The organism is Ruegeria marisflavi (assembly GCF_025673445.1).
Taxonomy (GTDB): domain Bacteria; phylum Pseudomonadota; class Alphaproteobacteria; order Rhodobacterales; family Rhodobacteraceae; genus Ruegeria_B; species Ruegeria_B marisflavi.
The window spans coordinates 1-57,671 of record NZ_JAOVQN010000002.1; the positions used below are offsets into that span (position 1 = coordinate 1).

Sequence of the window (57,671 nt, forward strand, 5' to 3'; positions counted from 1 at the left end):
ACATAACAACAGCGTGGGTCAGATCTCGGTGACAATTTTGGCGGTTGCCGGGTCAAATCTCAGTGGCAATCAACACCATAGATGGTCGAGGCGCCCCAGCCCGCGCTGCGTGGCCCAACAATGCCGCCATCATTCAGGCGTCCCGCAATCGCAAGGGCGGCGGTGTCCTTCAGAGAATTCCTGGAAGATGCGCTGGACAATTGCTGCCTCGCCCTGGTTGATGACCCGTTCTCCCGTGGTCATCTCTCCACCTGGAAGGAACTCGCGCACCACGTCATAGCCAAAGGTCACGCCGCCCACCTACTTACCCTTGCGCACACGTCCTTCGAGGCCGCGATGGGTCTTCTGGGCCAGGTTCTTGAGGAACAGGCTGCTCATCGTACCCTTGAGGCCGATGTGCAGTTCCGAAATCTCGCCGTCGGCTATGGTGATAATCGGGATGTCCTGGAACCGTATCTGCTTGAAGAAGGAAGCGATATGTTCCTGGTCGCGGCTGATCCGGTCGAGACCTTCTGCCGCAACAAAGTCGAAACGGTTGCCGCCTGCATCCCCCAGCAGCCTTTGATAGGCGGGACGAAGATGGGAGGACCCGCTGAGACCACGATCCGCGTAAGTGTCGGCCTCGGTCCAGCCGTTGCCACGAATGAGCCGGAGGCACAAACGGTGCTGGTCCTCGATCGAAGTATTCCTTTGGAGGGCGGTGGAACAGCGTGAATAGATCGCTGCGCGCATACGGCGGGCCTTTCGTCAGCTTTGGCCCGCCCCATTACAGGCACGAAAAGCGCCTTGTCTTCCATTTCAAATTGCGCCCGAGTGCAGTGAAAATGCGTTGTCGGCGTGGAGAAGGCTCACGCCTTTTCCGGTTTATCTTGGTTGCCGATCACTGGTTTTGCAGCGCGTTCAGCTTTGATCGCAGCAGAGCCTGGTAGTCAAAACATGCTGACAACCCGGTCGCTCGATTGTAGTGCTTCTGAGACATCTCCAATGTGCCATGCCCCAGAAGATCCTTGATGATTTTGACATGCTCAGGATCTTGCTCGGCGATACTGGTGGCCGCGATGTGACAAAACTGTCCCTTGGGTGCTAACGTAAGACATGCACTAACAATCAAACTGGACCACTCAGGTGGGGCTGATCAAAAACCAGATTTGTAGCTCCGTACACGGAGATCATCCACACGAGGTTTGCCATGGGGCTTGGGGAAGAAGGGCTCAAGGCGCACCGTCTGCGCGTCGCTCAACCAGAAAAGGTCGGACATGTTCTCCGCGCGTTTTTCGAGCCGCGAACTATGCCGCTAGTCGAAAATCAATGGGTCCTGATCCTAGTCAAGCCAACAGGTCGAACACTTCAGTCCCGATTTGAAGATCAATTCTGGATTGGCCTTCGCCATCTACTAGCGCCCACATGATCTGACCTGTCGGGCGATAGACCACAAAAGCTTCCCGTACCGTGTCGTTACCTGTGCGATCACCTTCCGCGTTTTCGGTATGAGCGAAGTTGACTTGGAAGTCGGCGCGGGTTGCTGAACTATTGCCGAACAGCAGCACATCGCCTTCGGCGACCGTATAATCCTGCACCCAATCTGAACCATGACCCTCGACGCCCACGTGGAAGAACTTGTCCGCCCCGGTCCCGCCGTTTATCCGGTCATGTCCAAACCCGCCGTTGACGAAGTCGTCGCCGGCTCCGCCATAAACGAGATCTGAGAAGCTCGACCCTGTGATTACATCGTTGCCGTCCTGACCCTGTAATTCGTCCACTCCGGCGCCACCGGAAATGGTGTCATTGCCGCCTTGGCCGAAAACCAGATCGTTGCCGGCACCGGCATCCACACTGTCATTGCCTTCGCCGGCGTAGACCACGTCGCGCAGGTCATCGACGGTAGGACCACCGACGATGATGTCGTCACCGGGGCCACCGTTCAGGGTGTCGGTCCCAAGTCCGCCGTCAAGGCTGTCATTTCCTGTATCGCCAACAATACGGTCGTTACCTGCAAGACCCCGAATGATGTCATTTCCTGTGGTGCCAATCAGGACATCATCGTTTCCTGTACCGATCGGACCACTACTGCTGTCTGCTACTGCGTCGATCTGTTCTTCGGTGAGAGACCGATCTGAGAATTCAAACTGTTCGATCCTCTGGACCAAGTCCTGTTCAACTCCGGTACTCAGAAGGTAGCCATCTCCGCTGCGCTGAATTCTGACGTCGGTACTGGAATAAGAGAAAACCGCCACATCTGTCCCGGCCCCGCCGTCCAACGTGTCGTTACCACCGCCTCCGAAGAGACGGTCGTTTCCATCTCCGCCGTTTAATTGGTTGTCGCCGTCCGACCCGGTCACGACATCGTTGCCCGTTCCACCGGCGGCATTCTCGATCACGGCGCCGAACGCAATGGCCACATCTTCGTACGAACCGAAACGAGAGAAGCTGCCCGGCACCAGGCTGAGTGCCACCGGACCGGCGTAAGTTGAAGCATCGAGCCAGTCCTGGCCCCCTGCGTCCCAGATTACGTCGACACCAACCACGCGTGGACCAGTGTAACGGTCGTCACCTGTGTTGTAGTTTGGGTTCGCCCCCCATCGATTCTGTAAGGCCAAGACATCGAACAGGGCTAGGCTTTGAGGGTCGGTCGAGGTGTCCGGGTTGTCTGTATAGGACATAACCGTGTATTTCCGGTTGTCGTACTCTTCAGGCAAGGGGGCGTTCACAATATCGCCGGAACTGCTCTCGTCGAAGGGATGCTTTAGCCCAAGCGCATGCCCTAGTTCATGCAGGATCAGCCATTGCCAGCGCGATGTTAGGTCCAACGTGTTGTCGTAGACGGCGAATCCATCATAACTGGCCAATGTTCCATCTGACCATGCGGAATAGCTGTAGCCTCCGTAACCAATGGTCGTACCGGCGATGTCAACTTTTCCGATATTGATATCGGGATCCGAATCGCCCGTAACCTCGGTGAAGCGCACATTGAGAATAGTCTCCAGGTGATCCATAGCCAGCCGGATCTGTGCCTTTTCCGCTGTGCTCAGTTGCTGCCACCCGGTAAAGGTCCGGGACAGGTCCGCGGGTTGAACCATCGCTTCGAATTGATAGGTGAGCGTATACGGTGCCTGTGCCGAGGTATTGATCGGCCCGGACAACAGCGAGAAGGGGAACTGTAACCCTTGCAGAATTTCCGTTTCAGTCAGCACTGGATACCTGCGTCTTTGCTTTTCTTGGTTACGGCCCGAATTTCGACCCTAGGGCTTGGGTCACTGCAATAAAGTAAATCGTCACGGGGTACCATCAACTCAGTTCACGACAAGAGGTCAAACACGTGATCGCCGATCTGAACGTTGATCGCGCTTTGCCCCTGACCGTCGACGAGCGCCCACATGATCTGTCCGGTCGGGCGGTAGACGACAAAAGCCTCCTGAACGGTATCGTCACCGGCCCGTTCGCCTTCGGCGTTTTCTGTATGGGCAAAATTGATCTGGAACTGGTCAAGAGTGGCAGAGGCGATCCCGAACAGAAGCACATCGCCTTCGGCGGCGGTATAATCCTGCACCCAATCTGAACCATGCCCCTCGACACCCACGTGAAAGAACTTGTCGGCCCCGGTGCCGCCATTGATGCGATCATGGCCAAAGCCGCCGTTGACGAAGTCGTTGCCTGCACCGCCGAATACGAGATCAGAGAAGGCCGAACCGGTGATCACGTCGTCACCGTCCTGCCCCTGGATCTCGTCCACGCCAAAGCCGCCCGCGATGGTGTCGTTTCCGCCCTGGCCAAAGACTAGGTCATTGCCGGCCCCGGCATCGATACTGTCATTGCCTTCACCAGCAAAGATGATGTCGCGCAAGTCGCCCGTGGTTGGACCGCCGATGAGCAGGTCGTGACCGTCCCCGCCATTGAGCGTATCTGAGCCAGGACCACCATCGAGGCTGTCGTTCCCGGTGTCCCCCAGAAGCCGGTCATTGCCGGTCTGTCCCTGCAAGAGGTCGTCGCCGGCAAGCCCGTCAAGGCTGTCTGCGCCGGCGTTGCCGGTCAGCGTATCGTTCTCTGGGCCACCGATCTGATCGACCGGAACAAGACTGAGACCATTGTCGTGAACCCAGACGCCTTGGCCCGAAAAGGCCATGATCTCGTCAACCCCGTCGCGGTCGAAATCAACCAGAGCAAGGGCCTCGTTGCCGCCGCCAATGGTCTGGTCGTCAGGGCCGGGCGAAAACCGCCCGTCTTGCTGATAAAAGATGCGATGCTTGTTTGGAAACTGCATCTGGACCAAAAAGTCCTGATCACCATCGAGATCCAAATCGGAAAAAAACAGGCGCGATGCCCAGCCATAGGGATCAATTTCACCGGTGAAATCGGCTGGATCGAACCAATCGGTTGTCCTGTCGCTGAAACTTCCATCTGGTTGCTGGATCAGAACCTGAATTCCGATACGGGTGTAGAAAGGATCGGCATCTGTGACCAGGGTAACAATATCTGGCCGGTCATCGCCATTCAGATCCAGAACCTCGATATCGAGTGTGATCGACTGGTCCAGAACGGTCTGGTTCGGTAGCGCGGTCATAACAAATCCCGAACCGTTGTATCGGGCGATCTTGTTTGTCAGTCCGGCCTGAAACCCTTGGTCCGCACCAAGGATCAACTCGTCTGTTCCGTCACCGTCCAGATCGGCTATCTCTGACGCGGTGTAATTTCTTATGTTGGGCAGGGGGAGTGCGCCTATAACGGGAGATCCATCGGGTTGGACGGTGACGATATAGGCCCCGCTTACCCCGAGGTTTCCTACAAATACATCAGTTAATCCGTCGCCGTTTAGATCGCCAGCGGCCACTGAGTGCGTAAAATCCTGTTCTCTTGAATACTCGATCGAGCGGTCGATCCACCCGCCGACCCCGTCTGAAATGAAAACCGTGTTGACCTGGCCAGGAAAGGGATGGGTGTCCAAGCCGTGATCGGCGACGAAAATGTCGTCCCAGCCATCTCCGTTCAGGTCCTGTACAATTAGTCCGCGCCCAAAGTCGACCTGCAATGAAGTCCCGTTACCAACACGGGTCGAGATGTCGTCGATAGAGCCGTCGGCCCGCACCGTGAAGATTGGCATGTCCAGCCATTCACCGCCGGGAACGGAAAACCGAGTAACAATGATTTCGGGGTGGCCGTCACGATCCAGGTCGGTCACCTGCGCCCAACCCGCATAGCTGTAGTCCCGCTCGAAGTAGAGGTCAGCCAGATAGGTGAACATGGACGCCTGCACGTGTTTTTCTAGTTTCCGAAAACTCTTTTCCGAAAATCTGACCGCAAGCAACCTTTGTGAACGCAAACGCCAAAAATCAGAGGAATTCCGCCAACAAGACTTGGAACGTTTGCAACAGATTTTCTCGCTGTTTTCCGTCGGGCCCGATTTGTCCCAGCATCAGTCAGCGGAACGCTCAGTCTAACAGTGCATAGTACAACTCAAGGTTTCCAGACTCGCGATGTCCGGCACTTTTGAACGTCTTCCGTACAATGCTGATCAGCCTGCCTTCGATCGAGACAACGCCAGGCTTTAAGATGTCGTCAAACAGCCTGGGTTTGAATATCGTACGACTGCTGTTGGGTCATTTCGTGATCAATAATCGATACTACAAGCGCCTTGGAGAATATTCGATGTCCCATTGGTACCGTTCAGTTGCATCAAATGCGCGAATGATGCTCTCGCGCTGCTGGTCGGCAAAGAAAATGGGACCGATAGGCAGGACCGATGGCTTTGATCGCGACGGCTAATTCTTGGATGTAAAATGGCGCGGACCACCGAGCTGCAGTGTTCCTTCCAAAACACAGATATCCAGGCCCATGCTGGGGTGGCCGACATGACAAGGGCAAGAGACAAGCAAGCTTGCGAATGAACCCAGGACTGGCAGAGAAAAACCGGCGCGAAGGCCGCGCCGGTTTCCTGAAAAACCCACTAAGTCACGCGAAGAGCACAACGGGTGAGTCTTTTCTTAGCCAAATACGCGAGTCAGCGCGGCATCGACGGCATTGGTGATGGCGTCGATATCCTCGGCGGTGGCAATCAGCGCCGGTGAGAAACACAGCGTGTTGTTGCGCCCCGGGATCGAGCGGTTGGTCACCCCGATGATCACGCCCTGCGCCATGCAGTCTGCAACCACGGCCTGCGCCTGTTTCTCGGTCACGGGCTCCTTGGTCTCGCGATTGGCCACCAGCTCGGCACCCAGGAACAGGCCCTTGCCGCGCACATCGCCGATCACGGCGTGCTTTTCCATCAGCGCATGCAGGTTGCCCAGCATCCGCTCGCCCATGGCGGTGCAGTTACCCAGCAGGTCCTCGTCCTCGATGATGCGCATGTTTTCCAGCGCCGCGGCGGGGCCGGCGGTGCAGCCGCCAAAGGTCGAGATATCGCGGAAATAGTTCAGCGGATCCTCGCTGTTGTCCTTGAACATCTCAAAGACCTCTTCGGTGGTCACCATGCAGGCGATTGCGGCATAGCCCGAGGCGACGCCCTTGGCCATGGTCACGAAGTCGGGTTTGATGCCGTATTGCTGATAGCCAAACCAGGTGCCGGTGCGGCCGATGCCACAGACGACCTCGTCGATATGCAGCAGCACGTCGTACTTCTTGCAGATCTCCTGAACCCGCTCCCAATACCCCTCGGGCGGGGTGATGACGCCGCCACCGGCGGTCACCGGCTCAAGACAGAGTGCGCCGACGGTCTCGGGACCCTCACGCAGGATCACCTCTTCGATCAGGTCGGCGGCGGCGCGACCGAACTCTGCGCCCGACAGATGACCTAGCCCTAGCTCTTCCTTGCGATATTCCATGCAGTGGGGAACCTTGACGAAATCTGGTGCAAAGGGGCCGTATTGCGCGTTGCGCTCGTCCTGACCACCCGCCGACATCGCCGCTAGCGTCGAGCCGTGATAGTCGCGGTCACGATAGAGGATTTTGGTCTTCTTGCTGCCGTACTTCTTGTGCGCGATCTGGCGCACCATCTTGAATGCCTTCTCGTTCGCCTCCGAGCCCGAGTTGGTGTAATAGACCCGGCTCATGCCCGGCATCTTCGAAATCAGCTTCTCGGCATACAGCGCGCCGGGGATCGACCCGGCAGAATTGGCGAAGTAGCACAGTTTCATCAACTGGTCATAAACCGCCTTGCAGATGGACTCACGCCCATAGCCCACGTTGACGGTCCAGACCCCGCCCGAAACGGCGTCGAGATGCTCCTTGCCCTTCTGATCCCAGACCCGCATGCCCTTGCCTTCGACGATGATGCGGGGGTCGTTGGTTTCAAAGGGTTTGTGTTGAATCAGGTGATGCCAGATATGGGCGCGGTCGGCTTCGACCACGCGACTCAGATCGTTTTCGTTGAACGTGCCGTCCATGACGTGCCCTCTTTTTTGATGTGCGGTTCCGCAGTGGGATACGACAGAAGAACCCGAGGTGGGCTTCGGAGTCCAGAGACGTCAATTCATAGGCGACCGATAGGGCCAGAATTTTACGTCTCATATATCCAGAAAGTGACGCTTTCCCAACGTAAATCGTCGCATGACTTTGGGCAACGTTAAGAAAACACTAGAGGTTTCTCAATTTCGAAAGTCAAAATCCGGATATTCAAAAGCCGTGACTCAGGCATACCTTCTGAAAAATTCGTTGATCGGATGCGGGTTTTCCATTCGGATCATTGCACGCCGGAGAATTCCTTCGGCCGATAAGAGACGGCAAACCGTCCTGAACCTTTGATCGCCGCAACACGCGGCAACAGGGAGAAGATAGAATGACAGGAAAGACAAAGTTTCTGGGTGCCGCCGCCGGGCTGGCGATGATGGCCGCAGCGTTTCCGACGTTGGCCACCGCAGCTGACGGCGAGATCACCGTGGCGTATTTCCTCGAATGGCCGATGCCGTTTGAATATGCCAAGCAGAAGGGAACCTATGACGAGGCACTGGGCGTCAAGGTCAACTGGGTCAGCTTCGAAAGCGGTGTGAAGATGTCGGCGGCCATGGCGTCGGGCGATGTGCACCTGTCGGTCAGCCAGGGCGTTCCGCCCTTTGTGGTCGCGACCAGCGCCGGACAGGATCTGCAAATCCTCGACGTGGCCGTGTCCTATGCCGATAACGACAACTGCGTCGTGCGTTCGGAACTGGAGATCGACAAGGACAATGCCGGCGAACTGGCTGGCAAGAAAGTCGCCGTGCCGCTGGGAACCGCAGCGCATTACGGCTTTCTCAAGCAGATGAACCATTTCGGCGTCGATGTGGCAAGCATGGATGTTGTCGACATGGATCCGCCCGATGGTGCGGCGGCCATCGCCCAGGGCGCGGTCGATATGTTCTGCGGCTGGGGCGGCTCGCTGCGCCGTGCCTTGGAGCATGGCAACGTGCTGCTGACCGGTGACGAAAAGACCGAGCTGGGTATCCTGGTGTTCGACGTGACCTCGGGCCCGGCGGGTTGGGTCGCGGAAAACAGCGAACTGGTTGCCAAGTTTCTCAAGGTGACGGCGGATGCCAACGCTATGTGGGCGGACGAGGCCAACCATGCCGAGATGCTGCCGCTGATCGCCAAGGATGCGGGTATGGATGAAGAGGCCACCGCCTCGACCATAGCGACCTTCAAGTTCCCGACCATCGAGCAGCAGCTGAGCGGCGCCTGGCTGGGCGGCAACGCACAGACCTTCATGAAGGGTGTGGCGGATGTCTTCGTCGAGGCAGGTAGCATCGACAGCGCGCTGGATACCTATGAGAACGCCGTGAACACCGGGCCGCTGGCCGCGGCAGGCAGCATGTAAGCCGACCGGACGACAGGCGGCGGAGTGTTCCGCCGCCTGTCATCGGCATGTCGCCCGATAGCGGCGACAGGATACCCCTGTAGATATCTCCAACAGGAAAGGCGGACCATGTCGGGACTGTCTATCGAAAACATATCCATGCGCTTTGACCTGCCAAATGGCAGCTCGGTGCAGGCGCTGAAAAACGTCTCGCTGCACCTGAACGCGGGCGAGTTGATGAGTGTCCTGGGCCCTTCGGGCTGCGGCAAGACCACTCTTCTCAACATCGTGGCAGGGTTCCTGGCACCGACCGAGGGCCATATCGCCATGAATGGCCACAAGGTGCACGGGCCGGATGCGGAACGTGGTATGGTGTTCCAGCAAGGCGCGCTGTTCGAATGGATGAACGTGCGCGACAATGTCAGTTTCGGCCCCCGGATGAAAGGTCAGCGAGAGGCGCAATACGGCAGCCAGGTCGACCACCTGCTCGATGTGACCGGTTTGGGCGATTTCAAGGACAAGGCAATCTATGAGCTTAGTGGCGGCATGCAACAGCGGGTTGCGCTGGCCCGTTGCCTGGCCAACGACCCCGACGTGATCCTGATGGACGAGCCGCTGGGTGCGCTGGATGCACTGACCCGCGAAAAGATGCAGGGCCTGGTCCTGAAACTCTGGAAGGAAACCGGCAAGACCATCATCCTGATCACCCATTCGGTCGAAGAGGCCCTGTTGCTGGGTGAACGCCTGCTGGTCATGGCGCCGCGCCCCGGACGCATCCACAAGGAATACCGTCTGCCCTATGCCGACATGGGGGTGAATGCGGACCTACGTGAGGTCAAGAAATCGCAAGGCTATTCCGAGACGCGAGAGGAAATCCTCTCGATGATCTGGGACATGGAAGAGGAAATCATGGGACGCACGGAGGCAGCACAATGATTGGCCTGATTATCCTTGCGGTCTATGTGGCGATCTTTGTCGGGTCGTTCCTGGCCGTGCGCTTTTTCGTGCGCAAGACCACCAATGATTTTACCTCGCTCAAGACCGTGACATTCGGCGATGAAAGCGCGGTCACCTCGAACCGGATCGCCTCGGTGGTGTCGGTTCTCACCATCTTCCTGATCTGGGGGGCGTTTACCGGGTCGAAATACGTGCCGTCCATCCTGCACGCGCCTGCGCCTTTTGTCGGCGACACCTCGTTTGTCTACACGCTCGAGGATGCCAATGGCGCTCGCGATGACGCGACCGTTCATGTCAAGGTCTATGCCTTTGGTGAAAAGACCGAGGACTTCGAAGTGGACCCGGGGCCCGGCTTTGCCAAGGACGATGCAGTCTCGATGACCGCGTCGCGCTCGACCACCATCATCTTTGATAAGAATGACGAAACCAATCGCAAGGAAGGCGCCAAGGTCGTCGCCATCGACGGCACGCCGATTTCGATCGGCAAGTCGATCAAGACCGCCGCGGGCCAGTTTTCGCTGACCGACAAGGGGGCGATCAGTTTCCAGCCCCCCTCGGGCTTGCAGATGGAGCCGATCTGGCTGCCGCCGCCTGAAGCCGTGGTCAGCCGCCTGGGCGAGATTGCGAAATCGGGCTATCGCGACAGCACCTTGTGGGAGCATCTGGGCTTCTCCCTGTTCCGCGTGATCGCCGGTTTCTTCTTTGGTGCGCTGGTGGGCATTCCGCTGGGCTATGCCATGGGGTTGAGCGACTGGTTCCGGGGCTGGTTCGACCCCATCGTCGAATTCATGCGCCCGGTGCCGCCGCTGGCCCTGATCCCGCTGGTCATCATCTGGGCGGGGATTGGCGAGACGGGCAAGATCATCCTGCTGTTCCTGGCTGCGCTCTGGATCATGGCCATCGCTGCCCGGTCGGGTGTCTCGGGGGTCCGGATCTCCAAGGTGCACGCCGCTTACTCGCTGGGCGCCAGTAAGGCGCAGATCATGCGCCATGTGATCGTGCCGAACTCGCTGCCCGAGATATTCACCGGCGCGCGGGTGGCGATGGGGGTCTGCTGGGGTACCGTGGTCGCCGCCGAACTGGTGGCGGCGGAAAAGGGCGCCGGGATGATGATCATGGTGGCATCCAAGTTCCAGCTGACCGATATCGTGATCATGGGGATCATCCTGATCGGCGTGATCGGCTTTGGCATCGACATCCTGATGCGCTGGGCCGAACGGGTGCTGGTACCCTGGAAAAGCAAGGGCTGATCCACCTTCGGCAAGAAAAAACCGGGGCCCTACGGGGCCCCGGTTCTATTGTTGCGGCGGGCACGTGTTATTACGATCTTTCCTTGCCGGGCGTGTTTGTGCCACATCTGCGCGCAAGGCATCACTCAGGGAGGACAGGACATGACCGGCAACAGCATCTATGACCAGCATCTGGATCGGACTCGTGCCAATTTCACCCCGCTGTCACCATTGAGCATGATCGAGCGTACGGCGGCGATCTATCCGGATAACCCCTCGGTGGTGTATGGCGCGCGCCGCTACACTTGGGCGGAAACCTATGCGCGTTGCCGGCGTCTGGCCGGGGCGCTGGCCGCGCGCGGGGTCGGTAAGGGCGACACCGTTTCGATCATCGCCGCCAATATCCCCGAGATGTACGAGGCGCATTTCGGTGTGCCCATGGTGGGCGCGGTGCTGAACGCGATCAATACGCGCCTTGACGCCCCGATCATCGCCTTCATCCTGACCCATGCCGAGGCCAAGGCGTTGATCGTGGATCCCGAATTTTCGGCCGTTGTGCGCGAGGCCTTGGCACAGATCGACCGTCCTGACCTGCTGGTCATCGACATCGAGGATGCCAGTTTCGAAGGCGGGGAGCGGCTTGGCGCGTTGACCTATGAGGAACTTCTGGCCGGGGGTGACCCCGAGTTTGCCTGGTCGCTGCCGGATGATGAATGGGATGCGATCGCGCTGAACTATACCTCCGGCACCACCGGCAACCCCAAGGGCGTGGTCTATCATCACCGCGGCGCGGCGCTGAACGCGAATACCAACATCCTCGACTGGGGGATGCCGAAACACTCCGTCTATCTGTGGACCCTGCCGATGTTTCATTGCAACGGCTGGTGTTTCCCCTGGACCATGGCGGCCAATGCCGGTGTGTCTGTCTGCCTGCGCGCCGTGCGGGACGAACCGATCTATCGCGCTTTCCGTGAGGAAAAGGTGACCCATTTCTGCGGCGCGCCCATCGTGCTGAACATGCTCGCCAATGCGCCCGCGCATCTCAAGGATTTCGACCACCAGATCAAGGTGATGACCGCAGGCGCACCGCCGCCCGCCGCCGTGATTGAAAAGATGGAGGCGATGGGCGTCGAGGTAACCCATGTCTATGGTCTGACCGAAACCTATGGCCCCTCGGTCGTCTGCGCCTGGAAAGAAGCGTGGGATGCGCAGCCTGCCAGCGAAAGGGCGGCATTGAAGGTGCGCCAAGGGGTCAAGAACGCGGCGCTGTCCGGCCTGATGGTCGCGGATCCCGACACCCTGGAACCGGTGCCCGCCGATGGCGAGACCATGGGCGAGATCTTCATGCAGGGCAACGTGGTGATGAAAGGGTACCTCAAGAACCCCGATGCCACGGACAAGGCGTTTCGCGGCGGCTGGTTCGCCTCGGGAGATCTGGGGGTGATGCATCCCGATGGCTATATCGCGCTCAAGGACCGGTCCAAGGATATCATCATCTCGGGGGGCGAGAACATCTCGTCTGTCGAGGTAGAGGGCGTACTTTACAAGCATCCGGCAGTGATGGAGGCCGCCGTGGTCGCCAAGCCGGACGAGAAATGGGGCGAGACGCCTTGTGCCTTTGTCGAGCTGAAACCGGGGGCCGAGGCCGATGCGGCCGAGATCATCGCCTTTTGCCGGGCGAACATGGCGCATTTCAAGGCGCCGCGCACGGTCGTGTTCGGAGAGTTGCCCAAAACCTCGACCGGCAAGGTGCAGAAATTCGTGTTGCGCGACCGGGCGCGGGCGCTCTGACATGACGGTCCCCGGACTTGATATCGCCCCGATGAGCCTGGCGGACCTGGACATGGTTCTGGACTGGGCGGCGGCCGAAGGCTGGAACCCTGGGCTGGATGACGCGCGCGCCTTCCATGCCGCCGATGACCGGGGGTTCTTTCTGGCCCGAGTGGGCAGCGAACCCGTCGCGGCAATCTCGGTGGTTAACCACGATGCCGGTAACGCCTTTCTGGGCCTCTACCTCTGCCGGCCCGACTGGCGGGGGCAGGGGATTGGGCTGGCGACCTGGATCCATGCGCTGGAACACGCGGGTACTCGATCTGTCGGTCTCGATGGCGTGGCGGCGCAAGAGGCGAACTATGCCAAGTCCGGTTTCGTGCGCACCGGGGCCAGTCTGCGGCACGAAGGGTTTTGGCCGGCGGCCCGGTCTCCTGAAGTACGAGCGGCGGATGCAGCGGACATGCCACGGTTGATCGAATTGGACGCCGCGGCCGGTGGCTTTGGTCGCCCGGCATTCCTGAACGCCTGGCTGGCACCAGACCAGCCCGAGCGGTCCACGCGGCTGTTGCAAAAGGACGGCGAGATCGTCGGCTTTGCCACATGGCGGACTTATCGCGACGGAACCAAGATCGGACCCGTCATCGCGCCGAGCACTGCCACAGCACTGGAGTTGATCGCCGATATCGCCGCTGAGCGTCCGAATGGCCCGCTGATCGTCGATTTGCCCGAGGCCAATACGGCGCTGCGCCGCGCGCTGGAAGGTGCCGGGTTTACCGTGCCTTTTGCAACGGCCCGGATGTATCGCGGCACGGTCCCGCAGACAGGTCCGGGGTTGCAGGCGATTGCCACAATGGAACTGGGCTGAGCGCCTAGTCGAACAACGACAGGTCAAGCTCCAGCATCTCGCCCATCCAGATGGCCCGGTCGCGGTGATCGCGCAATTCGTCGCCGGTCTCGGGATGGGCGAAAATGGTCAACCCCTGCCTGTTCAGCATCAGCCAGGGCACGACCTGGTCGAACGCGTCCGGGCCAAAGGCCAGTTGGCAGCTCCAGCGCGGATGCGGGCCGACATTCCGAGCGTGAACCCGGCCCATCTGCACCGGAAACAGCTGCGCCGCCTGTTCGCAGACCTGCCGGGCGGTCGCCTCGCTGTCGGCGTCGAAATAGACATGGGCATGATAGCCGGTGATGGACTGGTTCATCGGTGTCTCCTGTTTCATATTGGGCAATCTGCCGATGCGAAAGTGCGCCTGCAATTCCGTACAGACGAACCGCACCTGTGCGCTTTCAGCGTTTCCGGTGGTGCAGCACCCGCCCCAGCGTGTTCATCAAGAGTTGCGCAGCCAGGATCGAGGTGCCGCCGGTCTGGTCATAGTCCGGGGCTACCTCGACCAGGTCGATGCCCACGATATCGCCCCTCCGGGCCAACCCGTCGATCAGCTCAAGTACCTCGTAATACTGGAACCCTCCATGGCTGGGTGTTCCGGTTCCCGGCGCGATAGAGGGGTCGAAGGCGTCGATGTCGATCGTCAGGTAATAGCGCACGCCTGCGGGGATCCGGGCAAGCATCGCCTCGGTCCCCATCCGGCGGACATGGCGCACCGACTGGATATCCGACCCCATGGCGCGCGCTGCATCGTAGCCATCCTTTGCCGTGGACGAGACGTTGCGGATGCCGATCTGGCTCAGCCCAGTGACATAGGGTTTTTCCGCTGCGCGCCGCATCGGGTTGCCATGGCCATAGCGCACGCCGTGCCGTTCATCGACGAAGTCGAGATGCGCGTCGATCTGCACCACATGGATCGGGTCCTGATCGTCAAAGGCGTTGATGCAGGGGATGTTGACCGAATGATCGCCCCCCAGAACCACCGGCAACGCACCCGATTGCAGGATCTTGCGCACGCCGAACTCGATATTGGCGTGACTCTTCATCGTGTCGGTATGCACGATATCGGCATCGCCGATATCGACGATGCGCACTTTGGCCGGGTCCAGATAAGTGATGTCGTCTTCGAAGTCATAAGCACCGGCATGGCCGAATGAAAACAGGGTCGAGGCCTCGCGGATGCCGCGTGGCCCCATGCGCGCGCCTGACCGCCACTGGGCCCCGAAATCGAACGGCGCGCCCAGGATCGCGGCATCGGCGTCGATATTGTCCCAATCCTCGACATAGGGATACTTGCCGAAGGTACAGATCCCCACGAAAGGCAGGTTCAGCCGCCCACCTTCATAGCCATGTTTGGCCATTTGCCGCGCTCCTTGCTTACAGTCTCTGCCAGTAAGCGGATCGGAGCCACCCTTGTCCAGCGCCAAGCACGACCGTTGACGTTTTGGGGGCGGCAAGGGTTTACTGGCGATTGGAACCATGGGAGGGGCGATAATGGCTGCTACACCACCAGTATGCGACTTTGGCTGGAAAGCCCCGGATTTTACTTTGCTGGGCACCGACGGGCAAAACCACAGCCTGTCCGCCTTGGCGGGTGAGGCGGGAACGCTGGTCATGTTCATCTGCAACCACTGCCCCTATGTTCTGGCTGTGCTGGACCGCATCCTGCGCGACGCGCGCGATTTGCAGGCGCTGGGCGTCGGAGTTATTGCCATCTGTTCGAATGATGCAGAATCGTATCCGGCCGACGATTTCGAGAACATGAAGAAAATGGCGGCGGAACAGGCGTTTCCGTTCCCCTATCTGCATGACGAGGATCAGAGGATCGCGCGCGCCTATGATGCGGCCTGCACGCCGGATTTCTTCGGTTTCAACAGCGCGATGGAGTTGCAGTATCGCGGCCGGCTCGATGCCTCGCGCAATACCGCTGGGCCGGCTGACCTACGCCGAGACCTGTTCGAGGCGATGAAACAGGTGGCCGAAACCGGGCGCGGACCCAGCGATCAGATCCCGTCGATGGGCTGCTCGATCAAATGGAAAGCGGCCTAGTGGCCACTTTCTGATCAACCGGCAGGCGCGTGCCGGTCGGGATGTGCGGCGGCAAAGGCCGGATGCCCGTTGCACGCGGTTTCCACCGATAGAAGGCGCGGCATGTCGCTGATATCCACTTCCCACCGGCGGGCATTGTAAATCTGCGGCATCAGGCAGATATCGGCCAGCCCAGGTGTGTCGCCGCAGCAGTAGGGCGATTGCTCGAACTCGGCCAGCATCGTCTCAAAGGCCTGCAACCCGGGGCGGATGAAATGGCGCATCCAGTCGCCGGGCATTCCCTCGGCCCCGCCGCTGAGCTGCGTGGCATGGCGGGCAACCTTCAGGTTGCAGACTGGGTGGATATCGACCGCGATCGCCTGCGCCAGCGCCTGTACCTGCGCCCGGCCTGCCGGGTCGGCGGGCACCAGCCCCAGACCACGGGTCTGATCGAGATAGTCGAGCATCGCCAGCGACTGCGTCAGCCGCAGCCCGTCGATGTCAAGCACCGGCACCAACCCCTGCGGATTGCGCGCCAGATGCACCTCTGAGCGGTGCTCGCCCTTGACCAGATCGACCGGAACCGCCCGATAGGCGATGCCCGCGAGGTTGAGCGCGATGCGCAGACGGTAACTGGCCGACGAGCGCCAGTAGTCATAGAGAATGATTTCGGACATGGGGCGTCTTTCCTGTCTGGGGCAGGGCGATACTAGGCGGTTGCCGTCGCGGTGTTAACCGCTGTCACGGCGTCATTGGCTCGGGCGCGTCTTGCGCGCCAAAAGGACCCGGTGCGCAGCACCGGGCCCGATCTGGGTCGAGGGCTTGCCTCAGACGCTCTTGTTCAGTTCCTTGGCATGCAGCCAGGCGGCGTGCTGCGGCGCCTTCTTGGTGCGCGACCACTCTTCGAGCATGTCCCACTTGACCTCGTCCATGCGTTTCAGCAGCGCTTCTTCCTCCGGATCCGGGCAGGCCAGTTCGACACGGTGTCCGTTCGGGTCGAAGAAATAGATCGAGTGGAAGATTGAGTGATCGGTGACGCCCAGAACCTCGACACCATTGGCTTCCAGATGCTCCTTGAACTCGATCAGCGTCTCGCGATCCTTGACCTTGAACGCGATATGCTGGACCCAGATCGGCGTGTTCGGGTCACGGCCCATCTCGGGCTTGGTCGGCAGTTCGAAGAAGGCCAGAACATTGCCGTTGCCCGCATCCAGGAACAAGTGCATGTACGGATCGGGTTCATGGGTCGAAGGGACATGATCCTCGGCAATCGCCAGGATGAAGTCCATGTTCAGCATCTTGCCATACCACTCGACGGTTTCCTTGGCGTCCTTGCAGCGATAGGCGACGTGGTGGATTTTCTCGATTTTCATGTTGCTCACTCCTTGAAGGCGGCGGCCTGGATGGCCTGGGTCAGGATGGCCCGGTCGCCGATTTGGTTGGCCAGCACCAGAACGAGGCGCGCGTTCAGCGCGTCGCTCTGTGCCTTGTCGAGCCCTTCGTGCGCCGCCAACAGTTCGGCGTAGAAGTCATCGGCTCCGTTGATGTTCGGGGTCAGGATCAGATCGGACATGGGTGTCACTCCTTGCCGGTGGCCCGGCGGATCGCATGCCGGAACTGGTTTTCGTCATAGGTGGGGCGGCGTGCGGCGACATGCTGGTCCGGTCGGATCAGGTAGACCGCGCCATCATTGTCGCCCAAATAGCGGCGCTTCAGTTCCAGCGTCGGGTCGTCCTTGACAGACAGCGCCAAACGCGTGACCTCGATCCCGTCTTCCTCGATCAGGTCGGGGGCATCGGCGTCGATGGTCAGCAGGATGAACTTATCGCCCAGTTTCGGGAGCAGGAACTCATCACCCAGCGGCGCGTCTGGGCAGGGGCTGCCGGGCCGGGTGCGCGCCGGACCATTTAGCAGCGCATCGGCCGAGTTGAGCGGCGAGCCGTCATAGGTGCAGGGCACCGACAGGCGGCCCGAATTCACCAGCGGGCGGGCGAATTCATACTGTTCGCTCAGGTCCAGCACCGCATCACGCAGGATGCGCGACATCTCGGATTTGGGCGTGATGAAGTCGGTCGAGCGCGACGAATTGAGGATATTCTCATCCGCCCCGTGGATCCGCTCCATATCATAGCTGTCGAGCAGGCTTTCCGGCGCCGTGCCCTCCATCACCAGTTTCAGCTTCCAGATCAGGTTGTCGGTATCTTGCAGGCCGGAGTTGGCGCCACGCGCGCCAAACGGTGAAACCTGATGCGCAGCGTCACCTGCGAACAGGACCCGGCCGTGGCGGAACTTCTCCATCCGGCGGCACTGGAACGTGTAGATCGAGACCCATTCCAGTTCGAATTGCACATCCTCGCCCAGCATCGCCTTGAGGCGCGGGATCACGTTTTCGGGGCGCTTTTCACGCTCCTTGTCGATATCCCAGCCCAGTTGCAGGTCGATGCGCCAGACATTGTCAGGCTGCTTGTGCAACAGTGCCGACTGGCCCCGGTTGAAGGGCGGGTCGAACCAGAACCAGCGCTCGGTCGGGAAGCCGGCATCCATGATCACATCGGCGATCAGGAAGTTGTCCTCGAACACGCGGCCCACGAAATCGAGCCCCAGCATCGAGCGCACCGGCGAGCCTGCGCCATCGCAGGCGATCAGCCAGTCGGCCTCGACGGTGTACGAGCCTTCGGGTGTCTCGACCTCCAGCTTGACGTGGTCGGGATGGGTGCCGATCGCCTCGACCTTGTTGCGGCCCCGGATTTCGATCGGGGCGCCGGCCTCTTGCAATTCGCGGACCCGGTTTACCAGGTATTCCTCGAAATAGTATTGCTGGAGGTTGATGAAGGCGGGGCGCTGGTGGCCGCCCTCGGGCAACAGGTTGAAGTCATAGACCTGCCGGTCATCGAAAAAGACCTTGCCCAGGTTCCATTCGACCCCCTTGTCGACCATCGGCTGGCCACAGCCGAGCCGGTCGAGAATCTCCAGCGGGCGCTTGGCATAGCAGACCGCGCGGCTGCCAAAGCTGACCTTGTCATTGTCATCCAGCACCACAACCTCAATCCCCTGTTGGGCAAGGTCGATGGCAGCGGCGAGCCCGATGGGACCGGCGCCGATCACGATCACCTTGTGGCGCACCGGGCTGGAGGCGTCCTGATCGGGACTGCGCGCATAGGCGTAGAGTGGGACTTCGAAGATTTTGTTCATGGGGTTCTCCTCCCAGGTCTGGGCGCACCCGGCAGGCCGAGGGCGCATGTCTCCCGTCCTCTGCCGGGCATCCGCCAGAGGTCTTGTCTCATGGTCTCATCAGTTGACCCGGCGCGACACGATCTGGATCAATGTCGATCGGGCCGGGGGCTCATCCGCCCTTGCGGGCGTCTTCGCTGCGAAGAGACCCCGCAAGGGGTCGAGGAGCGTCCCCTTCGGTTCAGCCTTGCAGGGCCTCCCACATTTCCAGGTCACGCTGCGCGGTCCAGATGCGCGGCGTGTCGATGCCGCGCGCCTCGTCATAGGCGCGGGCCACGTTGAACGGCAGGCAATGCTCGTAGATCGCGTAATCGGCAAACTTCGGATCGCATTCGGCGCGCACCGCGTCCCAGGCCTCTTTCAGCGAGCCACCGCGCGCGGCCACGCGCGCTGCCGGGCGATAGGTGCTTTGTACAAAATTGCGGGTGTTCTCGATGGCGGCGTTCACCATCTCCTTGCCGACCAGCGCATCGCCACGGCCCGGTGCAATCGCGTCCACATCGAACCAGGCGATGTTGTCCAGCGTGTTGCCCCAGTCGTTGAAATGGCCGTCGCCGCAATAGCAGGCCGAGTGATATTCGACGATATCGCCGGTGAACATCACGTTCTGATCCGGCACATGGATCACCGCGTCACCCGCCGTATGGGCGCGGCCCAGATGCATGATGTCGACCCGGCGCTTGCCCAGGTAGACGGTCATGCTGTCCGAGAATGTGGTAGTAGGCCAGGTCAGGCCGGGAATGCTCTCATGCCCTTCGAACAGGCGCGGAAAGCGCTGGAACTCGCTGTCCCAATCCTCTTGCCCGCGTTCAACCACCATCGAGCGGGCGGTGTCGGACATGATCACCTGACCGGCGCCGAAGGCGCTGGCGCCCAGCACGCGAACGGCGTGGTAATGGGTCAGCACCACATGGGAAATCGGCTTGTCGGTGACCTCGCGGATACAGTCGATCACCTTTTGCGCCAGGCGCGGGGTGGCCTGCGCCTCGACCACCATGACGCTGTCATCACCGATGATGACGCCGGAATTGGGGTCGCCCTCGGCGGTAAAGGCATAAAGCCCTTCGCCCACCTCGGTAAAGCTGATCTTCTTCTCGCTCATGTCGCCCTGCGACGCGAATGCCTTGGCCATGTGTCAGTCCCTTTCCAGGAAATCCAGCCGGTTGCCAAAGGGGTCTTTGGCAAAGAACCGGCGGCGGTTCTCGATTGTGTCGTCCCATCGCGGGTTCTGGCCAAGAGCCTCGACCCGCTCGGCGACGGTGTCTATGTCATTGACGGCAAAGCCCGGATGGGCTTTGCGCGCAGGGGCGAAGTCCGGCTCCGCCCCCAGATGCAGTTCGGCGCCATTGAGCGCCAGCCACAGCCCGCCGCGCGCCTTCAGCGCATCGGGCTTGGCGATCTCGACCAGACCCAGACCCGCGCACCAAAAAGCGCGCGCCGCGTCCTCGCCCCCGGCGGGGATCGCGATCTGGATATGGTCGAGAGCCAGGGTCATGTGCAGCTCAGCCCCAGGCCTTGGCGGGCAGGATCTGGCCCACGCAATCGCCAAAGCCGATGGTATAGCCGTCGCCGCGCGCATTGCCTCGCAGGGTCAGCGTATCGCCATCCTCGATAAAGCCCCGGGTCTCGCCCGTTTCCAGCGTGAAGGGTTCGCGCCCGGCCCAGCTGAGTTCCATCAGCGAACCGAATTCGCTCCGTTCCGGCCCCGAGATGGTGCCAGAGCCCAACAGATCGCCCGCATTCATCGCACAGCCACCGATGGCGTGATGACACAGCTGCTCGGCCGCCGAATAATACATGCGGCTATAGTTGGTCCTGGCGATGACCGAAGCGCTGTCGGCGCCTTCAGGCTGCATCAGAACCTCAAGCTCGATGTCATAAAGCCCTTCCTTGCTGCCGCTCAGATAGGGCAGCAGCTTTTTCTCACGCGGCGGCGTGGGCGCGCGGAACGGCTCCAGCGCCGCCGCCGTCACGATCCATGGGCTGATCGAGGTGCCGAATGCCTTGCCCTGGAACGGCCCCAGCGGCTGATATTCCCAGCCCTGGATATCGCGTGCCGACCAGTCGTTCAGCAGCACATAGCCAAAGATCATCGCATCGGCCTCGTCCACCGTGATCGGCTGTCCGAACTCGGACCCGGTGCCGACGATGGCGCCCATTTCCAGCTCGATATCGAGCCGTTTCGAGGGGCCGAATGACGGCATTTCGGCATCGGGGGCCTTGGTCTGGCCGTTGGGGCGGTGGATCGGCGTGCCCGACACCACGACCGAGGAGGCGCGGCCATTGTAGCCGATCGGGATATGCAGCCAGTTTGCCGGCAGATCGGGTGAGCCGCGCAGGATCGCGCCCATGTTCTGAGCGTGCTGACGGCCTGCGTAGAAGTCGGTGTACTCGCTGACCACCAGCGGCATGTGCAGCGTGGCTTCGGCCATCGGCACCAGCAGCGGTTCGACAGCCTCCTGCTCTTTCGACCCTTTGGCCAGAAGCGCGGACAGCCGTTCGCGCAGGGCGGCCCAGACAGCAGGGCCTTCCTCCATCAGGTCGTTCCAATAGGGCACGTCGAACAGAGGATATTCAGTGAGCGCGACCAGGCCCTCGGCCTCGGCCGCGGCCATGTCGAGGATCATGTCGCCGATGGCCACGCCGCAGCGGGGTTCATCCTCGCCGGTCGAGAAGACGCCATAGGGCAGGTTGTTCAGCGGAAACGGGTGATTGGCGCTATTGGCCGAAGCCACCCAGGATTTCAAAAGGGGCATGTTGTCTCCAAACGGATGTCACGGGCGGGACCGGGATTTTTCGTGGAAAAATCCGGGCCCCCTCAGCCGCAGCTTATTTCTTGCCAGGGGTGCCGTCGAATTTCTTCTCCAGCGAGGTCCAGCAATCGATGTAATCGTCCTGAAGCGGCGCCTCCTTGGCGGCGAATTCGGTCAGGTGTTGCGGAAAACGGGTTTCGAACATGAAGGACATGGTCTGGTCCAGTTTGTCGGGGCCGAGATTGGCGTTCGACGCCTTCTCGAACGCTTCCTTGTCCGGTCCATGCGGCAGCATCATGTTGTGCAGGCTCATCCCGCCGGGGACAAAGCCCTGCGGTTTGGCGTCGTACTGACCATAGATATTGCCCATCAGCTCGGACATGATGTTCTTGTGATACCACGGCGGGCGGAAGGTATCTTCCATCACCATCCAGCGCTCGCGGAACAGGACAAAGTCGATATTGGCGGTGCCCGGCACGCCCGACGGCGCGGTCAGCACGGTAAAGATCGACGGATCGGGATGGTCGAACAGGATCGCGCCCACAGGGCAATAGGTGCGCAGGTCATATTTGACCGGGGCGTAATTGCCATGCCACGCTACCACGTCCAGCGGGCTGTGACCGATCTTAGTGGTGTGGAACTGTCCGCACCATTTCACCGTCACGGTCGAGGGCGCCTCGCGATCCTCGAACGCGGCGACCGGCGATTTGAAATCGCGCGGATTGGCCATGCAGTTGGCACCGATCGGGCCACGACCCGGCAGCTCGAACTTCTGGCCATAGTTTTCGCAGACAAAACCGCGGCACGGGCCTTCCAGCACCTCGACCCGATAGACCAGGCCGCGCGGCAGGATGGCGATTTCCTTGGGCTCGACGTCGATGATGCCCAGCTCGGTTGCAAAGCGCAGCCGTCCCTCTTGCGGTACCACCAGCAGTTCGCTGTCAGCGGAGAAGAAATAGTCGTCCACCATAGACTCGGTGACCAGATAGATATGGCTGGCCATGCCCACCTGGGTGTTCACATCTCCGGCGGTGGTCATGGTGCGCATGCCGGTGAGCCAGGTCAGCCCCGCGCCCGAATGTGCCACCGGATCCCAGCGGTACTGGCCCAGGCTGATCACATCGGGGTCGATGCAGGGGGCCGATTTCCAATAGGGCAGGTCGATCTTTTCAAAGCGGTGCGAATGCTTCACCGAGGGCCGGATGCGATAGCACCAGGTGCGCTCGGGGCGCGTTGCGGTAAAGGCAGTGCCGCTGAGCTGTTCGCCATAAAGGCCATAGTTACATTTCTGCGGGCTGTTCATACCCTGGGGCAGGGCGCCGGGCAGCGCCTCGGTCTCAAAGTCGTTGCCCCAGCCGGGCATATAACCTTCGGTCGTGCCGGTTGCAGTGGCCGCCTGGGTCAGTTGATGTGGGTCGATCGGACGGTTCATTCGCGCGTTCCTCCGTTTACTACTTGTCGGATAATAGTTGATTTTGTAACTAACAAGCATGACAAAGACCAAAATACCCGAAAATGATGACTTCGATCTGCGAAATTTCCTGCCTTTCCTTCTGAATCAGGCGGCGGAGCAGAGTTCGTTGGAGTTTCAGCAGATCTATAAGAATCGCTATGGCATGCTGCGTACAGAGTGGCGGGTGTTGTTTCACCTCGGCACGCACGGCGAAATGACGGCCAAGCAGATTGGCGAACGCGCCTTGATTCACAAGACCAAGGTCAGCCGCGCCGTGGCCAAGCTGGCTCAGCGTCGATACCTTACACGCACACGTGATGAGGCTGATCGGCGATCCGAGCAATTGGCGTTGACGGCGGCGGGGCAGGCGGTCTACCGGGAGCTTCGCGGTATCGCCGAGCGGTATGACGAGCGGATGGCAGCGCATTTCACCAAGGGTGAAGCGGCCCTGCTCAGGATGATGCTGCGGCGCTTGGCCGGAATGGATTGATCCGTTGCGGTCTGTGGTGCGGGTTGTGGCGATACCATATCGGTTGTGGCCGATACAGGAGCGATGTGATGAGTGACGGTGATGCAAGACAGGCAGCGGCAGGGCAGTTGCAGGATTGGCTGGTTCAACGCGGGCTGGAAGGCGCGCGGCAAGACGAGTTGCTGCACGGATATTGCGAACGCCTGGTCGAACTTGGCGTGCCCCTTTACCGCCTGCATGTCGCCCAAAGCGCCTTTCATCCCAAATACGGAGGGCTTGGGTACAACTGGTATCGCGACCGGGGCGTGTCCAGCGACAAATACGGGTATTCCGAGACCCCGATCGAGGCATGGTTGCGCAGCCCGCTCTATCATCTGCTCGACAGTGGCGAGACCGAGTATCGCGAGCGCTTGCTGGAGACAAATGCAGAAAGCCGCTTTCCCATATTGAATGAGCTGCGCGCCAACGGGGCCACCGATTACTTCGCGGCGGGTGTCATCCTTGAAAAGCGCGTGCCCTTCGAAAAAATCGACCCGCAAAATACGCCCGAGGGCGTGCTGATCTCGTGGTCCAGTGACGGGTCGGCGGGCTTTGCCGAGGCGGACCTCGATCTGGTGCGCGCTTCGCTGCCGCAACTGGCGCTGGCGCTGAAATCGGCGGCCAACCGGCAGATGGCGGGCGACCTGCTTCAGGTCTATCTGGGGCGCGACGCGGGGCGGCGGGTTCTGTCGGGCGAGATCCAGCGCGGCTCGCTTCAGCAGATCGACGCGGTCTTGTGCTACTTCGATCTCAAGGATTTTACCGCGCTGACCGAGCGCACCCCGGGCCCTGAGTTGATTGCCATGCTGAACGAGTATTTCGGCATGGCGGTCGGGGTGATCCAGGGGCACGGCGGCAATATCCTCAAGTTTCTGGGCGACGGCATTTTGGCCATGTTCAACCTCGAAACCCCGGAACGCTCGGCTGCCGCCGGGCTGGATGCGGCTGTCCAGATGCGCCGGGGCATGGAGGAGGTCAACGAGACGCGCCTGGCGCGCGGAGAAACCGTGACCAGCGTCACCCTGGCGCTGCACGCCGGAGAGATCCTCTATGGCAATATCGGTGCGGACAACCGGCTTGACTTCACGGTGATCGGTCCGGCGGTAAACCTCACGGTCCGGCTGTCCGGGCTTCACAGGTCGGTCGGCCGCAACATCATTCTATCCGAACCGGTGGCACGGTTTGCCGAACCGACCGGGCATGACCTTGTTAGCCTGGGCCGCTACATGCTGCGCGGGGTTTCCGAGCCGCAGGAATTGTTCACGATCTACGAGGGTGCGCCGGGCGAATAGCCGCACGCCACATCAGAAGTCGATCTCGACACCCGGCAGCTTGAGCGCCTTCATCATGTCGCGCAGCTCCTGCCGGGCGGCGATGTTCGAGATGTTGAGCTGCTTGACCCCGATATCCTTGAGGTCGAGCAGGGTCAGTCCACGCGGGAACAGCTCGCGAAATATCACGCGTTCGGAAAAGCCGGGTGCGATGCGAAACCCGATGCGGCTGGCCAGCATCTCGATCGCGCGCTCCATCTTCTCCTTGTTGACCATGCGCTGGGTCCCGACCCTGTTGCGTACGATGACCCAGTCAATCGGCTTCAGCCCGGCCTGGGCGCGCAATTGACGGGCGTTCCAGACCATTTCGGAGTACACCGACGGCCCCAGGATCTTTTCACCGCTGGAATCGATGCGCGCCAGCAGATCGAAATCGACAAAGCTATCGTTGAGTGGTGTGACCAGCGTGTCGGCCAGTGAATGTGCGACCTGGCTGAGACGGGTATGGGAGCCGGGGCAATCGATCAGGATGAAATCGCTGTCGGCCTCCAGCCGCGACACGGCTGCCGAAAGACGGTGATCGAACACGTTTTCGCCCGGCTTTAGCGAGGCAGCGTCGATCTCGGGCAGATCATGGTTTGTCGGCGACGGCAGGTGCAGCCCCGAGCTTTTCATGAACGCCGCGCGGTTTTCAAAGTAGCGGCCGAGGCTTCTTTGGCGCAAGTCGAGGTCGAGGGTGTTTACCTTGTACCCCAGTCGCGCCAGGGCGCTTGCCACATGCATCGAAACGGTGGATTTCCCCGCACCGCCCTTTTCGTTGCCGACGACGATGATATGCGCCATTGCCTGCGTCCCCTGATGTCCGAGCAGTTGCTCTCCCGGTTTTGTAGCACACTATATGTTGTGGGTGATGGGAAGGGAAGCGGTCACGTTGCTTTGACGTGCCCGGGCCCGTCCCGCTGGCCAGGTCACGAGGGCAATTACCACAAAACCGGATTTGTACGGCAAATTGGCCGTTTTGCCCCTACGCCATGGAAGGAATTGACCGTTTTGTACAGGCTAGGTCCGGGCCTGTCGCCGCGCCACGTGCAAGATTCAGGCCAGCAGGTCGAACACGTCGCTGCCGATCTGGAGGTTGATCGCGCTTTGCCCCTCGCCATCCACCAGCGCCCACATGATCTGTCCGGTCGGGCGGTAGATCACAAACGCCTCCTGCACCGCGTCGTCCCCGGCGCGTTCGCCCTCGGCATTCTGGGTGTGGTTGAAGTTGATCTGGAACTGTGACCGGGTCGCCGACAGCGTGCCGAATTGCAGGATATCGCCTTCGGCCGCGCTGTAATCCTGCACCCAGTCCGAGCCGTGGCCCGCAGCGCCAACGTGGAAGAACCGGTCTGCGCCCGATCCGCCATTCACCCGGTCGGATCCGTATCCACCGTTGAGGAAATCGTTGCCGTCGCCGCCGAACAGTATGTCGGAAAAGGCGTTGCCGGTGATCACGTCGTCGCCGGCCTGGCCGACGATCATGTCCACCCCGTTGCCGCCATTGATCGTGTCGTTGCCGTCCTGGCCATAGGCCAGATCGTTGCCGTCGCCGAGGAAGATTATGTCGTCGCCGGTGCCGCCCGTCACCTCGTCACGGAGCGCGCCGCCGTTGATGGTATCGTTGCCATCTTCCCCGTGCAGTTTGTTGTAGCCGTTGCCTGTCCTCAGGTCGTCATCACCCTCGCCGCCGCGCAGGGTGTCGCCACTGTCGGACCCGAGGAGGGTGTCATTGCCTGTCCGTCCCACAAGCAGGCTGGGACCCGGATGAAGATCGGCGCGCAGCAGGTCATTGCCCGCGCCGCCGTCGAGCGTGTCGGTTCCCGGCCCGGCGATCAGCAGATCGTGACCGTCATTGGCATGGATCAGATCGTCGCCACCCGCGCCGACCAACGTGTCATTGCCGGCGCCGCCGATCATCGTATCGTTGCCGTCAGTGCCGGTTTCCGCCAGCGACATGACGCCAAAGAGGATATCGGAAGTCAGAAGAACCGTGTTCGGCATGAACCAGTGAGATATCTGAACCTGCTCGACATCGCGCAGGTGAACCTCTTCCTCGCCGATGCTGAGGACGATCAGATCATCCACCTGTTCGAACATGTAGGGCAGCGACAGATGGCTGGGGCTGGCGGTCTGGCCTAAGATCGTGACGACATCGTAGCCTGCCCCGCCGTCGATCGTATCAGAGCCGGTTTGGCCGAGGTGATCACCGATCCTGTCGTCTCCATCGCCGCCGAAAATCAGGCTGCCCTGGAGTGACCTGTAGGCGTTCGAAGTGATGAAGTCGTCACCGGCCCCACCGTCGATCGTGTCGTTGCCGTTACCGCCATGCAGCTGGTCGTTTCCAGTGCCGCCGGTCAGGCTGTCGTTGCCGGTTGCCCCAAAGGCGAAATCGTTGCCCGGCGATCCGGTCAGGGTCAGGCCGCCGGTTGCCGCCGCCGCCAGGTCGGGCCAGAAAGATGCCCCATAGGTCTCCATGGTGAAAGACGAACTCCCCGAGGCGTCAATGCTGAGTGCCGGGCCGAGAAGCGCGGCCAGTTCGGTAAACCTGCTCCCTCGGCTTTCCTCCTGTGCGCTCAGGAACTCGGTCACGGTCCATGCGATATCGGTGATCTCGACCTCGGCTCCGGGCGGGCCGAAGGCCGTGTCCACGATCAGCACCCGCGTGATCGTGCCCCCGGTCAGGGCCCCTTCGGTGTCATAGGTAAAGCCAGTGCCGGAGAGGGTCACGCTTTCGCCGCTCTCCGCATCCGGCCGGGCGACAAGCTCGGTTGCGGTGCCGGTGCCGGAGGTCCGGTTCATCTCGGTCCGGCTCAGAACATCCGGGATAGCGAAGAAAAATGCGGAGTTGTAAAGAATATGGGCCATGGTCAAATACTTCTAAAAGAGGGTCCCCCACCCTGTGAGAGGTGGGGGAGCAAGAAGAAGCATAGGACATTCACACGAAAAATATCAGCCCCTTATGCCAGCAGGTCGAACACGTCGCCACCGATTTGCAGGTTGATCGAGGACTGGCCTTGCCCATCCACAAGTGCCCACATGATCTGACCCGTTGGCCGGTAGATCACAAAGGCCTCTTGCACCGCGTCATCCCCGGCGCGCTCTCCCTCGGCGCTGGCGGTATGGTCGAAGTTGACCTGGAAGTCGGCGCGGGTAGCGGCCGCATTGCCGAAGAGCAGAACGTCACCCTCGGCGGCGTTATAGTCCTGCACCCAATCAGAGCCATGATCGAAGATGCCCAGGTGATAGAACTTGTCGGCCCCGGTGCCGCCGTTGATCCGATCATGCCCGAACCCGCCATTGACGAAGTCATTGCCCGCACCGCCGAACACAAGGTCACTGAACGCCGAGCCGGTGATCACGTCGTCTCCATCCTGGCCCTGGACCTCGTCGACCCCAAAGCCACCGGCGATGGTGTCGTTGCCGCCCTGTCCATAAACCAGATCGTTGCCAGCGCCCGCGTCGACGGAATCGTTGCCTTCGCCGGCGTAGACGATGTCGCGCAGGTCGTCCGCACCTGGCCCGCCGATGATGATGTCATCACCATCGCCGCCGTTGAGTGTATCGGCGCCCAAACCGCCATCCATGCTGTCATTGCCGGTGTCACCGATAAGACGGTCATTGCCGTCGAGGCCGAGGATCGTGTCGTCGCCCGCTGTGCCGTTCAAGACATCCGCTTCCGGCGTGCCCTCGATCGGACCGGTGCCCCCACCTGAAACCAGATCCAGCAGGTCCACGAGACTCAGTGTCCGGTCAGTGAATTCGAAGAATTCGACCTCGCGCACACTGTCGGTGCCTTCGGACGTGACCAGAGTGAAGATCGCGCCGCTCAATCCGCCTGAGACCTCGGTACTGGCCACGTTGAACCGGGCGGTGTCGGTGCCGCTTCCGCCCCAGATGTCATCATTCCCGGCACCGCCATCGAGCGTGTCGTCGCCTTCGCCGCCCTGGAGCGTATCGTCCCCCGCCTCGCCCAGAAGCAGGTCGTTGCCGCCATTGGCAAAGATCACGTCATCGCCGCCCCTGGCTTCGATCTGGTCATCGCCTTCAGTGCCATTGAGCTCGTCGCTGCCGGGCGTGCCGATGATGGTACCAGACCCCGATCCATCCGGCACTTCGACCGATGTGAGAAGCTGGGCTGCCACTTCGTGCCAGGCTGGACCGCTTCCGTTTGCAACGGTAAAAGTGGCAATGGCCGATCCATCCGACAGTGCCGTAAGGTAGTCACCACCAGCAGCGCTGACCAAGGGATCATCATTTACCAAGACTTCGTCGCCGATCAACTCTCCGGTGGCAGAGAGCCGCTGAACATAGAGACCCGGCGGATGCACGGCTCCGGTTCCGCGCAAGCCGTCCGAGCCCCACATAACCAGAAGATCGCCGTTCGAAAGCTGCGTCGCTGAGGGACGGTACGAGTCGAAGTCATGGCCGCCGTCGAGACGTATCTCGCTCCCGACAGGCGCTCCGCCAGAGTCATAGAAGCGCACGGCGATTTTCGAGATGGTACCCAGGCCAGGAGTATTCACACTTTGCGTGAAGAATACCGCAAAACCGCCGCCGGAAAGCGCAACCACATCGGGATCCACTCCAGAGTTGACCAAGAACTCGGGGCCCAGTTTCGACCCCGAGCCATCGAACCTTTGGGCATAGATGTCGCGGTCTTCTGACAGCCAGGTCACCACGAAACCGCCGGTCGCCAAGGCCGCGATGCTGGCATCGGTCTGCCCGTTCTCGACAGTCGTGTTGACGACAAAGTCCGGATCGCTGCTGGTACCGGTCGTCGTCAGTATCTGGCCGGCAATTCCATAGCTGAATCTGTCGTCGAAGACGAAACTGTCCCAGACAACGGCGAGGTTGCCGTTGTTGAGCAAGACGGCATCCGGCTCTTTTTGGACGCTGTTCGTATGGGTGTTGACCTGAAATGGATCACCCACAAGCGTGCCGCTGGCATCCACTCGCTGACCTTCGATACCGGTGGAGGAGCCATCGACGACCGCACCGGTATGAAACACCACAAAACCGCCGTCAGACAGGGCGACGACCGACAATTCCGATTCTATTCCACTGGTATCGTCCAGAACCTCGAAGGCTGGTCCGGGAGTTCCATCGGCATCGTACATCCGCGCAAGAATGCGATGATTGCCCAGCATTTCGTCAGTGTCGTGCCAGACAACGACGTACCCGTTTGTCAGGCGCGCTGCCTCTGCATCATCCTGAAATCCCGTAGGGTCTGAGTTGACAATAAACGGGTCGCCGCTGGGCTGCGAGATGATAGCCATGGTCACTCCTGATGTTTATTTGATGCGAGTTTTCCTTTGAGAATTTTATTGAATGCGAATACGCGGGGCTGCCCCTCGACCGCGCTGCCCAAGATCCTACCACTTTTTCCTTTATTCCCAAAGCGGGAGTTCCGGTTCGACACGTCCGCGCGCAAGAGTGGGGCGGAGCGCTCCAAGGCATCCCCACGGAGATTTGCCAGAATCCTGTCTGTCCGAGACCGTCAGGTCAGCAGGTCGAACACGTCGCCACCGATTTGCAGGTTGATCGAGGACTGGCCTTGCCCATCCACAAGTGCCCACATGATCTGACCCGTTGGCCGGTAGATCACAAAGGCCTCTTGCACCGCGTCATCCCCGGCGCGCTCGCCCTCGGCGCTGGCGGTATGGTTGAAGTTGACCTGGAAGTCGGCGCGGGTAGCGGCCGCATTGCCGAAGAGCAGCACGTCACCCTCGGCGGCGTTGTAGTCCTGCACCCAGTCAGAGCCATGATCGAAGATGCCCAGGTGATAGAACTTGTCCGCGCCACTGCCGCCGTTGATCCGGTCATGACCGAAGCCACCATTGACGAAGTCACTCCCGGCGCCGCCAAAGACCAGATCGGAGAAGGCCGAGCCGGTAATCACGTCGTCACCATCCTGGCCCTGGATCTCGTCCACGCCGAAGCCACCGGCGATGGTGTCGTTGCCGCCCTGTCCATAGACCAGATCATTGCCGGCGCCCGCGTCGACTGAATCGTTGCCTTCGCCCGCGTAGACGATGTCGCGCAGGTCGTCCGCACCTGGCCCGCCGATGATGATGTCATCACCATCGCCGCCGTTGAGTGTATCGGCGCCCAAACCGCCATCCATGCTGTCATTGCCGGTGTCACCGATAAGACGGTCATTGCCGTCGAGGCCGAGGATCGTGTCGTCGCCGGCTGTGCCGTTCAAGGCATCCGCTTCCGGCGTGCCTGTGATCGGTTCTGAACCTACCGGGAAAAGATCGGCGACAAGTAATTCTCTATCGTCAAACCCAATGACCTCGACATTTCGTAAAATGTCGGTCCCTTCGGAAGAGACCACCTGGATATCACCAGAGGCCAATTGCGTGATTGTGGCATCGCTGGAAACTCCGGAATACTGAGCCTGGTCCTCACCTCCAGCACCGTCAAAGAAATCGTCCCCATCGCGAAGACGGACACGTTCGCCCCTCTCCGACCCGGTAATAGAATCGTTCAGTCTGCCGCCGCGAAATTCGAAGTAACCGGTTCCTACGATTGTATCAGTGCCGCCAAAGCCATCTTCGCTAACGATACCGGTGCCCAGATCGGCAATAACCCCGGTCGATGCGGAAGACGAATCGTAGTCCAACCTTACGCGCCCCGGGCTATCCTGGACCACGAGTCGATCGTCACCCCCGTACCCACGCAGAACGATATTGCCACCCTCGGCGGCAGACGCGGTCAACGTGTCATTCTGGAACGTGCCAAAAAGCTGGAACCAGCTGTTCTCCATCGCGTTTTGCACATCCGTCAGCGTCGTGGTTCCACCCGAGGCTTTAACGATTGTGCCGGTGTTGGCTACGCCGTCTATCGTGGCCTGAATGCCCATGCTCAGATCGAAATGCGCCACTCCGATGTTACCATCGGTCACTGCGCTGAAATCGATCAGGTCATCGCCAGTACCCGCGTTTATTTCGTCAAAGGCGTCACCGGTTCCACCGCCTGCATTGATTGTGTCGTTGCCGTCACCGCTGCGAATCCGGTCGCTGCCCAAACCGTCGCTGATAAGGTCGTTGCCGTCTTCGCTGCGAATATCGTCATCGCCGGCGGAGCCCGTGATCGTGTCGCCAAGATCAGTCCCGCGGATCTGGTCGAGCGGGTCCCCCAGGATCGTGTCGGTACCACCAAAGCCGTCTTCGCTGACAATCCCTGTGCCCAGATTGGCGATGATCCCAGTGGTTACAGTATTGGACCGATAATCCAGTCGGACCGTTCCCGGCCCCGAAACGATGTTGAACGTGTCATTGCCCTGATACCCGCGTATCGAAGCAAAGCCGCCCTCGACCGTGCTTACCGTGAAGGTATCGTCATGCGCTGTGCCGTAGATGATCAATTGATCAACCAGCATGGCGTTTCGCGCATCCGTCAGCGTCGTCGTACCGCCCGAGCTTTTGACGATACTGCCGGTATTGGCGCCGCCATCGATAGAGACCTGAATGCCTGCGTTCAGATCGAAATGTGCCAGCGCGACGGACCCGCCAGCCACAGCGCTAAGATCGATCACATCATCGCCGATTCCGGACCAGTATTCATTATAGGCATCATCGCCGCCACCGGTCGCATTGATCGTGTCGTTGCCGTCACCTGCACGAATGACGTCGTTACCCAATCCATCGCTCAGCAGATCGTTGCCGCCTTCGCTGCGAATATCGTCATCGCCAGCAGAGCCGGAGATCGTGTCGCCCAGATCAGTCCCGCGGATCTGGTCGAGCGGGTCCCCCAGGATGGTGTCGGTACCACCAAAGCCGTCTTCGCTAACAATACCGGTCGCCAGATCGGCGACGATCCCTGTGGTTACGGAACTGGCCCGATAATCCAGTCGGACCGTTCCCGGCCCCGAAACGATGTTGAACGTGTCATTGCCGCCCAGACCGCGCATCATGGCAAAGCCACCTTCGACCGCAGTTACCGTGAATGTATCATTGTGATTGGAGCCGAAGACCCCAAACCCATCTGCCAACATTGCGGTACGAACATCTGTTATAGTGGTTGTGCCGCTGGCCGCTTTGTCGATGGTGCCGGTATTTGCCGTTCCGTCGATGGTTACTGTGACGCCATTGGTGAGACTGTCGAAGCCTAACGCCTGGAAACCGCTGGTGGCATCGCTGAGAATGAGCAGGTCATTGCCCGTGCCGGTGTCGGTATAGTCGAATTCGTTATTGTCACCGGGGTTTACGGTGTCATCCCCGGCACCGGATGAAATGATATCAGTGCCTCCAAAAGTGTTGATGACATCATCTTCTACACCGGTGGTGATATTGTCGTTTCCGGTTGTTCCATTTGTTACAAGCACAACCACATTTGCCCCTCCAATAAAAATGTTCAAAAACTTTGATAATGGTTCAGCTTATTAAGATTTCGCTTTTTGGTCAATTTTGCGCGGGATATCCGATTTCCCGAAGAGCCTCTTTGGCGCTTTGTTTTCGGTATGCGATTGCGCGTGCAGTTCTTTGCTGCCCAGGCCTAACGCCTTTTGCGTGAAGGGAAAAAATAGACCCCGTTTCAACGGGAAATGGGCATGATAGCCGCGAAAGATAGAGTGGAGCCGGTTTTTTGCGGCTCCATTCTCCCTTTTAACTCAGCAGGTCCAGGACATCCGCCCCGATCTGAAGGTTGATCGAGGACTGCCCTTCGCCATCCACCAATGCCCACATGATTTGTCCGGTGGGTCGATAAATCACAAACGCCTCCTGCACCGTGTCGTCGCCGGCCCGTTCGCCCTCGGCGCTGGCGGTGTGGTTGAAGTTGACCTGGAAGTCGGCGCGGGTGGCGGCAGTGTTTCCGAAGAGCAGAACATCACCCTCGGCGGAGTTATAATCCTGCACCCAGTCCGAGCCGTGGCCCTCGACGCCCACGTGGAAGAACTTATCGGCGCCAGTGCCGCCGTTGATCCGGTCATGACCGAAACCGCCATTGACGAAGTCATTGCCCGCACCGCCGAACACAAGGTCACTGAACGCCGAGCCCGTGATGACATCGTCACCGTCCTGGCCCTGTATCTCGTCCACGCCGAAACCGCCGGCGATGGTGTCATTGCCGCCCTGGCCATAAACGAGGTCGTTGCCCGCGCCCGCGTCGACGCTATCGTGACCTTCGCCCGCATAAATGATGTCTCGCAGGTCATCATCGGATGTCCCACCGGTGATGCTGTCATCGCCGTTACCGCCGTTGATCGTGTCGGCCCCATCGCCGCCGTCCAGTGTGTCATTGCCATCGTCACCAAGCAGGCGGTCGTTTGATCCCAGCCCCGATATGTTGTCGTTCAATTCGGTCCCTGCGAGGAGGTCTGCTTCGGGGGTGCCTGTCAGCGTCCGGCCGACCCCGCTACGTTCATTCAGATCGGCATCTTCCAGGGCGATATCGGTGAACCGGAAACGCTCGACACCGGTTACCGTGTCGCGCCCCTCGGATGTGATGAGGACAAAGGACTCGTCTTCGCGATAAACAAGCATGTCGGTGCTGGAGGAGGCGAACACAGCCTCGTCCTCGCCCAACCCACCATTAAGGCGGTCATTGCCGGTGCCGCCATTCAGAGTGTCGTTGCCAAGGCCACCGGATAGCAGATCGTTGCCGCCAAGACCCATCAGTCCGTCATGGCCCGCCAAGCCGAGCATGAAGTCTCGATTGCCGTCACCGGTCAATGCTTTGCTCAGCCTGTCATCGATTTCTGTGACCGACGACTTGTCGAACAGAGAAACCGAATCCTTATGAAATTCGGGCAGATTGTCATAGTCGGTGCGGCCGATCTGGATGCGATGGGTGTCGCGGAATGCAGACAGCGGATCGTTGGCCAAAGCCCAGATGCTGGCCCAATAGAGCCCCGGATCATGCTCGGCGCCGAAACCCGTGGAAAATTCAGTGTTCTCGACATTGGGGAGGTCGATCTGGGTTAGCCCATCGTCGAAGTTCACGTTGGTCAGCAGCGTGAGAACCGTGGTGAGCGAAGGTTCAGGCGAGACCCAGCTTTCGCCGGCAAAGGTGACCCGGTCCTCACGATGTGAAAGCCCGATATAATAGCCGGGCGCATTTAGCTGCATAGGCGCCAGGGGATTGCCAGTGAATTCAGGAATGGCCGGATCGTATTGTAGATCGAACCCATTGAAGGCAAGCGAGTCGGTATAGACATTCGGGTCGATCCCGGCTGAGGCCAGGGAGATTACCGCCAGATCCACATCGGCCGACACCCGGTGGGCATCGACCGTGGCAAAGATATCGGCCATCGACCCTCCCAGAGAATGGCCGGATACGACCAGCCGATCAATTCCGTTGCCGGGGTCGTTCACATAGGCTAGTGCCGCCTCTATCAGAGCGTCGTGTGCCACATATTGATCAAACAGCCCATCGCCGCTCCAGGCCTGTCCGCTCAGCGCCAGAGGCCAATCTGAATCATCGGTGCCGCGAAAGGTCAGCGCAACTGTGCGGCTGCCATCGGCCATCGTGCCTTCGGCAAGCAGCCCTTGCGCCGCCCACAAGAGACTATTGCGGCCCTCGAACAACCCGCCGCTTTGGAACCGGGCGTCGTTGTCAGAGACATAGTTCTGACCCAGGTTTCCTTCGGTCAGAACGGTCCAGCCGCGCTGTGACAGGTAGCCCCTGTAATTGTCGTCCCGCCCGTTGTCGCTGTTGTCGCCGTTGTAGTCATCGGGCAGCAAGTCATCGCCATAGACGACGCGCGCCATGAAGGCGCCCAGTTCGATTTCCGCGAGGGAATTGGTGACCGTTCGCGCGGGTTCGTCCGCGCGCGAGACGCCAAAGAGTTCGGTACGGCCCAGGCTATCGCTGCGGTTGATGCGAACCTCGATTTCCTGTTGGCCGGTTGTCAACACAGTGTAGGAGATGGTTTCAGGGTCTGTTTGCCCCGGCAGCAGGCCGCCCGAATATGTGTCTTCTCCGATTTTGCTGCCATTGACATAGTAGCTGATCGAGAAGGGCGACTGATAGCTGTCGCTCTGATTGGTCACCTCGGTCCCGATCACTACACTCTGACCGGCGATCGCATAGCCAAAGGCGGAAATATCGCTGACAAACAGATCGGGAAGGTCGGGGCCGACGCGATATGACTCGGTTCGTGAGTTGTTGCTGGTCCGGCTATCGCCGGTCACGTCGACGATCCGCACTTCGATGGAACTCACGCCTTCTTCGGTCAGCGTGTATTTGATGGTCTCGGTATCGGTCCACCCGCCCGGCAGGCCCAGAGACAGGGTATCGTCGCCGATGAGTGATCCGTTCACGTAATATTCGATGCCAAATGACCCAATACCAATATTGCCGATATTGGCCAACTCGGCCTCGATCTCGATTTCCTCGCCGACATTCAGATTTCCGGAGACCCGGATGTCGCGGACAGTCGGATCGGCAAAGTTGTAGTCGATATCGACATTGAGGTATTTCATCTGCAACGTCACACCGGTGTCGTTGCGAACTTGCAGTCTCCAGTTGCCTTGTACCAGCTGCCCGTCCATGAACGCCGAAATGTTGGAGACGGAATCGGTTCCCCAGAAAGAGATATCGTAATCGTCGGACCGGTCGCTGTCGTTCCCGTCATCGGTGTCTTTTCCGATGCCATCGAAATTGTCATAGACGCGAACGCGTCTCCCTTCTGGTGAGATCAGCCAGATGTCGACATCGCCGAGATCAACCGCCGCGCCGTTGTTGTAGTCGATGAAGAAGTTGAGTGAGACGTTCTCGACCTCGGAATAAGGCAGGTCGCCAGCAACGTTAAAAGAGAAGAACCGGTCTCCGCTGTAGATGTTGCGTGTAAAGGAACTGTCGTATGTGGCTGTCGGCATAATCCCCCCCAAAAAAAGAACGCACAGAGCCGGTTGCGAGAATTAGGTACCGGCAAAAAGATCAAAATCCGCCAATGCCGGCGAAGTGAGGCGAAAAGAAGCGCCCTTCGGCAAAGAATTGATGACTACTCTGTGCATGTTTGCGGACATGTCAACAAATTCCAGCTTTTTTGCACAGCTTCGAGTGGGGTGGATCCAAAGAAAAACGCCGCCCAGAAGGGCGGCGTTCTTGTTTCAAAGGCGGGCTAATCAGAACCCCAGGCCCTCGTATTTCTTCTTGAACTTCGACACGCGACCGCCGGTATCCATCAGGCGGGACGAGCCGCCGGTCCAGGCCGGGTGCGAGGAGGGGTCGATTTCCAGCGACATGGTATCGCCTTCCTTGCCCCAGGTGGATTTCATCTGAAGGACGGTGCCGTCGGTCAGCTTGACGTCGATCAGGTGGTAGTCGGGATGGATGTCTTTTTTCATCTTTCCGGTCCTTACGCTTCTGCGTCAGCCTTGGGCTTGTAGTTTGCGACTTCGGCGATACGAGCCGATTTGCCACGGCGCGAACGCAGGTAGTACAGCTTGGCGCGGCGCACGCGGCCACGGCGCACGACGGTGATGCTGTCGATGTTGGTCGAATAGAGCGGGAACACACGTTCCACACCTTCGCCGAACGAAATCTTGCGGACGGTGAACGAGCCGGCGATGCCGGTGCCGTTCTTGCGGCTGATGCAGACGCCTTCGTAGTTCTGCACGCGCGAACGGGTGCCTTCGGTCACCTTGTAGCCGACGCGGATGGTGTCACCGGCCTTGAAGTCGGGGATGTTTTTCCCCAGGGCGGCAATCTGTTCCGCCTCGAGCTGTGCGATAAGATCCATCGCAGTTTCTCCTATGTGCTCGTGGTTCTTTCCACGAAGATGTATGCGTCCCAAGAGCTCGTGGTCTTCTACCGGGTCCGCCGTGGCGCCCGCCCGAGATCAGGTCGTCTGAGTTTTACAGCCTAGGCCGGTTGCGCCCGGGTGTCCGGCGAAGAAGCCGGCAGGGCATATGCGAACAGACCAAGGGTCCGGCGCCGCAGAAGCGATTCCAGACTGGCATCGTTTAGGCAGTTTCGGCCGCGGGATCAAGCGAAAGCATCGGTTTTTTGTGCGGTCTCCGGTAGCACGGCGGCATTTTCCGCCGATGCGCGCGGCGCAGGTTGTCATTGTCGTTGCGCGCCTCACATAATTGGCACAGAACTCCGCTTCGTTCGTTTTGCCGATTGTGAGAATTCATGCCCCGCCTTTTCCGTTTCCTTATTGTGTTCTTCCTTGCCGGACTGGTTCTGTCCTGTGGCCGCCGCGCGCCCGAACCCGAGCCTGTATCAGGTCCCGACCCGTTTGCTCAGGAGCTGGCGCAGATGACCGTCTATCCGAAGTTCGGCGATGCCGACCCGCATGAATGGGAAGGGCGGGGACCCACCTCTTACCCGGTGCATGGCATCGACGTGTCGCGCTGGCAGGGCGATATCGACTGGCCCACTGCCCGCGCGGCGGGGGTGAACTTTGCCTTTATCAAGGCGACCGAGGGCGGCGATGTGGTCGACCCCAAATTTGCCGAGCACAGGCGCGGGGCGCAGGCGGCGGGGGTTCCCTGGGGGGCCTATCACTATTTCTATTTCTGCCGGCCGGCGGAACAGCAGGCGCGTTGGTTCATCCGGCATGTACCGCGTGGCGCGGACCTGCCGCATGTGCTGGACATGGAGTGGACCCACCGGTCGCGGACCTGTACGCTGCGGCCCGACGGGGCCAAGGTGCGGGCCGAGGCGCGCAAGTTCCTCGACATTCTTGAGAGGCATTACGGGCGGCGGCCGATCATCTATACGACGGTCGATTTCTATCGCGATACCGGGATCGGGCAGTTGCGGGGAACGGAATTCTGGCTGCGCTCGGTCGCCGGGCACCCCAGGCAGGTCTATCCCGGCGCCTACTGGACCTTCTGGCAGTATACCGGCACCGGGCTGGTGCCCGGGATCAAGGGCAAGGTGGACATCAACGTGTTCCGCAGCGCGCCCGATATCTGGCTGCGCTGGAAGGCCGGGCAGATCGGCTGAGGCGCTTCCCTCGGCCTACGCCTTGCCCTATGACAGCGGCCATGAGCAACGCACCCACCCGTTCCCATGGCCGCAAGGCCATCCGCCCCACGCTGCAACCGCGCGAGTTGATGACGCCGACGCCGGAATTGCATGGCGTCTGGCAGGCGCGGATCATCACGCTGTTCCCGCAGGCCTTTCCCGGCGTGCTGGGCGAGAGCCTGACCGGCAAGGCGTTGCAGGACGGGTTGTGGCAGTTGCACACCACCGACCTGCGCCGGTTCGGAGTGGGCAAGCATCGCAATGTCGATGACACCCCGGCGGGCGGCGGCGCGGGCATGGTGTTGAGACCCGATGTGCTGGGCGCGGCCATCGAAGCGACGATGCAGGGCACAGGCGGCAACTGGCCGCTGATCTATCTGTCGCCGCGCGGACGGCCCATGGACCAGGCGCTGATGCAGTCGCTGGCGCGCTGCGACGGGGTGACCTTGCTGTGCGGTCGGTTCGAAGGCGTCGACGAGCGGGTGCTGGAGCATTACGGCATCCAGGAGGTTTCGCTGGGCGATTTCGTGATGACCGGCGGTGAGATCGCGGCGCAGGCGCTGATCGACGCCACCGTGCGGCTGCTGCCGGGCGTTCTGGGCAACCAGGCCTCGACCGAGGAGGAGAGCTTCTCCTCCGGCCTGCTGGAGCATCCGCAATATACCCGCCCCGCCGAGTGGAAGGGTCGCGAGATCCCCGAGGTGCTGATGTCGGGGCATCATGGCAAGGTCGCCGAGTGGCGCCGCCAGATGAGCGAAGAGATTACCAAGGCGCGGCGCCCGGACCTGTGGCAGAAGCATGTCGCGACCCGCGACGATTGACATTGCCCGCGGCCTTGGGCGCTATGAGGCAGGGATTTCAGGCAAAGGACGTTGGGCGGGTGTTTTACGGCAAGCTACAGGGCGAGAACGCGGAACGGTTCAGGGCCGCGTTGAAGACGCTGCAAGAGGTATTCGGCCCGATCTACGCGTCCGACAATCTGATCGGTCTGCAACGGGCGGGCGGGTTCCGCGAAGACAAGAAATTTGTCGAGACCCTGCGCCGGAATGCCGAGACCCAACAGGAGCTGTCTATCGCCTGGCGTCTGCACACGCTGCTGTGGGCGGCGCAGAACGTGCTGCACCTGCAGGGCGATTTTGTCGAATGCGGGGTGTGGAAAGGGTTCAGCTTTGCCTTCCTGACCGACTATCTGGAATTTTCCAAGATCGACAAGACGCTGTATCTGTATGACACCTATCAGGGCATTCCCGAGGCGATGAATTCGGAAAAACGCTCGAACCGGGTGTACGAGCAGGACATCGCCAATGACCCGGACGCGATCCTGAAAGTGGTGCAGCGGCGCTTTGCCAATGTGCCCAACACGCGGATCGTGCAGGGGATGGTGCCCGACAGTTTTGCACAAGCCTGTCCTGAGCAGATCTCGCTCTTGCATATCGACATGAACTCGGCCGCCTCTGAGATTGCGGCTCTGGAGGTGCTTTTTGACAAAGTGGTGCCGGGGGGCATGATCGTGTTCGACGATTACGGCTGGACCGGTTACGCCGCGCAACGCCACGCGGAAAACGCATTCATGGCGGCGCGGGGGCACACGGTGTTGGAGATCCCCACTGGACAAGGGTTGGTGATCAAGCACTGAAGTTTGTGGGTACAGCCTGCGCAGATTTTTGAAGGGGAACGGTTGGTAAGAGGTCAAAGGCGTCTTCCACCACTCCCGCCTCCCAGTTTCACATAGTCAAAATCCGTAGTGGCAGGTATGAAACGGAGAGGAGGGTAAGGCTTGGAGCGGAAACTAGCGGCAATTCTGGCAGCCGACATGGTGGGCTATACCAGTCGGATGGAGCGGGACGAAGCCGTGACGTTGACAGCACTGACAGCTTTCCTGAGTGGCACTGCCGCATCGCTTGTGCAGCACCATCACGGGCGCATCGTCAAGCAGATGGGTGACGGCCTGCTGGCTGTGTTCGACAGCGCTGCCGAGGCGGTCGCCTGTGCGGTCGAGTGGCAGCGGGTCCCGGTAGAAGGCCCTGATCCGATCCGGTTTCGCATCGCTGTCAACCTTGGCGACATTATCGCCCAGGACGGAGATGTGTTTGGCTCCGGTGTCAACCTTGCGGCCCGGCTGGAGCAGCTTGCGCCTCCTGGCGGCGTGTTGGTTTCGGACACTGTGTACCGGGTCCTTGGTGCCGGACTGGGGATCGACTGGGAGGATACCGGCGTCCACACGCTCAAGAATGTTGTGGAACCGGTGCGGGCGTGGCGTGTGCGCGGGTTGAACCCGGCCCCCCCGGAAACGACCCGTCTGGCCCCGCCACGCAAGGCGGTGATCGCCGTGTTGCCCTTTCTCAACATGAGCAGCGATGCCGAACAGACTTTTTTCAGCGACGGGATCGCCGAAGATATCATCACCGGATTGTCGCGGTTCCGGACGCTGCAAGTCGTCTCGCGGAATGCCTCGTTCCGGTTTCGCGCGCAGGATGGAGATCCGGCTGAGATCGCTGCGGCGCTGGGTGCCGATTACCTGGTCGAGGGCAGCGTGCGGAAAGCTGGAAACCGGGTACGGATTTCGGTGCAGCTTGCCGATGCGCAATCCGGTGCACAGCTATGGTCGGAACGTTATGACCGCGAACTGGAAGATGTGCTGGCAGTTCAGGATGAGGTCACGCGCAGTATCGTGGCGGTCTTGCCCGGACGGGTTCAGCACGATGTCGCGGGCCGCTCCGCGCAGACGCCCGCGAACGAAATGAAGGCCTACGACCTGATGCTCAGGGCCAAGGCGCTGCGCGACGGGTTGAACGCCCGCGACACGGCAAGCGCGCGGGGGTTGCTGGAGCGCGCGGTCGCGCTCGACCCGACTGTGGCCCGCACCTATATGTATCTTTCGGATACCTATGTCGTTGATCTGTGGCTTGGGTTGGCCAGCCCTGATGCACCCGCTTTGGCGCTCGAGATTGCCCGCAAGGGCGCGGCGCTGGACAACCGGGATGTGTATATCCAGGACCAGCTTGGCTATGCCTATCTCTGCGCGGGTCTCTGGGACGAGGCCGAGGCGCAGTTCGAAAAAACCCTGTCGATGATCGAGACCGAGGCGGAATCGATGGCTTGGTGCGGTTATGCGTTTCTGCTGCTGGGGCAACATGAAAAGGCCCGCAAGGTGGTGGCCGAGGCGATGCGGCTGGACCCGCTGCATCCGCCCGCCATTGATTGGGTTATGGGGCAGGTGGAATTTTTCAACGGAAATATGGAGGCCACGCTGGGCTTGCTGATCGGCGAGGCGCGGCTGAACTCGCTGGCCTCGGCCTTTGTCGCGGCGTCTTATGCGCGGCTGGGGCGGGGCAGGGAAGCCGCCGCCGCGCTGCGGGACTTTATCGCCGAACGGCATGATGAATTCGAGAGCCGGGGTGTCGCAGCAACGGACACGTCAGTTCCAGCGCTGGCCCGCGGGTTCCGCGCGATGTGGCGGCGCGCGGAGGATTTTGAGCGTCTCGCCGACGGTTTGCGCGCGGCAGGTTTGGCCGTGTGACATAAGGTCTGGAGCAGCCCCTTGGACGGGCCGGCGATCAGGCGGCCCTGGTTCAGGTCGACGGAGGGGACGGCGGTCAGAGTGAAGGGGCGCAGGACCGGGGATTTCAGGCCTGGCCCCTACGGCTGGACCGGGCAATCGGCGCAGCGCCACGCGGGAAATGCGCTTGTGGCCGCGCGGGGCATATTAAGTCAGAGATCCGCGTCGGATAGGGGCTGGTGGTCAAGCGCTGAAGTGAGGGGTGTCGGGGTTGGTCAGTTGCTCATTGCGGTTTGGATGGCCGCTTTGCGGGAAGAAGCCGACATTTTCCTTTGGCGTCAAAAATCCTATGGCCAGCAGTTTTTCCGCCTCACTCGCGAAAAAGCCGGCGAAAATTCTGTTGCAGGATCGGCGCGGTCGTCCTCGATGACCAGTTTGTGGTCTGCGACTATGTAAGCCAAAGGCTGCATCTGGTTCGTTCAGACGCGTTTTCTTAGGATTGCAGCGACCAAGTCGCGGATCCGCTCGGCTGTGGCTTTGCATTGGAATTGGGCCGTTACGATGATCGGCATCAAACCCCTGCACAGGTCATTTCTCTGGATAGCCGAGGTCCTTCAACGCTCGGTAGATGTCTTCCCTCACAATGGGGTCGCGTACCGGAATCGCAGAGAAGAACTGGGCTATCGACGCATCAGCGCGCTGAGCGACGGTCCGATTGTACCAGTAACGCGCCTGTGCATCCTTTCCGGCCACTTTGTTGATTGCCGCCGCAATCGTCGTCACGATGTAATGTGCGCCCGGCTCACGTGCACCCGTATCAGTGCTGAGGCAGGCTTGCTCATAGTCGCCGAGGTGCAAGTGCGCCAGGGCTTTGGCCTGATGCATCGCGTACAAAAACGGATCCAGTGGACTGAGGGCAATGGCCTCCTCCGCCGAGGTGACCGCGAGTGCCCCGTGACCGGCGATCATGTCCGCGTGGGATTTTGCGTAAAGCCCGTGCGCAAAACTCGGGCTCATCCCGATTGATCGCTCCAGATAGGTCTGGCCGAATTCGTGGTCGCCCTGCAGCCAGAATGAACGCCCGTAGTTGAAGTTGCCGAACGGATCCACCGGGTCGATTTCGAGGCACTTTTCGGCAAATTGCCTCGCGTTCTCGATCTCTGCCTTTCGGTTCTCGGAGTAGGTCATGAACGCGCTCTGAAAGGACGTGAAGGACCGAGCTGCGAAAGCGCGTGCAAAGCCAGGATCGAGTTCCGTGGCCTTTTTGAAGTGGTCTGCGGCGATGGCGTTATCTTTTCCCGTAAAGCGGTACATATGGTGAAGGCCGAGATGATAGAGACTCCAGGCGTCGAGGCTTTCGGGGGGGCGTAGTCGCGCGCGCTCGCTCTCGTGTATGTTGATGTGCAATTCCAGACCGGAACAGATTAATCTGACGATGTCCGTACGGATCTGGTGCACCTCATCAATGCCGCCCGACATGGTTTCGCACCAGATCACGCTGCCGTCGCGCGTGTCCGAAAGTTCGACCGTAATCGAGACGCGGTGCCCAATGATCTCGACATCGCCGACCAGACAATAGGCAGCGCCGAGCCTTGACCGGACAACGGAAACATCCAGCAATGGGTCGCGAAAGCGAAAAGTCGAGCCGCGCGCCAAGACCCTAAGCCATCGGAGACGAGATAGCGACGAAATCAGTTCGGCCGGAATGGCGTCAGCCATTGCCGTCCAGCCCAGTGTTTGGCCGACACTGCGGAATGGCAGTACGGCAATCGACGGGCGAGACGCCTCCACTGTTAGTTCCTGTGCAGGCGGAGGCGGAGGCTCTTCGGTTCTGGCGCTCGCCCGAACGCTCTTTTGCAACATGCCGACAAAGCGAAAGCCACGCCCGTGGATCGTGCGGATCAGCCCTTGCGATTTGCCATCATCACCCACTGACCGCCGCACTGTCTTGACGAGTGTCGAAATTGCAGCATCGGTCACGATCCTGCCATTCCAGATGACATCTACCAGTTCGTCCTTGGTCACGAGCCGATCGGCATTGGCCACAAGGTGAGACAATAGCGCGAAGGCACGCGGCTCGACCGGGACATCCTCACCCGCATGGGAGAGTTGTCCGAGTGCAATGTCCAACGTGAAGTCTCCGAACTTGTAGATCATTTCTTGAGATTACGACTTCCTCATGACTTCGCCACGAAATTCTCAGGCTTGCCTCAAGCAATGAATGCGCCGCGCCGTAAGGTTGACCTCGAAAGATGTCAAGAAACGGAGGCCGAGATGAACCTGCAGATAGAACCTGGGCGCGCTGCGACCGCGTCGGCGTGCAATCCCGGCTCAGGCAGCTTTCCCGTTCCGCACGGACAAACGCAACTTAGCCGAACACAACCTGAAAGGACCAATCCCATGACCTTCAAGAAGAAAGTTATAGTCTCCCTTCTGGCCACCGTGGCCTTGGCCAGCTCCGCTCATGCGGAGAGTATGCCCATTCCCGCGCCCTACCGTGCAGAGACAGCCGAATGGGGGCCGGTGCCTCCAGTTCTGCCCGCCGGCGCTGAAATCGCTGTGCTATCCGGCAACCCCTTCGCCGAAGGTTGGTTCGTTCTGCGTCTGAGATTTCCCGCCGGCTACGACGTTCCCGCGCATATTCACTCTGGTGATGAGCTGATCACTGTGATTTCGGGCGAGTTCAACATCGGTCATGGCGAGAAGCTGGACCGGGATGCGGGCACACTCCTGACCGCAGGGGGGTTCGTCGAATTGCCGGCGGGCCATCCGCACTTCGCCTGGACCAGTGCCGAGACGATTGTTCAGATCCACGGACCTGGACCCTTTGACATTACATATATCGATCCGGCCGATAATCCCGTCGGACAGTGACCGCGAAACGCTGCGGGGCGGCGCTACACCCCGCATCGACCAGACCCGAAACCGTTCGTCCGGACGTCACACTGTCAGGAAATCCGAATGACCTATCAAAACAATTTCAAGACCAACAATGGCGTCGATATCGAAGCCCTGGAGCGCACATGGGCCGATTTTGAACGCATACCCGAGGCCGCCGTTTTCACGCTCCGTAGCGATTGCGCATGGATCGAGGGAACTTACAGCACCAACAGTCTCAACGGCTTTTTCGGGTTGGGACGCGAAAACAAACGCAAACAAACCTTCTACGTCGAATCCGATCATCCCGAGGTATTCCACGGCGCCGACCGCGCACCAACGGCGCCGGAAATCGTTCTGGCCGCTCTTGCATCCTGTTTGACCGCTAGCGTTGCCGCGACAGCCCAGAAGAGTGGAATCCCGTTGAATGCAGTCCGCGCCAAGGTCGAAGGTGACATTGACGCACGTGGATTTCTCGGCGTGAGCGGTGGCATCCGCAGTGGGTTCTCGGACATCCGCGTTTGGTTTGAGATCGATGCTGACGGCTGCACCGAAGACATCAAAGCCCTCGTCAAACAATCGCAAGATCGCTCGGCCGTCTTCGACATCCTGACCAAGCCGACGCACGTCAACGTCCTTGTGACGAACTCACTCCCTGAATAGGCGAAAGGAAAACGCCATGAATGCGGCTCTCCGAACCCAGCTTCCTATCTTCGACCGCTACGGCGGCATCCGAGTATTGCGCCACGTGATCATGGATTTCTACGACAGGGTGCTCGAAAGCGAAGTGATCGGCCATTTCTTCGAAGATATCGACATGGTCAAGCTGATCGACCACCAGACCAAATTCTTCGCGATGGTCATGGGCGGACCTGCTCATTTCCCGGACAATCGCCTCGCCCATGCACACAGACACCTGCGACTCGATCACGCTCAGTTCGACGAGATTGTCACCCTGCTGGGCGAAACCTTGGCCGAGGCACGATTTGAGCAAGAAGACCGCGAAGCCGTCATCGCCGCCATCGAAGCGCGCCGTAGTCTTATCGTTGCATGAGGTTCAGTGATGAGTTTCGATCCGATTAGTGCAGACCTGTTCAACGCGCTGGCCGCCGGGATCTGCCTTGCCGACCCGAAGTCCGCGGAAATCCGGTACCGCAACGATCTTTTCGCGCACTGGTTTCCGGGTGCCAGCCTTCAAGCGCCTTTGACGCAGGTGGTCCCCGGCCTTGACCTGGATGCATTGATGCGCCTCGCTGCCGGAGACACGGTGGAACTGACCACCAAGGTCAAACGTCGCAGTTTGGTGATCGAAACACAGGCGCAGCCTGTCCGCCATGGCGACCGAGACGTGCTGCTTCTGGAATGCCGAAACGTCTCGGGCCAGCGAGAAAGCGAAGCGATGATCGACAGCTATGCCGAAATGGCTGAACGTCGTGCCCGCGATCTGGAACGCGAAAAGGCAAGGGTCGAGAAGCTGCTTCTGAACATCATGCCGCGAACGGTCTATCAGGAGTACATGACCTTTGGCTCCGTGGCGCCGCGCCTGTTCGATCCGGTCACTGTCCTGATGCTGGATTTCGTTGGCTTTACGCATATGTCGGTGGCTGAGGACCCCAATGTCACTGTTGCCGAGTTGAACGACATCTTCACAGCGTTCGATCGGATCGGGGAATTGCATGGCTGCGAGCGCATCAAGACTGTCGGTGATTGTTATATCGCGGTCACAGGCTTGCCTCATCCGACACCAGATCATGCTGCCAGCGCCGTGAAATGCGCGGCCAAAATGATGCGTTATCTCGACCGGCGCAATCAAAGCCACGAACACCAATGGCATGCACGGATTGGTATCGCATCAGGGCCGGTCGTCGGATCTGTCGTGGGCATTCAGAAGTACATTTACGATGTGTTCGGTCCGGCAGTGAATCTTGCGGCGCGTCTTCAAGTGCTATCCGAACCAATGGAGATCACAATGTGTCAAACCGTTGCCCTGGACTTGCCAGACGGGCTTGTTTCGAACCGAAAGCGTGTCGAGACCATCAAGGGGTTTGGCACAATGGAAATCGAGAGCCTCGTGAGCCGGGAAGCTACGATTTGATTGAAATGATTAACACAGAGAATTTTTTGTTTACGAGTTCAGTTCTGAATTGAACTTATGGGCTCAGATATCGCCAAATAGGAGCAACCCCAACCGCGTTCAGAACAGCCCCTCGGGCGGGTCGGCGATCAGGCGGCCCTGGTTCAGGTCCACGGTGGGGACGGCGGCCAGGGTGAAGGGCATCAGGACCGGGGTTTTCAGGCCCGGACCGCTGATTTCCAGTAGGTCCGAGGCGCCGTGGTTCTGGACCGAGATCACCTTGCCCAGAAGCGTGCCGCCAGTGTCGTAGACCTCGAGCCCGATCAGGTCGGCGTGATAGAATTCGTCATCGGGCAGCGACGGCAGCTGGTCGCGATGGGCGTAGAGGCGCAGACCCTTGAGCGCGTCGGCCTCTTCCTTGGTCTCGACCCCGCCCAGCCGGGCAGCAAAGCCGTTCTTGATGGCGCGGGTCAGCACCAGGGGATAGCGGGTCCGGCCGGTTTCGTCGCTGAGCGGTGAATAAAGCTCGATATCCTCGGGCACGGCGCAATAGCTTTTCAGGCGCACTTCGCCACGGACCCCAAAGGAACCGGCCACCACACCGACGCAGATCAGGTTGCTTTTGTTTGTCTCGGTCATCGTGTTTCTATCGCCAATTGCGGGCGGCGTGTTTCCCAGCCCGCGCGTTCCAGTTCCGGAGTGTCCGAGGTTTCCTCGGGCCAGCCAAGACAAAAGTAACCGATCAGCCGCCAGGTGGCAGGCACGTCCAGGTCACGGGTCAGCCGGTTGGGATCGAGGATGGAGACCCAACCCAGCCCCAGCCCCTCGGCCCGCAGCGCCAGCCAGAAGAGGGTGACCGCGGTTACCACTGAATAGCGGCGCATCTCGGGCATGGTGGCGGCGCCAAGGCCATGGCCCTGTTCGGTGGCTTCGTCGCAGAACACCGCCAAGTGGACCGGCGCGTCCTGCATGCCGGAGAGTTTCAGCCTGCCATATTGCTGCGCCCGGTCGCCCGAATATCCGGCGAGTGCGTCTGCATTGGCGGCGAGGAAATTGTCGAGCGCGGCCGCGCGGGCCGGCGCCGAGATGACGCGGATAAGGCGCCAGGGTTCGCTGAGCCCCACCGAGGGGGCCAGGCGAAAGGCGTCGAGGCAGCGCGCCAGCACTGCCTCGTCCACCGGATCGGTGCGGAACCGGCGCACGTCGCGCCGGAGCCGCATCAGCAGATCGAACTGCGTGCGAAAGTCGTCCGAGAAGGTATGATCCCGCACGCCTGCGCCCTGCTTATTCTTCGCCGGCGTCAGCGGCCGCTGCGGCCTTGTCGGCCTTTTCCTTGGCGCGTTCCTGGGCCTTCTTGCCGGGGACGGCTTTGTTGGGGTTCGAACGCTCGGACTTGGCGACGACGCCTGCGGCTTCGAGCATGCGGGCGACGCGGTCGGTCGCCTGGGCGCCCTGACCCAGCCAGTACTGGATGCGTTCGACGTCCATCTTCACGCGCTCTTCGCTGTCTTTCGGCAGCAGCGGGTTGTAGGTGCCCAGCTTCTCGATGAAGCGGCCGTCGCGCGGCATGCGGCTGTCTGCGGCCACGATGCGGTAGAAGGGACGCTTTTTCGAGCCGCCACGGGCCAGACGGATTTTCATTGCCATTGGGTTTCTCCTTTGATTGGCATCACGCCGGGGGCGTGTTTCGTGTTGACCGGGGTCTAACCGGTTATTCCTGGTGTTTCTTGTGGTGTCGGATGACTTCCTGAATGATGAAATTCAGGAAAGCCTTGGCGAAGTCGGGGTCCAGATCGGCCTCTTTCGCCAGGTCTTCGAGCCGCGCGATCTGGTGCGCCTCGCGCACCGGATCGGACGGGGGAAGGTCGTGTTCGGCCTTGAGCTTGCCCACGGCCTGGGTGTGTTTGAACCGCTCGCCCAGGGTGTAGACAAGGATCGCGTCCAGCCGGTCGATGCTGGCGCGGTGGCCTTTCAGCAGTTCGGCGGCGCGGGCCACGGGATCAGGCATGTGGTCAGTCAATGGCCCATCCTTTCGGTTTGAACAGCGGGTCGGCGTAATGCGCGATTTCCATGTCGATCCCATGTGCCAGCTGGGTGCCCTCCAGCTTGGCGGGCGAGGGGTGGCGATAGACCGCGTCGTTGCCATCGATGGTCGGCGCCTCGGGGTCTTTCTTGGCCCCCAGCCGCTCGGCCAGGCGGATCGAGTCGAGGTTCTTGGGGTCGATATAGCTGACGGCGGTTTCCCAGCCGAGATGACGGTAGAAGTGTTTGCGGGCGGCATGGGTGGCCTCGAGCGCATAGCCCTTTCCGGCCGCATCGGGCCAGATCACCCAGGCGATCTCGGCCTCGGGCCAGCCCGCCGGTTTCCAGCCGCCAGCCATGCCAAGGGTCTTGTCGGTGGCCTTGTCGTGGATCATCCACATGCCATAGCCGCGGATCTGCCAATGGCCGATCTCGGCGGCATAGAGCATCCATGCCTCATAGGGGTTCAGTGGCCCGCCCATGAACCGGGCGCGGTAGCTGGTGAAGGTGGCCTTGAAGTTCGGATAATCCTCGGGCTCGGGGCCGCGCAGGATCAGGCGCCGGGTTTCGATGACGGGGATAGTGTGGGTCATGCGGCCGCCCCCTGTTGCGGATGGCGCCAAACCTGGCAGGGGTGGCCTGCGACCTCTCCGTCGCGCTCGTACTGCGCGCCCAGCCGCTCGGCCAGCCGGAGAGAACGGGTGTTGGCCGGGTCGATATAGGAGATCACCCCGTCTAGGCCGAAGTGCTGCGCCCCATGCGCCCGCGCCGCATGGGCGGCCTGATAGGCGTGTCCCTTGCCTTCGAACCCGTCGAAGATGTGCCAGCCCAGTTCCGGCTCGTCCCAGCCATCGTTGAAGATGAAGCCGATACGCCCGGCGGTGGCGCCGGTGGCGCGCTCTTCGACCATCCACATGCCATAGCCGCGCAATGCCCAATGGCCATAGGTGGCCAGGAACCCGCCCCAGCTGCGGAAGCGGGGGAAGGGGCCACCGACAAAGCGCGAGCGTTCCGAGGCGCCAAAGGCGGCGAATGCCTCGAAATCGCTTTCGCGGGGGCCGCGCAGGATCAGGTTTTCGGTTTCGATCACGGGAATGGAGAGGGTCATGCCAACCCTCGTAGATCGTGCGCGATCACCACGTCGTCCGGGTCTTCGCCGATGCCGTCGGGGTCGATCACCCCGCCCAGCCGCAGGCCCAGCGCGATAGAGCGCGCATTGGCCGGGTCGATGATATTGGTCAGCCGGTCCCAGCCGAAATTGCGCCGCGCCCAGATCATCACCGCACGCGCCGCCTCGGCGGCGTATCCTTTGCCCTCGGCTTCGGGGATCACGAACCAGCCCAGTTCCGGGCCGGGATAGCCGTCGGGTTCGTAGATGCCCACCTCGCCCACATAGGCGCCGGTGTCGCGCCGCTCGACCCCAAAGGGACCATAGCCGCGCAGGGTCCAGATGCCGACGTCCGAGGCCCAGACACGCCAGGCGGCAGCGCGGCCCATCATGCCGCGTTCATGCACCGCGCGGGGCGAGGCAAAGAAGGCGGCCCAATGCTCGAAATCCTCAAGCTTGGGCGCACGCAGGATCAGGCGGTCGGTATGCAGGGTGGGGATGCTCATGCCGCCCCCTCTGCCAGGTCGTCGGGGCCGGGGTGGCGATAGACATGTTCGGTGCTATGAGTGACGTTGTCATAGCTGCGCTCGAAACGCGCGCCCATACGCTCGGCCAGCGCGACCGAGCGGGCATTGCCCGGGATGATGTTGGAGCTGAGGGTTTCGAAGCCCAGCACCGCATAGGCATAGCGGCGCGCCTCTTCGGCGGCCTCGCGGGCATAACCCTTGCCCTCGGTACCGGCATACATGACCCAGCCCAGTTCCGGCTCGGGCCAGCCCTCGGGGCTCCAGATGCCGACAAAGCCCACGGGTTCGCCCGCGCGGGTATCGACCATCCAGAAACCATAACCATGCAGCGCCCAATGGCCGATCAGGCTGGCAAACCAGCGCCAGGCTTCGTTGCGCGACAGCGGGCCGCCAAAGCCCCAGCTGCGATCTGCATCGGCAAAGAAGGCCGCGACGTTTTCGAAATCGCGTGCTTCGGGTGCGCGCAGGATCAGGCGACGGGTCTTCAGGACGGGGATGTCGAGGGTGAGCACGGTCATGCATAGGCCTCCATGCCGCCGTCCGAGACTTCGGAGGGGGCCGGGTGGCGCCAGATTTCCAGTTGGCCAAAGCGTTCGTGCCGGAACATGCCGTCCGGGGTCGCGCCCAGGCGCTGGGCGACGCGGGCCGAGGCATCGTTGCCGATGGCCACCAGGCTGATCGCGGTTTGCCAACCCAGAACGTCATAGGCATAGTCGCGGGCGGCGCTGGCGGCCTCGGTTGCATATCCCTTGCCCTCGAACCCGTTCATCAGGTCCCAGCCGATTTCCGGTTCGGGCCAGCCTTCGGGGTTCCACAGGCCCACGATGCCCGCCAGCTTGCCGGTTGCCGTTTCCTCGACCGCCCAGCGGCCATATCCGCGCAGGGGCCAATGCCCCAGTTCCACCGCCAGAAACCGCCATGCCTGTTCGCTTGTGGCCGGTCCGCCGACAAAGCGCGACCGGTCCGAGGCGTAGAACGCGGCAAACGCCGGGTAATCCCGGAGTTCGGGCGCGCGGAGCGTCAGGCGCGGGGTCGATATGGTGGGGATCGGGGTCACGTCACTTCTTCTTGCCGAACCCGCTGAGGCCCGGCGGCAGGCCCATGCCGCCCAGACCCGGCATGCCGCCCTTGCCGCCCATCGCCTTGGCGGCAGCTTCGAGCGCCTTGGGGTCCATGCCCTTGGCCATCTCGGCCATGTCGGCAGGCGTGCCGCCCTTGCCGAACATGCCTTTCATGGCCTGTTTCAGCATGCCGCCCTTACCCATTTTGCCCATCTTCTTCATCATGTCCGCCATTTGGCGGTGCATCTTCAGAAGCTTGTTGAGTTCGCTGACCTCCATCCCCGCACCGGCGGCGATCCGTTTCTTGCGGCTGGCCTGGAGCAAGGCGGGGTTGGCGCGTTCCTTCTTGGTCATCGACTGGATCAGCGCGATCTGCTGTTTCAGGATCTTGTCGTCGAGGCCTGCGGCATCCATCTGCTTGGCCATCTTGCCCATACCCGGCAGCATGCCCATCATGCCCTGCATGCCGCCCATCTGGATCATCTGCTCCAGCTGCATCTTGAGGTCGTTCATGTTGAACTGACCCTTGGCCATACGCTTCATCATGCGCTCGGCCTGTTCCATCTCGATGGTTTCCTGGGCCTTTTCGACAAGCGCCACGATGTCGCCCATGCCCAGGATGCGGCCGGCGATACGCTCGGGCTCGAAGGTTTCGAGCGCGTCCATCTTCTCGCCCAGACCGACAAAGCGGATCGGCTTGCCGGTCACCGCGCGCATGGACAGAGCGGCACCGCCGCGCCCGTCGCCGTCCATCCGGGTCAGCACCACGCCCGAGATGCCGAATTTGGCGTCGAACTCCTCGGCCACCTCGACGGCGACCTGACCGGTCAGGCCATCGACCACCAGCAGGGTTTCGCGTGGGGTGACGACGTTGCGGACATCCTCGACCTCCTGCATCAGCACCTGGTCGATATGCAGGCGCCCGGCGGTGTCGAGCATGTAGACGTCATAGCCGCCCATCATCGCCTGTTGCTTGGCGCGCTTGGCGATATCCACGGGTTTCTGGCCCGACACGATCGGCAGGGTATCGACCCCGATCTGCGCGCCAAGGACGGCCAGCTGGTCCATCGCCGCCGGGCGATAGACGTCGAGCGAGGCCATCAGCACCTTCTTGCCTTCGCGCTCTTTCAGGCGCTTGGCGAGCTTGGCGGTGGTTGTGGTCTTGCCGCCACCCTGAAGACCGACCATCAGGATCGGCGCGGGTGGATTGTCGATCTTGAGCTTGCCCGGGTCTTCCTCGCCGCGCAGCACGTCGACCAGCGCGTCATGCACGATCTTGACGACCTGCTGGCCGGGCGTGATCGACTTGGTCACGGCCTGGCCGGTGGCCTTGTCCTGCACCGCCTTGACGAAGTCACGCGCCACCGGCAGCGAGACGTCGGCCTCGAGCAGCGCGACGCGCACCTCGCGCAGGGCGGTCTTGACGTCTTCCTCGCTCAGCGCGCCCTGCTTGGTCAGGCGGTCGAAGACGCCAGAGAGGCGTTCGGACAGATTTTCAAACATGACTCTCCGGCTCCTTTGCCTGTTGCGGTCGCGCCCCCAAGGTAGGAAGCGATGGTTCAATACACAATCGCCTCCACGGGCGTAACACGCTGGTGGAGGGCGATCCCTGAACATATCAAGGGACCGGAAGGTCTGACGCTTCCGGGTGTTTGGGGGCAGGTAACCGCGTATGGCGGGCGAGTCAAGTCCGGCGCTGTTTTTATGGCCGGTTTTGGGGTAATCTATCGCGCAGGATCGACGTGCAGAGGGGGTGCGCGATGAACCGGATGATGCCAGAGAGGGTGGCCGACTATGTCGGGCCGGTCACCAACACCGACGTGTGGGCCGATTTCACTATTCGGGCCGATGACATATTCGTCTGCACTCCGCCCAAATGCGGCACCACCTGGACCCAGACCCTGGTGCGCATGCTGCTGACCGGGCAGGCCGATCCTGCGGTCTATAACAACAGCGTGTCGCCCTGGCTCGATTGCGGGTTTCGCGACAGGGCGGCCCAGGTCGCGCTACTGGAGGCGCAGGAGCACCGGCGCTGCATCAAGACCCATACGCCGCTGGACGGGATCACCTACGATCCGCACGCCGTCTATCTGGTCGTTCACCGGCACCCGGTCGATGTGCATTTCTCCTTTCGCGACCATGTGTTGAACATGAAGGACGATTGGCTGTCCTACATGGTCGAGGGAACGGTCAGCGAGGCGTTTGCGCGGTTCGTCGATTTCCCCGCAACCCCGACCGGCACCGACGACCTGACGCTGGCCTCGGTCGTTCATCATTTCCAGTCGTTCTGGGCGTTTCGTGACCTGCCCAATATTCACTTCTTGCACTACGCGGAGCTGAGCCGTGACCTGCCCGGGCAGATCCGGCGGCTGGCGCGGATCCTGGGGATCGATGTCACGCCTGAGGCGGTTGCCGATCTCGCGGCGGCGGGCAGTTTTTCCACGATGAAGGCCAATGCCAAGAAGCAATCCGAAGAACCGGGTTTCCAGAGCGTGTTTCGCGACCCGGCCCAGTTCTTTTCCACCGGAACCGGCAACAAGTGGGAGGGACGGTTGAACGCCGCAGACATGCAGCGCTATGGCGACCGGGCGAATGTACTTTTGGCGCCGGAGGAACGGATGTGGCTGGAGACCGGCAGGCGGAACGGTTGAACTTGCCGCTGGTCCTGATAGGGAGGGCCGGAAGTTCGACCGCAGAAAGGACCCGCCCGCATGGATGCCTCGTCGATCTATCAGGACACGCTGCCGGTCTCGTCGGATGCGCTGTTGGCGCGACTTGCCGACTGGGGCCTGCCTTATCGCTACTACGAACATTCGCCCCTGCGCACTGTCGACGATTCCAAGGCGATCGAAGATCAGTTGATGGTGCCCGGAGAAAATGCGCTCAGGATCAAGAACCTCTATCTGCGTGACAAGAAAAAGCGCAACTACCTGGTGACGCTGGAGCAGGATCGCGAGATCGACCTCAAGGCGCTGGGCGGTGCGCTGGGGGTGGGCAACCTTTCCTTTGGTTCGGCCGACCGGCTGTTGGAGAACCTCGGTATCCGGCCCGGCGCGGTCAGTCCGATGGCGATGATCACCGGCGTCCCGCAGGGCGTGCGCTTCTTCATGGACAGGGCGGCGCAGCTGGCCGAGGTGATCTATATGCACCCGTTGGTCAACGACCGTACCATCGCCATGGCGCGCGGCGACCTGCTTGCCTTCCTCGACCGCATCGGCTGCGAGATTGTCTGGCTCGACTGAGACCTGCTGCTTCTTTCTGGTCGAAAATACTCCGGGGGTCTGGGGGCTGGCCCCCAGCCTGCGCCTCAGCTGTCGCGGGGCGCCGCTGCGCGGCGCAACCGATCGTTGATGGCTGCCCCCAGCCCATGATCAGGGACCGGCGCCACGGCGATGGGGCGGCCGGTCGCGTCCAGCCGGTGCAGCGCGGAAAAGAGGTTGGCGGCCGCTTCGGTCAGGTCGCCTGAGGCCGACAGGTTCTCGTCGCAGTCCATCGGGCCGAACCCTAGCAGCACCTCGTTGTCTTGTGCGGCCAATGCCCCCAGCCGCACCGCGCCGCGCGGGGCGTAATGCGACAGCAACTGGCCCGGGGCGCTGATCGCGTCGCCCGTCGCATGGCGGGCCAGAGGTTGCCCCAGAATGGCTTCTATCTCCTCAGCTGCCAGCCCGCCGGGGCGAAGAAGGGCAGGGTTGCCATTCAGGCCGATGATGGTCGATTCCAGGCCAACCCCGCAGGAGCCGCCGTCGAGGACTGCGGCGATCCTGCCGTCAAGGCCGGCGTGCACATGCGCGGCCGTGGTGGGGCTGATCCGGCCCGAGGGGTTGGCCGAAGGCGCCGCCACAGGGCCGCCGAACGCCGCCAGCAGCGCTTGTGCCAGGGGATGTGCGGGAACGCGGACCGCCAACGTGTCGAGCCCGGCGGTCACCAGTTCCGAGATGCCGTGACCCTCGCGCAGGGGCAGGACCAGCGTCAGCGGTCCCGGCCAGAAGGCCGACGCCAGCTTGTCCGCCGCCTCGGTCCAGATCACGTACCGGCGGGCGGTCTCCACGTCCGCGACATGGGCGATGAGCGGGTTGAAGCTGGGGCGGCCCTTGGCGGCATAGATCGCCGCCACCGCCCGTCCGTTGCGCGCATCGCCGCCCAGTCCATAAACAGTTTCGGTCGGAAAGGCGACCAGTTCGCCCGCGCGCAACAGCTCGGCCGCGCGAGCGATCCCCGCGCGATCGGCGGTCAGACGTGAGGTTTCGATGTGGTGCATGGCTGGTGACGCGGCGTTTTGGTTGCTTGCCAGACGGCTCTGGATAGGTAATCGGACAAGCCTTGATACATACCGTTGCCGCTGCGGCTTGCCAAGCCGACACGAAACACCCGAGGGGATCCCATGCCGTACCGTTCGCCCGTAACCGACTATACCTTCCTGCTCAATCACGTCGTGGGCTATGACCGGGTCTGCGCCACCGAGACCTTTGCCGAGGCGGGCGCGGACATGGTCGAGGCGATCCTGACCGAGGCGGGCCGGATGTGTGACGAGGTGATGGCGCCCTTGCAGCGGGGCGGCGACCTGAACCCGGCACGGCTGGAAAACGGGGTGCTGCGTACCTCGCCCGGCTTCGCCGATGGCTGGAAGGCCATATCCGAAGGCGGCTGGATCGGCATGAGCGGCAATCCCGAGCATGGCGGCATGGGCCTGCCGATGACGGTGACGACGGCGGTGAACGAGATGATGAGCGGTGCCTGCCTGTCGCTGCAACTGGCGCCGTTGATGAGCCAGGGCCAGATCGAGGCGCTGGAGCATCATGCCAGCGACGCGATCAAGGAGCTTTATCTGCCCAAGCTGATCTCGGGCGAGTGGTCGGGCACGATGAACCTGACCGAACCGCAGGCCGGGTCGGATGTGGGCGCGCTGAGTTCAAAGGCCGAGCCCAATGGCGACGGCACCTATGCGGTCACCGGTCAGAAGATCTTCATCAGCTGGGGCGACAACGATTTCTGTGACAATGTCTGCCACCTGGTGCTGGCACGGCTGCCCGATGGGGTGCCGGGGACCAAGGGCATTTCGCTGTTTCTGGTGCCGCGCAACCTGCCGGATGAGAATGGCAATGCGGGCGTGGCCAACAGCCTCAAGGTGGTGTCGCTGGAGCACAAGATGGGCCTGCACGGCTCTCCCACCTGCGTGATGCAATATGACGGAGCAACTGGCTGGCTGGTGGGCGAGGAACATGGCGGCATGGCGGCCATGTTCACGATGATGAATAATGCGCGTCTGGGTGTGGGCGGGCAGGGTGTCGGCGTGGCCGAGGCCGCCTGGCAGCATGCGCTGGCCTATGCGATGGAGCGCAAGCAGGGCAAGTCTGCCTCGGGCACCATCGTCGATCATGCCGATGTACGCCGGATGCTGATGAGCATGAAGGCCGATGTCTTTGCCGCCCGCGCCATCCTGATGGCCTGCGCCGTCGCCATTGACATGGGCAATGCCACCGGATCGGCCGAATGGAAGGCGCGTGCCGCCTTCCTGACGCCGATCGCCAAGGCGTTTGGCACAGATACCGGTATCTCGGTCTCGGAAACCGGGGTGCAGGTGCATGGCGGCATGGGCTTCATCGAGGAAACGGGGGCCGCGCAATTCTACCGCGATGTGCGGGTGACCGCGATTTACGAAGGCACCAACGGCATTCAGGCGATGGACCTTGT

At 61.0% G+C, this 57,671-nt stretch carries 53 protein-coding genes and 1 pseudogene (1 of these 54 running past the window's edge); 19 read left to right on the forward strand and 35 right to left on the reverse strand.

Annotation, left to right across the window (positions count from 1 at the left end):
- Window positions 1-129 precede the first annotated feature (129 nt).
- The 6 genes and pseudogenes from OEZ49_RS01880 to OEZ49_RS01905 all read right to left on the reverse strand — a co-directional run bounded on the left by OEZ49_RS01880 (window position 130) and on the right by OEZ49_RS01905 (window position 7,373).
- Window positions 130-291 (reverse strand): hypothetical protein, encoded by a 162-nt coding sequence (locus tag OEZ49_RS01880; protein WP_263386744.1) that lies wholly within the window; start codon window positions 289-291, stop codon window positions 130-132.
- A gap of 9 nt (window positions 292-300) precedes the next feature.
- Window positions 301-732, reverse strand: coding sequence for a recombinase family protein (locus OEZ49_RS01885; RefSeq protein WP_263386745.1), 432 nt, complete (start codon window positions 730-732; stop codon window positions 301-303).
- Window positions 733-1,153: 421 nt separating this feature from the next.
- Window positions 1,154-1,258: pseudogene (locus tag OEZ49_RS01890) on the reverse strand (IS5/IS1182 family transposase); the annotation flags it as partial.
- A 67-nt stretch (window positions 1,259-1,325) separates the two neighbouring features.
- On the reverse strand, window positions 1,326-3,191 hold the full coding sequence (locus OEZ49_RS01895) for a M10 family metallopeptidase (RefSeq protein ID WP_263386746.1): 1,866 nt from the start codon (window positions 3,189-3,191) through the stop codon (window positions 1,326-1,328).
- Window positions 3,192-3,295: 104 nt separating this feature from the next.
- Window positions 3,296-5,236 (reverse strand): FG-GAP-like repeat-containing protein, encoded by a 1,941-nt coding sequence (locus OEZ49_RS01900; RefSeq protein WP_263386747.1) that lies wholly within the window; start codon window positions 5,234-5,236, stop codon window positions 3,296-3,298.
- A 739-nt stretch (window positions 5,237-5,975) separates the two neighbouring features.
- The gene (locus tag OEZ49_RS01905) at window positions 5,976-7,373 is read right to left on the reverse strand and encodes an aminotransferase family protein (RefSeq protein WP_263386748.1); all 1,398 of its coding nucleotides are present in this window, start codon (window positions 7,371-7,373) and stop codon (window positions 5,976-5,978) included.
- A 392-nt stretch (window positions 7,374-7,765) separates the two neighbouring features.
- Here OEZ49_RS01905 and OEZ49_RS01910 point away from each other — a divergent pair, with 392 nt between their 5' ends.
- From OEZ49_RS01910 to OEZ49_RS01930, 5 genes are all read left to right on the forward strand, one after another.
- A complete protein-coding gene (locus OEZ49_RS01910) occupies window positions 7,766-8,776 on the forward strand; it encodes a taurine ABC transporter substrate-binding protein (protein ID WP_164130248.1) in 1,011 nt (336 codons plus the stop codon).
- 108 nt (window positions 8,777-8,884) lie between these two features.
- The gene (locus OEZ49_RS01915; RefSeq protein ID WP_263386749.1) at window positions 8,885-9,691 is read left to right on the forward strand and encodes an ABC transporter ATP-binding protein; all 807 of its coding nucleotides are present in this window, start codon (window positions 8,885-8,887) and stop codon (window positions 9,689-9,691) included.
- Between the two features lie 5 nt (window positions 9,692-9,696).
- Window positions 9,697-10,962, forward strand: a complete 1,266-nt coding sequence (locus OEZ49_RS01920) for an ABC transporter permease (RefSeq protein ID WP_263387066.1) — start codon at window positions 9,697-9,699, stop codon at window positions 10,960-10,962.
- 141 nt (window positions 10,963-11,103) lie between these two features.
- The gene (locus OEZ49_RS01925) at window positions 11,104-12,732 is read left to right on the forward strand and encodes an acyl-CoA synthetase (protein ID WP_263386750.1); all 1,629 of its coding nucleotides are present in this window, start codon (window positions 11,104-11,106) and stop codon (window positions 12,730-12,732) included.
- A 1-nt stretch (window position 12,733) separates the two neighbouring features.
- Window positions 12,734-13,579, forward strand: a complete 846-nt coding sequence (locus OEZ49_RS01930) for a GNAT family N-acetyltransferase (protein ID WP_263386751.1) — start codon at window positions 12,734-12,736, stop codon at window positions 13,577-13,579.
- 4 nt (window positions 13,580-13,583) lie between these two features.
- Here OEZ49_RS01930 and OEZ49_RS01935 read toward each other — a convergent pair whose 3' ends face one another.
- Entirely contained in the window at window positions 13,584-13,916 is a 333-nt protein-coding gene (locus OEZ49_RS01935) for a DOPA 4,5-dioxygenase family protein (protein WP_164130241.1), read from the reverse strand.
- An 85-nt stretch (window positions 13,917-14,001) separates the two neighbouring features.
- The gene (speB, locus tag OEZ49_RS01940; RefSeq protein ID WP_164130239.1) at window positions 14,002-14,961 is read right to left on the reverse strand and encodes an agmatinase; all 960 of its coding nucleotides are present in this window, start codon (window positions 14,959-14,961) and stop codon (window positions 14,002-14,004) included.
- Between the two features lie 133 nt (window positions 14,962-15,094).
- Between speB and OEZ49_RS01945 the strand changes: the two genes are divergently transcribed.
- A complete protein-coding gene (locus tag OEZ49_RS01945) occupies window positions 15,095-15,649 on the forward strand; it encodes a thioredoxin family protein (RefSeq protein WP_263386752.1) in 555 nt (184 codons plus the stop codon).
- 14 nt (window positions 15,650-15,663) lie between these two features.
- Here the strand turns inward: OEZ49_RS01945 and maiA are convergent, their stop codons facing one another.
- The 8 genes from maiA to hmgA all read right to left on the reverse strand — a co-directional run bounded on the left by maiA (window position 15,664) and on the right by hmgA (window position 23,044).
- Window positions 15,664-16,305 carry a maleylacetoacetate isomerase gene (maiA, locus tag OEZ49_RS01950; protein WP_263386753.1) on the reverse strand — a complete coding sequence of 214 codons (642 nt, stop codon included), beginning with the start codon at window positions 16,303-16,305 and terminating at the stop codon, window positions 15,664-15,666.
- A 150-nt stretch (window positions 16,306-16,455) separates the two neighbouring features.
- Window positions 16,456-17,001, reverse strand: coding sequence for a VOC family protein (locus OEZ49_RS01955; RefSeq protein WP_164130233.1), 546 nt, complete (start codon window positions 16,999-17,001; stop codon window positions 16,456-16,458).
- A gap of 5 nt (window positions 17,002-17,006) precedes the next feature.
- Complete coding sequence (locus OEZ49_RS01960; RefSeq protein WP_263386754.1) at window positions 17,007-17,201, reverse strand: DUF2783 domain-containing protein; 195 nt, start codon at window positions 17,199-17,201, stop codon at window positions 17,007-17,009.
- 5 nt (window positions 17,202-17,206) lie between these two features.
- A complete protein-coding gene (locus OEZ49_RS01965) occupies window positions 17,207-18,820 on the reverse strand; it encodes an FAD-dependent oxidoreductase (RefSeq protein ID WP_263386755.1) in 1,614 nt (537 codons plus the stop codon).
- 220 nt (window positions 18,821-19,040) lie between these two features.
- Window positions 19,041-19,991 (reverse strand): MBL fold metallo-hydrolase, encoded by a 951-nt coding sequence (locus tag OEZ49_RS01970; protein ID WP_263386756.1) that lies wholly within the window; start codon window positions 19,989-19,991, stop codon window positions 19,041-19,043.
- A gap of 3 nt (window positions 19,992-19,994) precedes the next feature.
- A complete protein-coding gene (locus OEZ49_RS01975; RefSeq protein ID WP_263386757.1) occupies window positions 19,995-20,354 on the reverse strand; it encodes a VOC family protein in 360 nt (119 codons plus the stop codon).
- A 7-nt stretch (window positions 20,355-20,361) separates the two neighbouring features.
- The gene (gene fahA / locus OEZ49_RS01980; protein ID WP_263386758.1) at window positions 20,362-21,615 is read right to left on the reverse strand and encodes a fumarylacetoacetase; all 1,254 of its coding nucleotides are present in this window, start codon (window positions 21,613-21,615) and stop codon (window positions 20,362-20,364) included.
- Window positions 21,616-21,688: 73 nt separating this feature from the next.
- A complete protein-coding gene (gene hmgA / locus OEZ49_RS01985; RefSeq protein WP_263386759.1) occupies window positions 21,689-23,044 on the reverse strand; it encodes a homogentisate 1,2-dioxygenase in 1,356 nt (451 codons plus the stop codon).
- A gap of 58 nt (window positions 23,045-23,102) precedes the next feature.
- Between hmgA and OEZ49_RS01990 the strand changes: the two genes are divergently transcribed.
- Window positions 23,103-23,555, forward strand: coding sequence for a MarR family winged helix-turn-helix transcriptional regulator (locus OEZ49_RS01990; RefSeq protein ID WP_164130220.1), 453 nt, complete (start codon window positions 23,103-23,105; stop codon window positions 23,553-23,555).
- Window positions 23,556-23,623: 68 nt separating this feature from the next.
- A complete protein-coding gene (locus OEZ49_RS01995; protein ID WP_263386760.1) occupies window positions 23,624-24,865 on the forward strand; it encodes an adenylate/guanylate cyclase domain-containing protein in 1,242 nt (413 codons plus the stop codon).
- Window positions 24,866-24,877: 12 nt separating this feature from the next.
- On the opposite strand, the gene OEZ49_RS02000 is transcribed toward OEZ49_RS01995, so the two are convergent.
- From OEZ49_RS02000 to rplS, 7 genes are all read right to left on the reverse strand, one after another.
- Window positions 24,878-25,687 (reverse strand): division plane positioning ATPase MipZ, encoded by an 810-nt coding sequence (locus tag OEZ49_RS02000; protein WP_263386761.1) that lies wholly within the window; start codon window positions 25,685-25,687, stop codon window positions 24,878-24,880.
- A 252-nt stretch (window positions 25,688-25,939) separates the two neighbouring features.
- Window positions 25,940-27,751, reverse strand: a complete 1,812-nt coding sequence (locus OEZ49_RS02005; protein ID WP_263386762.1) for a calcium-binding protein — start codon at window positions 27,749-27,751, stop codon at window positions 25,940-25,942.
- A 92-nt stretch (window positions 27,752-27,843) separates the two neighbouring features.
- Window positions 27,844-30,162, reverse strand: coding sequence for a calcium-binding protein (locus OEZ49_RS02010; protein ID WP_263386763.1), 2,319 nt, complete (start codon window positions 30,160-30,162; stop codon window positions 27,844-27,846).
- A 221-nt stretch (window positions 30,163-30,383) separates the two neighbouring features.
- A complete protein-coding gene (locus tag OEZ49_RS02015; protein WP_263386764.1) occupies window positions 30,384-33,221 on the reverse strand; it encodes a beta strand repeat-containing protein in 2,838 nt (945 codons plus the stop codon).
- Between the two features lie 274 nt (window positions 33,222-33,495).
- Window positions 33,496-36,711 carry a CARDB domain-containing protein gene (locus OEZ49_RS02020; protein ID WP_263386765.1) on the reverse strand — a complete coding sequence of 1,072 codons (3,216 nt, stop codon included), beginning with the start codon at window positions 36,709-36,711 and terminating at the stop codon, window positions 33,496-33,498.
- A 249-nt stretch (window positions 36,712-36,960) separates the two neighbouring features.
- On the reverse strand, window positions 36,961-37,182 hold the full coding sequence (gene rpmE / locus OEZ49_RS02025; protein ID WP_263386766.1) for a 50S ribosomal protein L31: 222 nt from the start codon (window positions 37,180-37,182) through the stop codon (window positions 36,961-36,963).
- A gap of 11 nt (window positions 37,183-37,193) precedes the next feature.
- Window positions 37,194-37,577 carry a 50S ribosomal protein L19 gene (gene rplS, locus OEZ49_RS02030; RefSeq protein WP_263386767.1) on the reverse strand — a complete coding sequence of 128 codons (384 nt, stop codon included), beginning with the start codon at window positions 37,575-37,577 and terminating at the stop codon, window positions 37,194-37,196.
- 395 nt (window positions 37,578-37,972) lie between these two features.
- On the opposite strand from rplS, the gene OEZ49_RS02035 reads away from it, so the two are divergent.
- The 4 genes from OEZ49_RS02035 (at window position 37,973) to OEZ49_RS02050 (ending at window position 42,332) form a co-directional block, all read left to right on the forward strand.
- Window positions 37,973-38,791 (forward strand): glycoside hydrolase family 25 protein, encoded by an 819-nt coding sequence (locus tag OEZ49_RS02035; protein ID WP_263386768.1) that lies wholly within the window; start codon window positions 37,973-37,975, stop codon window positions 38,789-38,791.
- 41 nt (window positions 38,792-38,832) lie between these two features.
- Window positions 38,833-39,633: a tRNA (guanosine(37)-N1)-methyltransferase TrmD gene (trmD, locus tag OEZ49_RS02040; RefSeq protein ID WP_263386769.1), complete on the forward strand. Its 801-nt coding sequence runs from the start codon at window positions 38,833-38,835 to the stop codon at window positions 39,631-39,633.
- A 59-nt stretch (window positions 39,634-39,692) separates the two neighbouring features.
- Window positions 39,693-40,448, forward strand: coding sequence for a TylF/MycF family methyltransferase (locus OEZ49_RS02045; RefSeq protein WP_263386770.1), 756 nt, complete (start codon window positions 39,693-39,695; stop codon window positions 40,446-40,448).
- Between the two features lie 141 nt (window positions 40,449-40,589).
- Window positions 40,590-42,332, forward strand: a complete 1,743-nt coding sequence (locus tag OEZ49_RS02050; RefSeq protein WP_263386771.1) for an adenylate/guanylate cyclase domain-containing protein — start codon at window positions 40,590-40,592, stop codon at window positions 42,330-42,332.
- Window positions 42,333-42,899: 567 nt separating this feature from the next.
- Here OEZ49_RS02050 and OEZ49_RS02055 read toward each other — a convergent pair.
- Complete coding sequence (locus OEZ49_RS02055; RefSeq protein WP_263386772.1) at window positions 42,900-44,441, reverse strand: winged helix-turn-helix domain-containing tetratricopeptide repeat protein; 1,542 nt, start codon at window positions 44,439-44,441, stop codon at window positions 42,900-42,902.
- A 270-nt stretch (window positions 44,442-44,711) separates the two neighbouring features.
- Here OEZ49_RS02055 and OEZ49_RS02060 point away from each other — a divergent pair, with 270 nt between their 5' ends.
- From OEZ49_RS02060 to OEZ49_RS02075, 4 genes are all read left to right on the forward strand, one after another.
- Entirely contained in the window at window positions 44,712-45,185 is a 474-nt protein-coding gene (locus tag OEZ49_RS02060; protein WP_263386773.1) for a cupin domain-containing protein, read from the forward strand.
- Window positions 45,186-45,272: 87 nt separating this feature from the next.
- A complete protein-coding gene (locus OEZ49_RS02065; RefSeq protein ID WP_263386774.1) occupies window positions 45,273-45,851 on the forward strand; it encodes an OsmC family protein in 579 nt (192 codons plus the stop codon).
- Window positions 45,852-45,867: 16 nt separating this feature from the next.
- On the forward strand, window positions 45,868-46,242 hold the full coding sequence (locus OEZ49_RS02070; protein ID WP_263386775.1) for a group I truncated hemoglobin: 375 nt from the start codon (window positions 45,868-45,870) through the stop codon (window positions 46,240-46,242).
- Window positions 46,243-46,251: 9 nt separating this feature from the next.
- The gene (locus tag OEZ49_RS02075; protein WP_263386776.1) at window positions 46,252-47,283 is read left to right on the forward strand and encodes an adenylate/guanylate cyclase domain-containing protein; all 1,032 of its coding nucleotides are present in this window, start codon (window positions 46,252-46,254) and stop codon (window positions 47,281-47,283) included.
- Window positions 47,284-47,382: 99 nt separating this feature from the next.
- Here the strand turns inward: OEZ49_RS02075 and rimM are convergent, their stop codons facing one another.
- The 10 genes from rimM to ffh form a co-directional block, all read right to left on the reverse strand.
- Complete coding sequence (gene rimM, locus OEZ49_RS02080; protein WP_263386777.1) at window positions 47,383-47,901, reverse strand: ribosome maturation factor RimM; 519 nt, start codon at window positions 47,899-47,901, stop codon at window positions 47,383-47,385.
- Entirely contained in the window at window positions 47,898-48,533 is a 636-nt protein-coding gene (gene bluB, locus OEZ49_RS02085; protein ID WP_263386778.1) for a 5,6-dimethylbenzimidazole synthase, read from the reverse strand. The genes rimM and bluB overlap by 4 nt, the downstream gene beginning before the upstream one ends.
- Before the next feature lie 13 nt (window positions 48,534-48,546).
- A complete protein-coding gene (gene rpsP, locus OEZ49_RS02090; protein WP_263386779.1) occupies window positions 48,547-48,909 on the reverse strand; it encodes a 30S ribosomal protein S16 in 363 nt (120 codons plus the stop codon).
- Between the two features lie 64 nt (window positions 48,910-48,973).
- Window positions 48,974-49,270, reverse strand: a complete 297-nt coding sequence (locus tag OEZ49_RS02095) for a chorismate mutase (protein WP_164129299.1) — start codon at window positions 49,268-49,270, stop codon at window positions 48,974-48,976.
- Between the two features lie 4 nt (window positions 49,271-49,274).
- Entirely contained in the window at window positions 49,275-49,877 is a 603-nt protein-coding gene (locus OEZ49_RS02100; protein WP_263386780.1) for a GNAT family N-acetyltransferase, read from the reverse strand.
- Complete coding sequence (locus OEZ49_RS02105) at window positions 49,874-50,392, reverse strand: GNAT family N-acetyltransferase (RefSeq protein ID WP_263386781.1); 519 nt, start codon at window positions 50,390-50,392, stop codon at window positions 49,874-49,876. Before OEZ49_RS02105 ends, OEZ49_RS02100 begins: the two co-directional genes overlap by 4 nt.
- Window positions 50,389-50,898, reverse strand: coding sequence for a GNAT family N-acetyltransferase (locus OEZ49_RS02110; RefSeq protein WP_263386782.1), 510 nt, complete (start codon window positions 50,896-50,898; stop codon window positions 50,389-50,391). The genes OEZ49_RS02105 and OEZ49_RS02110 overlap by 4 nt, the downstream gene beginning before the upstream one ends.
- Window positions 50,895-51,437, reverse strand: coding sequence for a GNAT family N-acetyltransferase (locus tag OEZ49_RS02115; RefSeq protein ID WP_263386783.1), 543 nt, complete (start codon window positions 51,435-51,437; stop codon window positions 50,895-50,897). Before OEZ49_RS02115 ends, OEZ49_RS02110 begins: the two co-directional genes overlap by 4 nt.
- Window positions 51,434-51,976 (reverse strand): GNAT family N-acetyltransferase, encoded by a 543-nt coding sequence (locus OEZ49_RS02120; protein WP_263386784.1) that lies wholly within the window; start codon window positions 51,974-51,976, stop codon window positions 51,434-51,436. The genes OEZ49_RS02115 and OEZ49_RS02120 overlap by 4 nt, the downstream gene beginning before the upstream one ends.
- Before the next feature lies 1 nt (window position 51,977).
- The gene (gene ffh, locus OEZ49_RS02125; RefSeq protein WP_263386785.1) at window positions 51,978-53,483 is read right to left on the reverse strand and encodes a signal recognition particle protein; all 1,506 of its coding nucleotides are present in this window, start codon (window positions 53,481-53,483) and stop codon (window positions 51,978-51,980) included.
- Window positions 53,484-53,740: 257 nt separating this feature from the next.
- Between ffh and OEZ49_RS02130 the strand changes: the two genes are divergently transcribed.
- Window positions 53,741-54,631 carry a sulfotransferase domain-containing protein gene (locus OEZ49_RS02130; RefSeq protein WP_263386786.1) on the forward strand — a complete coding sequence of 297 codons (891 nt, stop codon included), beginning with the start codon at window positions 53,741-53,743 and terminating at the stop codon, window positions 54,629-54,631.
- A gap of 60 nt (window positions 54,632-54,691) precedes the next feature.
- Entirely contained in the window at window positions 54,692-55,222 is a 531-nt protein-coding gene (locus tag OEZ49_RS02135) for a prolyl-tRNA synthetase associated domain-containing protein (RefSeq protein ID WP_263386787.1), read from the forward strand.
- A gap of 65 nt (window positions 55,223-55,287) precedes the next feature.
- On the opposite strand, the gene OEZ49_RS02140 is transcribed toward OEZ49_RS02135, so the two are convergent.
- The gene (locus OEZ49_RS02140; protein WP_263386788.1) at window positions 55,288-56,238 is read right to left on the reverse strand and encodes an L-threonylcarbamoyladenylate synthase; all 951 of its coding nucleotides are present in this window, start codon (window positions 56,236-56,238) and stop codon (window positions 55,288-55,290) included.
- Between the two features lie 123 nt (window positions 56,239-56,361).
- Between OEZ49_RS02140 and OEZ49_RS02145 the strand changes: the two genes are divergently transcribed.
- On the forward strand, window positions 56,362-57,671 hold the 5' portion of the coding sequence (locus OEZ49_RS02145; protein ID WP_263386789.1) for an acyl-CoA dehydrogenase. Its footprint extends 394 nt past the window's final position; 1,310 of the gene's 1,704 nt are visible here — the first part of the coding sequence; it begins with the start codon at window positions 56,362-56,364; its stop codon lies off the right edge, out of view.

Coding starts and splice junctions, on each gene's coding strand:
- OEZ49_RS01915 (WP_263386749.1), top strand. CDS start 8,885: ATGTCGGGACTGTCTATCGAAAACATATCCATGCGCTTTGACCTGCCA.
- OEZ49_RS02075 (WP_263386776.1), top strand. CDS start 46,252: ATGAGTTTCGATCCGATTAGTGCAGACCTGTTCAACGCGCTGGCCGCC.
- OEZ49_RS01990 (WP_164130220.1), top strand. CDS start 23,103: ATGACAAAGACCAAAATACCCGAAAATGATGACTTCGATCTGCGAAAT.
- OEZ49_RS02130 (WP_263386786.1), top strand. CDS start 53,741: ATGAACCGGATGATGCCAGAGAGGGTGGCCGACTATGTCGGGCCGGTC.
- OEZ49_RS02100 (WP_263386780.1), bottom strand. CDS start 49,877: ATGACCCACACTATCCCCGTCATCGAAACCCGGCGCCTGATCCTGCGC.
- OEZ49_RS01995 (WP_263386760.1), top strand. CDS start 23,624: ATGAGTGACGGTGATGCAAGACAGGCAGCGGCAGGGCAGTTGCAGGAT.
- speB (WP_164130239.1), bottom strand. CDS start 14,961: ATGGCCAAACATGGCTATGAAGGTGGGCGGCTGAACCTGCCTTTCGTG.
- OEZ49_RS02035 (WP_263386768.1), top strand. CDS start 37,973: ATGCCCCGCCTTTTCCGTTTCCTTATTGTGTTCTTCCTTGCCGGACTG.
- OEZ49_RS02020 (WP_263386765.1), bottom strand. CDS start 36,711: ATGCCGACAGCCACATACGACAGTTCCTTTACACGCAACATCTACAGC.
- OEZ49_RS01975 (WP_263386757.1), bottom strand. CDS start 20,354: ATGACCCTGGCTCTCGACCATATCCAGATCGCGATCCCCGCCGGGGGC.
- OEZ49_RS01930 (WP_263386751.1), top strand. CDS start 12,734: ATGACGGTCCCCGGACTTGATATCGCCCCGATGAGCCTGGCGGACCTG.
- OEZ49_RS02105 (WP_263386781.1), bottom strand. CDS start 50,392: ATGACCCTCTCCATTCCCGTGATCGAAACCGAAAACCTGATCCTGCGC.
- OEZ49_RS02000 (WP_263386761.1), bottom strand. CDS start 25,687: ATGGCGCATATCATCGTCGTCGGCAACGAAAAGGGCGGTGCGGGGAAA.
- OEZ49_RS02110 (WP_263386782.1), bottom strand. CDS start 50,898: ATGAGCATCCCCACCCTGCATACCGACCGCCTGATCCTGCGTGCGCCC.
- OEZ49_RS02140 (WP_263386788.1), bottom strand. CDS start 56,238: ATGCACCACATCGAAACCTCACGTCTGACCGCCGATCGCGCGGGGATC.
- OEZ49_RS01970 (WP_263386756.1), bottom strand. CDS start 19,991: ATGGCCAAGGCATTCGCGTCGCAGGGCGACATGAGCGAGAAGAAGATC.
- OEZ49_RS01900 (WP_263386747.1), bottom strand. CDS start 5,236: ATGTTCACCTATCTGGCTGACCTCTACTTCGAGCGGGACTACAGCTAT.
- OEZ49_RS01925 (WP_263386750.1), top strand. CDS start 11,104: ATGACCGGCAACAGCATCTATGACCAGCATCTGGATCGGACTCGTGCC.
- OEZ49_RS01935 (WP_164130241.1), bottom strand. CDS start 13,916: ATGAACCAGTCCATCACCGGCTATCATGCCCATGTCTATTTCGACGCC.
- OEZ49_RS02115 (WP_263386783.1), bottom strand. CDS start 51,437: ATGACCGTGCTCACCCTCGACATCCCCGTCCTGAAGACCCGTCGCCTG.
- OEZ49_RS02070 (WP_263386775.1), top strand. CDS start 45,868: ATGAATGCGGCTCTCCGAACCCAGCTTCCTATCTTCGACCGCTACGGC.
- OEZ49_RS01910 (WP_164130248.1), top strand. CDS start 7,766: ATGACAGGAAAGACAAAGTTTCTGGGTGCCGCCGCCGGGCTGGCGATG.
- OEZ49_RS02005 (WP_263386762.1), bottom strand. CDS start 27,751: ATGGCCCATATTCTTTACAACTCCGCATTTTTCTTCGCTATCCCGGAT.
- OEZ49_RS01965 (WP_263386755.1), bottom strand. CDS start 18,820: ATGAACAAAATCTTCGAAGTCCCACTCTACGCCTATGCGCGCAGTCCC.
- rplS (WP_263386767.1), bottom strand. CDS start 37,577: ATGGATCTTATCGCACAGCTCGAGGCGGAACAGATTGCCGCCCTGGGG.
- OEZ49_RS02010 (WP_263386763.1), bottom strand. CDS start 30,162: ATGGCTATCATCTCGCAGCCCAGCGGCGACCCGTTTATTGTCAACTCA.
- rpsP (WP_263386779.1), bottom strand. CDS start 48,909: ATGGCAATGAAAATCCGTCTGGCCCGTGGCGGCTCGAAAAAGCGTCCC.
- fahA (WP_263386758.1), bottom strand. CDS start 21,615: ATGCCCCTTTTGAAATCCTGGGTGGCTTCGGCCAATAGCGCCAATCAC.
- OEZ49_RS01905 (WP_263386748.1), bottom strand. CDS start 7,373: ATGGACGGCACGTTCAACGAAAACGATCTGAGTCGCGTGGTCGAAGCC.
- rpmE (WP_263386766.1), bottom strand. CDS start 37,182: ATGAAAAAAGACATCCATCCCGACTACCACCTGATCGACGTCAAGCTG.
- ffh (WP_263386785.1), bottom strand. CDS start 53,483: ATGTTTGAAAATCTGTCCGAACGCCTCTCTGGCGTCTTCGACCGCCTG.
- OEZ49_RS02135 (WP_263386787.1), top strand. CDS start 54,692: ATGGATGCCTCGTCGATCTATCAGGACACGCTGCCGGTCTCGTCGGAT.
- OEZ49_RS01960 (WP_263386754.1), bottom strand. CDS start 17,201: ATGTCCGATCTGATCCTGACCCCGAACATCAACGGAGCCGATGACTTC.
- OEZ49_RS02065 (WP_263386774.1), top strand. CDS start 45,273: ATGACCTATCAAAACAATTTCAAGACCAACAATGGCGTCGATATCGAA.
- hmgA (WP_263386759.1), bottom strand. CDS start 23,044: ATGAACCGTCCGATCGACCCACATCAACTGACCCAGGCGGCCACTGCA.
- rimM (WP_263386777.1), bottom strand. CDS start 47,901: ATGACCGAGACAAACAAAAGCAACCTGATCTGCGTCGGTGTGGTGGCC.
- OEZ49_RS01885 (WP_263386745.1), bottom strand. CDS start 732: ATGCGCGCAGCGATCTATTCACGCTGTTCCACCGCCCTCCAAAGGAAT.
- maiA (WP_263386753.1), bottom strand. CDS start 16,305: ATGTCCGAAATCATTCTCTATGACTACTGGCGCTCGTCGGCCAGTTAC.
- OEZ49_RS01955 (WP_164130233.1), bottom strand. CDS start 17,001: ATGAAAATCGAGAAAATCCACCACGTCGCCTATCGCTGCAAGGACGCC.
- OEZ49_RS02060 (WP_263386773.1), top strand. CDS start 44,712: ATGACCTTCAAGAAGAAAGTTATAGTCTCCCTTCTGGCCACCGTGGCC.
- trmD (WP_263386769.1), top strand. CDS start 38,833: ATGAGCAACGCACCCACCCGTTCCCATGGCCGCAAGGCCATCCGCCCC.
- OEZ49_RS01945 (WP_263386752.1), top strand. CDS start 15,095: ATGGCTGCTACACCACCAGTATGCGACTTTGGCTGGAAAGCCCCGGAT.
- OEZ49_RS02095 (WP_164129299.1), bottom strand. CDS start 49,270: ATGCCTGATCCCGTGGCCCGCGCCGCCGAACTGCTGAAAGGCCACCGC.